At 37.2% G+C, this 57,671-nt stretch carries 47 protein-coding genes (1 of these 47 running past the window's edge); 24 read left to right on the top strand and 23 right to left on the bottom strand.

What is annotated here, in order from left to right:
- From AC3RVG_RS00235 to AC3RVG_RS00160, 16 genes are all read right to left on the bottom strand, one after another.
- Positions 1 to 3,384 carry the 5' portion of a GEVED domain-containing protein gene (locus AC3RVG_RS00235; protein WP_489689416.1) on the bottom strand. The gene continues 330 nt to the left of window position 1, outside the view, so 3,384 of the gene's 3,714 nt are visible here — the first part of the coding sequence; the start codon lies at positions 3,382 to 3,384; its stop codon lies beyond the left edge, outside the window.
- Between the two features lie 498 nt (positions 3,385 to 3,882).
- Positions 3,883 to 7,023 (bottom strand): choice-of-anchor J domain-containing protein, encoded by a 3,141-nt coding sequence (locus AC3RVG_RS00230; protein WP_489689415.1) that lies wholly within the window; start codon positions 7,021 to 7,023, stop codon positions 3,883 to 3,885.
- 505 nt (positions 7,024 to 7,528) lie between these two features.
- Positions 7,529 to 11,230, bottom strand: coding sequence for a T9SS type A sorting domain-containing protein (locus tag AC3RVG_RS00225; protein ID WP_489689414.1), 3,702 nt, complete (start codon positions 11,228 to 11,230; stop codon positions 7,529 to 7,531).
- A 149-nt stretch (positions 11,231 to 11,379) separates the two neighbouring features.
- Positions 11,380 to 12,198, bottom strand: coding sequence for an enoyl-ACP reductase FabI (locus tag AC3RVG_RS00220; RefSeq protein ID WP_489689413.1), 819 nt, complete (start codon positions 12,196 to 12,198; stop codon positions 11,380 to 11,382).
- Positions 12,199 to 12,269: 71 nt separating this feature from the next.
- Positions 12,270 to 13,922, bottom strand: a complete 1,653-nt coding sequence (gene recN, locus AC3RVG_RS00215) for a DNA repair protein RecN (protein WP_489689412.1) — start codon at positions 13,920 to 13,922, stop codon at positions 12,270 to 12,272.
- A gap of 118 nt (positions 13,923 to 14,040) precedes the next feature.
- A complete protein-coding gene (porD, locus tag AC3RVG_RS00210; protein ID WP_489689411.1) occupies positions 14,041 to 14,931 on the bottom strand; it encodes a type IX secretion system protein PorD in 891 nt (296 codons plus the stop codon).
- Entirely contained in the window at positions 14,924 to 16,147 is a 1,224-nt protein-coding gene (coaBC, locus tag AC3RVG_RS00205) for a bifunctional phosphopantothenoylcysteine decarboxylase/phosphopantothenate--cysteine ligase CoaBC (RefSeq protein ID WP_489689410.1), read from the bottom strand. The genes porD and coaBC overlap by 8 nt, the downstream gene beginning before the upstream one ends.
- An 81-nt stretch (positions 16,148 to 16,228) precedes the next feature.
- Entirely contained in the window at positions 16,229 to 16,561 is a 333-nt protein-coding gene (locus AC3RVG_RS00200) for a DNA-directed RNA polymerase subunit omega (protein ID WP_489689409.1), read from the bottom strand.
- A 13-nt stretch (positions 16,562 to 16,574) separates the two neighbouring features.
- A complete protein-coding gene (locus tag AC3RVG_RS00195) occupies positions 16,575 to 17,384 on the bottom strand; it encodes an outer membrane protein assembly factor BamD (protein ID WP_489689408.1) in 810 nt (269 codons plus the stop codon).
- A 137-nt stretch (positions 17,385 to 17,521) separates the two neighbouring features.
- Positions 17,522 to 18,397, bottom strand: a complete 876-nt coding sequence (gene dapA, locus AC3RVG_RS00190) for a 4-hydroxy-tetrahydrodipicolinate synthase (protein ID WP_489689407.1) — start codon at positions 18,395 to 18,397, stop codon at positions 17,522 to 17,524.
- Between the two features lie 50 nt (positions 18,398 to 18,447).
- Positions 18,448 to 18,963, bottom strand: a complete 516-nt coding sequence (locus AC3RVG_RS00185) for a DUF6913 domain-containing protein (protein WP_489689406.1) — start codon at positions 18,961 to 18,963, stop codon at positions 18,448 to 18,450.
- 57 nt (positions 18,964 to 19,020) lie between these two features.
- Complete coding sequence (ligA, locus tag AC3RVG_RS00180) at positions 19,021 to 21,015, bottom strand: NAD-dependent DNA ligase LigA (RefSeq protein ID WP_489689405.1); 1,995 nt, start codon at positions 21,013 to 21,015, stop codon at positions 19,021 to 19,023.
- Positions 21,016 to 21,097: 82 nt separating this feature from the next.
- Positions 21,098 to 21,802 (bottom strand): MIP family channel protein, encoded by a 705-nt coding sequence (locus tag AC3RVG_RS00175; protein WP_489689404.1) that lies wholly within the window; start codon positions 21,800 to 21,802, stop codon positions 21,098 to 21,100.
- Between the two features lie 96 nt (positions 21,803 to 21,898).
- The gene (locus AC3RVG_RS00170; protein WP_489689403.1) at positions 21,899 to 22,489 is read right to left on the bottom strand and encodes an LOG family protein; all 591 of its coding nucleotides are present in this window, start codon (positions 22,487 to 22,489) and stop codon (positions 21,899 to 21,901) included.
- A 79-nt stretch (positions 22,490 to 22,568) separates the two neighbouring features.
- Positions 22,569 to 23,414 (bottom strand): peptide chain release factor N(5)-glutamine methyltransferase, encoded by an 846-nt coding sequence (gene prmC / locus AC3RVG_RS00165; protein WP_489689402.1) that lies wholly within the window; start codon positions 23,412 to 23,414, stop codon positions 22,569 to 22,571.
- 49 nt (positions 23,415 to 23,463) lie between these two features.
- Positions 23,464 to 23,949, bottom strand: a complete 486-nt coding sequence (locus AC3RVG_RS00160; protein ID WP_489689401.1) for a GNAT family N-acetyltransferase — start codon at positions 23,947 to 23,949, stop codon at positions 23,464 to 23,466.
- A 28-nt stretch (positions 23,950 to 23,977) separates the two neighbouring features.
- Here AC3RVG_RS00160 and ribD point away from each other — a divergent pair, with 28 nt between their 5' ends.
- The 3 genes from ribD to AC3RVG_RS00145 are packed head-to-tail and all read left to right on the top strand — an operon-like array spanning position 23,978 to position 26,563.
- Entirely contained in the window at positions 23,978 to 25,027 is a 1,050-nt protein-coding gene (gene ribD, locus AC3RVG_RS00155; protein WP_489689400.1) for a bifunctional diaminohydroxyphosphoribosylaminopyrimidine deaminase/5-amino-6-(5-phosphoribosylamino)uracil reductase RibD, read from the top strand.
- Positions 25,024 to 25,896 carry an EamA family transporter gene (locus AC3RVG_RS00150; RefSeq protein WP_489689399.1) on the top strand — a complete coding sequence of 291 codons (873 nt, stop codon included), beginning with the start codon at positions 25,024 to 25,026 and terminating at the stop codon, positions 25,894 to 25,896. Before ribD ends, AC3RVG_RS00150 begins: the two co-directional genes overlap by 4 nt.
- Before the next feature lie 49 nt (positions 25,897 to 25,945).
- On the top strand, positions 25,946 to 26,563 hold the full coding sequence (locus AC3RVG_RS00145) for an IMPACT family protein (protein ID WP_489689398.1): 618 nt from the start codon (positions 25,946 to 25,948) through the stop codon (positions 26,561 to 26,563).
- Here AC3RVG_RS00145 and AC3RVG_RS00140 read toward each other — a convergent pair whose 3' ends face one another.
- Complete coding sequence (locus AC3RVG_RS00140; RefSeq protein ID WP_489689397.1) at positions 26,564 to 26,965, bottom strand: acyl-CoA thioesterase; 402 nt, start codon at positions 26,963 to 26,965, stop codon at positions 26,564 to 26,566.
- A gap of 204 nt (positions 26,966 to 27,169) precedes the next feature.
- On the opposite strand from AC3RVG_RS00140, the gene dnaA reads away from it, so the two are divergent.
- From dnaA to AC3RVG_RS00120, 4 genes are read left to right on the top strand one after another with little or no spacing between them, the layout of a single operon-like run.
- Positions 27,170 to 28,597, top strand: coding sequence for a chromosomal replication initiator protein DnaA (dnaA, locus tag AC3RVG_RS00135; protein ID WP_489689396.1), 1,428 nt, complete (start codon positions 27,170 to 27,172; stop codon positions 28,595 to 28,597).
- Positions 28,598 to 28,647: 50 nt separating this feature from the next.
- Positions 28,648 to 29,100: a low molecular weight protein-tyrosine-phosphatase gene (locus AC3RVG_RS00130; RefSeq protein WP_489689395.1), complete on the top strand. Its 453-nt coding sequence runs from the start codon at positions 28,648 to 28,650 to the stop codon at positions 29,098 to 29,100.
- A gap of 52 nt (positions 29,101 to 29,152) precedes the next feature.
- A complete protein-coding gene (locus AC3RVG_RS00125; RefSeq protein ID WP_489689394.1) occupies positions 29,153 to 30,532 on the top strand; it encodes a PQQ-dependent sugar dehydrogenase in 1,380 nt (459 codons plus the stop codon).
- Between the two features lie 6 nt (positions 30,533 to 30,538).
- Positions 30,539 to 31,252, top strand: coding sequence for an SAM-dependent methyltransferase (locus AC3RVG_RS00120; protein WP_489689393.1), 714 nt, complete (start codon positions 30,539 to 30,541; stop codon positions 31,250 to 31,252).
- Positions 31,253 to 31,255: 3 nt separating this feature from the next.
- Here the strand turns inward: AC3RVG_RS00120 and AC3RVG_RS00115 are convergent, their stop codons facing one another.
- The 5 genes from AC3RVG_RS00115 to dapF all read right to left on the bottom strand — a co-directional run bounded on the left by AC3RVG_RS00115 (position 31,256) and on the right by dapF (position 35,322).
- Positions 31,256 to 31,903 (bottom strand): peptidoglycan-binding protein LysM, encoded by a 648-nt coding sequence (locus tag AC3RVG_RS00115; protein ID WP_489689392.1) that lies wholly within the window; start codon positions 31,901 to 31,903, stop codon positions 31,256 to 31,258.
- Between the two features lie 138 nt (positions 31,904 to 32,041).
- Positions 32,042 to 32,683, bottom strand: coding sequence for a hypothetical protein (locus tag AC3RVG_RS00110; protein WP_489689391.1), 642 nt, complete (start codon positions 32,681 to 32,683; stop codon positions 32,042 to 32,044).
- Positions 32,684 to 32,955: 272 nt separating this feature from the next.
- Positions 32,956 to 33,999 (bottom strand): endolytic transglycosylase MltG, encoded by a 1,044-nt coding sequence (mltG, locus tag AC3RVG_RS00105; protein ID WP_489689390.1) that lies wholly within the window; start codon positions 33,997 to 33,999, stop codon positions 32,956 to 32,958.
- A 22-nt stretch (positions 34,000 to 34,021) separates the two neighbouring features.
- Positions 34,022 to 34,552, bottom strand: a complete 531-nt coding sequence (locus tag AC3RVG_RS00100) for a GNAT family N-acetyltransferase (protein WP_489689389.1) — start codon at positions 34,550 to 34,552, stop codon at positions 34,022 to 34,024.
- Positions 34,549 to 35,322: a diaminopimelate epimerase gene (dapF, locus tag AC3RVG_RS00095; protein ID WP_489689388.1), complete on the bottom strand. Its 774-nt coding sequence runs from the start codon at positions 35,320 to 35,322 to the stop codon at positions 34,549 to 34,551. Before dapF ends, AC3RVG_RS00100 begins: the two co-directional genes overlap by 4 nt.
- A gap of 260 nt (positions 35,323 to 35,582) precedes the next feature.
- Between dapF and AC3RVG_RS00090 the strand changes: the two genes are divergently transcribed.
- The 17 genes from AC3RVG_RS00090 (at position 35,583) to AC3RVG_RS00010 (ending at position 55,426) form a co-directional block, all read left to right on the top strand.
- Complete coding sequence (locus AC3RVG_RS00090) at positions 35,583 to 36,971, top strand: trypsin-like peptidase domain-containing protein (protein WP_489689387.1); 1,389 nt, start codon at positions 35,583 to 35,585, stop codon at positions 36,969 to 36,971.
- A 182-nt stretch (positions 36,972 to 37,153) separates the two neighbouring features.
- A complete protein-coding gene (locus AC3RVG_RS00085; protein WP_489689386.1) occupies positions 37,154 to 38,602 on the top strand; it encodes a glyceraldehyde-3-phosphate dehydrogenase in 1,449 nt (482 codons plus the stop codon).
- 95 nt (positions 38,603 to 38,697) lie between these two features.
- Positions 38,698 to 40,059, top strand: coding sequence for a cadherin repeat domain-containing protein (locus tag AC3RVG_RS00080; RefSeq protein ID WP_489689385.1), 1,362 nt, complete (start codon positions 38,698 to 38,700; stop codon positions 40,057 to 40,059).
- Between the two features lie 10 nt (positions 40,060 to 40,069).
- Positions 40,070 to 40,498: a cadherin repeat domain-containing protein gene (locus tag AC3RVG_RS00075; RefSeq protein ID WP_489689384.1), complete on the top strand. Its 429-nt coding sequence runs from the start codon at positions 40,070 to 40,072 to the stop codon at positions 40,496 to 40,498.
- A gap of 54 nt (positions 40,499 to 40,552) precedes the next feature.
- Positions 40,553 to 41,500 carry a leucine-rich repeat domain-containing protein gene (locus tag AC3RVG_RS00070; protein ID WP_489689383.1) on the top strand — a complete coding sequence of 316 codons (948 nt, stop codon included), beginning with the start codon at positions 40,553 to 40,555 and terminating at the stop codon, positions 41,498 to 41,500.
- A 10-nt stretch (positions 41,501 to 41,510) separates the two neighbouring features.
- A complete protein-coding gene (locus AC3RVG_RS00065) occupies positions 41,511 to 42,947 on the top strand; it encodes a cadherin repeat domain-containing protein (RefSeq protein WP_489689382.1) in 1,437 nt (478 codons plus the stop codon).
- Positions 42,948 to 43,099: 152 nt separating this feature from the next.
- Entirely contained in the window at positions 43,100 to 44,263 is a 1,164-nt protein-coding gene (locus tag AC3RVG_RS00060; protein ID WP_489689381.1) for a DUF748 domain-containing protein, read from the top strand.
- Between the two features lie 16 nt (positions 44,264 to 44,279).
- Positions 44,280 to 44,720, top strand: coding sequence for a GNAT family N-acetyltransferase (locus AC3RVG_RS00055; RefSeq protein ID WP_489689380.1), 441 nt, complete (start codon positions 44,280 to 44,282; stop codon positions 44,718 to 44,720).
- A 138-nt stretch (positions 44,721 to 44,858) separates the two neighbouring features.
- Positions 44,859 to 45,533, top strand: a complete 675-nt coding sequence (gene trmD / locus AC3RVG_RS00050) for a tRNA (guanosine(37)-N1)-methyltransferase TrmD (protein ID WP_489690119.1) — start codon at positions 44,859 to 44,861, stop codon at positions 45,531 to 45,533.
- 205 nt (positions 45,534 to 45,738) lie between these two features.
- Complete coding sequence (locus AC3RVG_RS00045; RefSeq protein ID WP_489689379.1) at positions 45,739 to 45,993, top strand: autorepressor SdpR family transcription factor; 255 nt, start codon at positions 45,739 to 45,741, stop codon at positions 45,991 to 45,993.
- A gap of 5 nt (positions 45,994 to 45,998) precedes the next feature.
- Complete coding sequence (locus AC3RVG_RS00040) at positions 45,999 to 47,720, top strand: alpha/beta fold hydrolase (RefSeq protein ID WP_489689378.1); 1,722 nt, start codon at positions 45,999 to 46,001, stop codon at positions 47,718 to 47,720.
- 137 nt (positions 47,721 to 47,857) lie between these two features.
- Entirely contained in the window at positions 47,858 to 48,208 is a 351-nt protein-coding gene (rplS, locus tag AC3RVG_RS00035) for a 50S ribosomal protein L19 (RefSeq protein ID WP_489689377.1), read from the top strand.
- 695 nt (positions 48,209 to 48,903) lie between these two features.
- Positions 48,904 to 51,132, top strand: a complete 2,229-nt coding sequence (locus AC3RVG_RS00030) for an NADP-dependent isocitrate dehydrogenase (RefSeq protein WP_489689376.1) — start codon at positions 48,904 to 48,906, stop codon at positions 51,130 to 51,132.
- 62 nt (positions 51,133 to 51,194) lie between these two features.
- A complete protein-coding gene (locus AC3RVG_RS00025) occupies positions 51,195 to 53,561 on the top strand; it encodes a TonB-dependent receptor (RefSeq protein ID WP_489689375.1) in 2,367 nt (788 codons plus the stop codon).
- Positions 53,562 to 53,565: 4 nt separating this feature from the next.
- The gene (locus AC3RVG_RS00020) at positions 53,566 to 54,363 is read left to right on the top strand and encodes a DUF4249 domain-containing protein (protein WP_489689374.1); all 798 of its coding nucleotides are present in this window, start codon (positions 53,566 to 53,568) and stop codon (positions 54,361 to 54,363) included.
- Positions 54,364 to 54,393: 30 nt separating this feature from the next.
- Complete coding sequence (gene murQ / locus AC3RVG_RS00015) at positions 54,394 to 55,209, top strand: N-acetylmuramic acid 6-phosphate etherase (RefSeq protein WP_489689373.1); 816 nt, start codon at positions 54,394 to 54,396, stop codon at positions 55,207 to 55,209.
- The gene (locus AC3RVG_RS00010) at positions 55,202 to 55,426 is read left to right on the top strand and encodes a DUF6095 family protein (protein ID WP_489689372.1); all 225 of its coding nucleotides are present in this window, start codon (positions 55,202 to 55,204) and stop codon (positions 55,424 to 55,426) included. Before murQ ends, AC3RVG_RS00010 begins: the two co-directional genes overlap by 8 nt.
- A 6-nt stretch (positions 55,427 to 55,432) precedes the next feature.
- Here the strand turns inward: AC3RVG_RS00010 and AC3RVG_RS00005 are convergent, their stop codons facing one another.
- Positions 55,433 to 57,052 carry a hypothetical protein gene (locus tag AC3RVG_RS00005; RefSeq protein ID WP_489689371.1) on the bottom strand — a complete coding sequence of 540 codons (1,620 nt, stop codon included), beginning with the start codon at positions 57,050 to 57,052 and terminating at the stop codon, positions 55,433 to 55,435.
- Positions 57,053 to 57,671 lie beyond the last annotated feature (619 nt).

Raw genomic sequence — 57,671 nt, 5'->3', positions numbered from 1 at the left:
ATAAATTGATGCAGAAGTGCCAGGAGCACATTGGTTAGTGTTCTGTGGAACTAATACAAGATCGGTCTCAGTAGCATTCTCGTCTGGTGCAGTGTAGAACGTTACTGAACTAGCTCCACCTGGAATAACAATCATTGCATTGGCTTGGCCATCGCCTCCAGCTACAAAATTGTACCAAACACCATTTGCTCCAGTAAGATCACAACCTTGTGGATTGCCACCTTCCGTAGTAGCAGCAGGCATCGCAACAGAAGGATCTGTGTAAGGGAAACCTATTTCATCTACATCAATAGAGTTTGCTATCATATCGTTTGGCGGAGGTGTTGGCGTACAAGTAACATCCATTGTGAAGTTGCCCGTTGCACTACCAAAGCCGTGGATAAGAATATAATACTGTGTGTTCCCATCACTTGCAAAAGTAATTTCGGACTGAAGTCCACAAGCATCATCGTTGCCATCAACACAAACTAGGGCTGCACAGGTTCCGCTATAAACTGATATTTTAGAATCGAAATCTGTTCCGTTACATAGTGATAGGGTAATATCACCTGGAAGACCACTGTTATCATTCAATGAGTACCAAACTCCAGGAGCAGTTATAGTAGTACCACAAGTGGGTGCAGTATCTACAGTAGCACCAACAGTAGTACCTGTAACAGAACCGCCACAACTTACAGCTATAGCACCGCTACAACCATCGTTAGGTAGTGGATCAACACAACTAACATCTAAACTAAAGTTTCCAGAGCTAGAACCGAAGCCTTCAACCATAATATAATAGGTAGATGTACCATCAGAAACGAAGGTTAACTCACTCTGAAGACCACAAGAGTCATCGTTAAAAGCTAATTCATTCAGAAGATCACAATCGTCGAATACGCGAAGTAGAGAATCATAATCAGTACCACCACCGCAAAGTGAAATAGTAACTAACTGAGACGTACCGCTACCAGTAAATTTGTAGAAAACGTCTGGTGCAGCGTTTCCGCCAGAATTTGTCGCTGTCAAAGTTTCACCTACAACACTGTCGCCGCAAGCAAGCGCTATTGCACCAGCACAATCATCATAGGTCACTACAGGACCACCACAACTAACTGTACCAACACCTGAAATAGCATTTGTAAAGTCTCCAAAATCACCAGCGCTAAAGCCAGTTGTAATTAAATAATATTCTGTACCTGCTGTTAAGCTAACATCTAATATTTGAGAAGTTCCTATTCCACCAGGGCCATCATCATCACCAGCCACAAAGTTTGAAGTTTGATCTAATGGATCAAAACAAGTTTCATATATGAAAATATAACCATCCCAAGCACCTCCATCTTGATCACTGTCTACAGTGTAAAGACCAGTAACATCAACGGTAAATGGACCGTAAACGTCATATGATACAGGACCTAAACCTGAACAGCATGTTCCATCTGCAAAAGGTCTGTCCCAAATATCAGGGCTTGTAGCATCGTCTGGAGTAGTGTCAATTAAGTTACAGTCACTAACAATTGGACAGCCACCACCACCATCACAACTATAAGTTCTGAAAGTATAATCAAAATCTGGAAATGGAGTATAACCTGCATTAGCAAAAACATTTCCATTAGGATAAGGATTGGTTGTGTCACCCGCAATACAAGGTAAAGTAGGATCTCCTTCAATAACAATATAATATGTCGTACCAACCGTAACATTTACTACAGGATCCCAAAATACATCGGCCCAAACGGTACCATCGGTTTGACTGGTTCCACTAGCTAACATTGTTCCGCCCGCATTTGGAAGTCCATCCCATAAGGATAAATTCACATCAAGTCCTGTAGATGTAGCTGTAAACATTATTCCTGCTCCAGCAGATTCGTCTTCTAAAGGAATATAAGACTGTGCCAACCCACCTTGTGTAATATTAGCCATGCATGTATTAGTAGAATCTTGATTTATTTCAAGTATCGGAGTTCCGCAAACACCACCGCCTCCACCGGCTGCAGTAACATTCATAGAGTAATCCTCCGCTTGGCCAAAACCTGTTGCCAAACAAGGGTTTAAATAATTAGTCGTCCCAAATTGTTTCTTAACTCTCATTCTTGTGGTTCCAACCATAGCACCAGCGGGAACATCTATGGTTCCGTTAGATTGCTGACCATCGGTTCCTGTAGAGTTGACAAGAAGATCTGTTATTTCATATACTTCTCCCGCATCGTTCAAAACACCGTTTTGGTTCCAGTCAATAAATACAACAAATCGGTTTGTAAAGTTTCCGTCTGTATTACCTTCTAAGGCAACCGGGTAACTCATTCCAGCTTCCATATTGCCGCTAATAGCAGTAAAATCTTCGTGATCTGGGGTACCGTTTAGAACTGCGCTTGAAACATTGCTTATTCCTGCTACATCTACTAAAGTAATAGGTTCAACATTTGAAGTAAAATCAAGCGGTCCACAATAAGGAGCTGGGAATGCTCCGCCACCACCAGCTTCTTCTCCAACAATATTCATAACCATATGCTGATTCGGGAATCCGATTGCCGCTAGATCTGTAGGAGAAGTGATACCGCATGCAGCAGACATAATCCAAGAAACTCCAGTTTGTCCACTAGTATTGGAACCGGGGAACCACGAGAAAGTTGCACCAGCGTTTATCTTAAGCTCATATATCATAATTGCCCCCGCAGGAATAGTTGCAGTAATTGGAACTGAAACCACGATTCCAGCATCCGCAACAGTTGAAACATAATTAGCTGTTCCGCGAAGCGTAGCAGAACCTGGATATCCACCTGGGAAAACAGTTGTTGTAGAATAGATATTTATAGTCAAATTGGTTGGACCAGAAACAGCTTCCACCGCAAATTCAGCATTGCTTACATCAAAAGAATCCGTGATACCAAAATCGGCCGCTAAATTAAAAGCTCTGAAAAAACTGTTTTGATCAGGAATACCACCCGCATTACAAGTTACTGAATTATTAGCAACAATATTCTGGGTATTACTGTGTGTAATAGTCACAGGCGCCAAATTATTATTAACTGAATTAGACTGCGTATTTCTTGATGCAGTTCCAGCAGGAGGATTTAAAATAGTTCTCCGTGAATTATTTGAAGTACTCATCGACGTTGTTCCAGACATATTTCTTTGCACAGGAGCAACGCTCTCTTGATAAGTAGCAGAGCGACCTTCAGGAGTTACAAATTGAAAATTAGATTTTTGTTTCTTGTAAACAATGGGATTATTATCCCCTTTATTCTGAACGTTAGTAACGTTTGAAGACATAACAGCACTCGTTTTTTGCTGTTGATTTAATTGAATGGGATTGTTTTCACCATTCGTTTTTATTATCGGTTGCTGACCATAGCTGGCCGAAAACAACAGTAATAAAATTAACATCGTAAATTTTTTCATAATTTAAGTGGTTTAGTTAAATGCTCAGTTTTAAGGAATTAAAGCTATTCCAAAAAAAACACATTTCAAAGTTTTTGACTGTAAGAATTCAATTTTGATCAAATATATTTATCTACTAACCAGTTACCTACACCCATTTCAACCTAATAATTGATCGTAATTATACTATAAAAAGCTTGCCTGCATTGAGATTGTTGAAAAAATGAAGAGAAAACAAAAGTTTTTTTGAAATTCGAAACTTTAAATCTGAAGTTCATTAAAAAATTTAATTGACCCTTAAAACCAAAAAAGCAATCAATTAAAGAAAATAATAAGTTCAACCAAGTAGAATTTAACTCTAACATTTAATCAGAATTTCGCTTACAATTGAAGAATAATAAATAGCAGTCCTAATCGAGATATTCTGGACTTGACTAATATTTCTGAATAAATATAATGCTACAAAAAAACCACCCGCGAATGGCGGGTGGTTCTAGTAATATAATTAGTGATTTAGAATTAGTCCTTCAACACTTTGTAAGTCCCTGTTTGTCCGTTCACCGTTACCTTCATTAGGTAGGTTCCCGTACTAAGTCCAGAGATATCAATCTGTGAAGTCGTAGCGTCTACACGATTATTAACCACAATCTGACCCAAAAGGTTGTACAGCGATACATGCTCGATGTTATCAATACTCTTCAGGTTTAAAATACCACTAGTTGGGTTCGGATAATAACTGAATCCTGTTAGGGTATTTTCTGTAAGACTAAGGTTAGTACCATCGATAACGATATCGGTAATAGCTCCACTGTTTAGTACAAAAACGTAGTAAGCCTGACCTGCAAGTGTATATATAGATGCAGAAGTGCCAGGAGCACATTGGTTTGTGTTCTGTGGAACCAAAACAAGATCAGTCTCGGTAGCATTCTCGTCTGGTGCAGTGTAGAACGTTACTGAACTAGCTCCACCAGGAGTAACAATCATTGCATTGGCTTGGCCATCGCCACCAGCTACAAAATTGTACCAAACACCATTTGCTCCTGTAAGATCACAATTCAGTGGATTGCCACCTTCTGTAGTAGCAGCTGGCATCGCAACAGAAGGATCTGTGTAAGGGAAGCCTATTTCATCTACATCAATAGAGTTTGCTATCATATCGTTTGGCGGAGGTGTTGGTGTACAAGTAACATCCATTGTGAAGTTGCCCGTTGCACCACCAAAGCTGTGGATAAGGATATAATACTGTGTGTTCCCATCACTCGCAAAAGTAATTTCTGACTGAAGTCCACAGGCATCATCGTTGCCATCAACACAAACTAGGGCTGCACAGGTTCCGCTATAAACTGATATTTTAGAATCGAAATCTGTTCCGTTACATAGTGATAAAGTAATTTCACCTGGAAGACCACTGTTATCGTTCAATGAGTACCATACACCTGGCGATGTAATGCCAGGTCCACAAGCGGGAGCACTAGTATCTGTAGTTGCGCCTATTGTAGTTCCTGTAACAGAACTACCACAGCTTACTGCTATAGCGCCGCTACATTCATCGTTAGGTAGTGGATCAGCACAACTAACATCTAAACTAAAGTTTCCAGAGCTAGAACCGAAGCCTTCAACCATAATATAATAGGTAGATGTACCATCAGAAACGAAGGTTAACTCACTCTGAAGACCACAAGAGTCATCGTTTAAAGCTAATTCGTTCAGAAGATCACAATCGTCGAATACACGAAGTAGAGAATCATAGTCAGTACCACCACCGCAAAGTGAAATAGTAACTAACTGAGACGCACCGCTACCAGTAAATTTGTAGAACACGTCTGGTGCAGCATTTCCGCCAGAATCTGTCGCTGTCAAAGTCTCACCTACAACACTGTCGCCGCAAGCCAATGCAATTGCGTTTGCACAATCATCATTTGTGAAAACAGGAGGCACACAAATAGACATTGAGAACTGTAATACTTGGCCAGTGTCTCCACCTGCATCATCACAAACTTTAAAATTCCAAACACCTGCAATATCTTCACCTGCAAAAGCAGCTGCAAATGTACCGCCCATAGGTTGGTAAGGTCCAACGCCAAAAGGAGCCGCGGCAAGTGTAATATCTGCACCACCGTCTTCAAACATAGTTCCATTGTATCCATCATCTGTGCCTCCACCAAGGTCATTTGCAAGTAACAATTCTGTTCCGCTTGGCGAAACAAGATAAAGGTCTAAATCTGCACTAAAGGTATGTGCTATATCTATTGTAATATTTTCTAGAGTTGCACCAGAGCCTATTATACCTGTTTCACTTACAGTAATTGGTATAAGGTTCGGAGCGTTTGTACAATCTGCTGTTGAATTTCCTGCGCCATCAATATCAAACGGAACGGCTGTACTATCGTAAGCTGTGCTTACGCAAGTAGATCCGCCACCATCACAACTATAAGTTCTGAAAGTATAATCAAAATTTGGAAATGGATTATAACCTGGATTTGCAAAAACGTTTCCATCAGGATATGGATTGTTTGTAGATCCCGCAATACATGGTAAATTAACATCACCCTCTATTACTATATAATATGTTGTACCAACTGTAACATTAACTACAGGGTCCCAAAATACATCGGTCCATACAGTACCATCCGTTTGGGAAGTTCCACTAGCTAACATTATTCCTCCAGCATTCGGAAGACCATCCCATAAGGAAAGATCCACATCAAGCCCTGTAGATGCCGCCGTAAATTTAATACCTGCACCAGCAGATTCGGCTTCTGTTGGAATGTAAGACTGAGCCAAATCACCTTGTGAGATAGTAGCCATACAAGTATCTTCTATATCTTGATTAACTTCCAATAAAGGGCTGCCACAAGCGGTACCACCTCCACCACCAGTACCTTCTTCAATAGATAAAGAATCTATTCCTATATAATCTGAATTACTTCCAGCAGGACCACCATTGGTAACCCAATATCTAAAAGCAACCCTTGTATCAATTGCTCCTGTAAGGCCAGTAATAACAACCGTAAATTGTGTCCAAACTTCTGGATATACTCCTGTAACCAATGTAGGGTTTATCTCTAATAATAATCCTGTATACGAGCCAACACTAGCTGGACCCGTTGGATTTGTATTCGCTCCAGTAGGATCTATACGTACTTCCAATCTATCTGGAAAAGTGCTCCCGGTTACAGTACGAGTCCAAAAAATAATTTCGTCACCATTTTCCAAATTTAATTGGGGTGTTATCATAAAGTTGTTGATTACACTACCCGCTGTATTATTAAAATTAGCTCCAATATAGGCAGTTGCTGCTCCTGCTTGAGATGGAAAAACAGTGGCATTACCTTGAAACCACCCTGTTGAACCTGGAGTGTCGCTTACATTCACAAAGCTGAAACCAGCTCCTGGTAATGTTGTAATGTCATTAAAGCCTTCTGTAAGAAGTGTGGCTTGAGGTATTCTTTGACCTACACTTTGTGTATTTAAATTTTCTGAATCGAAAGTGGCAGACTGCGTCACATTCGTTTGAGCCACTGATGGACCCATCTGTTGTCTATTTTCAACAACAGTAGTCTTAGATCCGTAATCCAAGGCGTTCTGCTGTATAAATTGAGCCTCAACGGTAGCTATTATACCGATACAGGCAAAAATTAACATGGTAATTTTCTTCATAATTAAAATGGTTTAGTTAAATGTATAGTTTTTAAGAATTTAAAGCTATTCTAAAAAAAGCACAATTCAAAGTTTTTGACTGCATGAATTAAATTATAATAGACAATATTAAACTATTATTTAATTAAACGTAAAGGTCCAAACCCTTATTAGGCATCATTATACGCCGAAGTAATTTTGGTCGATAAATTATTCAAGAGAGATAAAGTCAAAAAATATTTTGCATCTCAATAGGCTTCGAGATAGAAATTATAAAATGAAATTAATTCCTTAAAACACTTATAATGAATTGCTTATCGATAAAACTAATATTAATATAAAACCACTTTAAAATATAACATTGTACGACTTATTCCTTAAAATCGAATTGTAAATAATTAATAGATATTAATTAAATTCACAAGCCACACTGAAAATTTCAAAAAAAAAACGATAAAAACAGGTTGTAAAAAAAAACCACCCGCGAATGGCGGGTGGTTCTAGTAATATAATTAGTGATTTAGAATTAGTCCTTCAACACTTTGTAAGTCCCTGTTTGTCCGTTCACCGTTACCTTCATTAGGTAGGTTCCCGTACTAAGTCCAGAGATATCAATCTGTGAAGTCGTAGCGTCTACACGATTATTAACCACAATCTGACCTAAGATGTTGTACAGCGATACGTGCTCGATGTTGTCAACACTCTTCAGGTTTAAAATACCACTAGTTGGGTTCGGATAATAACTGAATCCTGTTAGGGTATTTTCTGTAAGACTAAGGTTAGTACCGTCGATAACGATATCGGTAATAGCTCCACTGTTTAGTACAAAAACGTAGTAAGCCTGACCTGCAAGTGTATATATAGATGCAGAAGTGCCAGGAGCACATTGGTTAGTGTTCTGTGGAACCAATACAAGATCAGTCTCGGTAGCATTCTCGTCTGGTGCAGTGTAGAACGTTACAGAACTAGCTCCACCAGGAGTAACAATCATTGCATTGGCTTGGCCATCGCCACCAGCTACAAAATTGTACCAAACACCATTTGCTCCAGTAAGATCACAATTCAGTGGATTGCCACCTTCTGTAGTTGCAGCTGGCATATGCACAGCAGGGTCAGTATAAGGGAACCCTATTTCATCTACATCTATTGAATTCACGATTAAATCGTTAGGTGGAGGTGAAAGCGCGCAAGTAACATCTGCTTCCCATCCTGCTTGTGGTACCGAAGCATCACTCAAGAATACAAAAGTTAATGTACCAGTTGCGTGCGAAGATGTAAATGGACCAGGATTGGTTGTTCCATAATATCCTCCTGCAGGGAAACCACCATTAGTTGCTGGGTTACCGCTAGAAATTATTGGAGCAGAAGCATCTGGGCCATCATAAACATAAAGTGCATCCCATCCAGTTTCTACTTCAAAAGATGTAAACGTTACTGTAACCAATTCGCCAGCATTTGTAGGCGTGATAGTGGTTGTTACGTTTGCATTGTTTTCATAGTCGCCTGCTGCACCTCCCGTATCATAAAACTTACCACCACATGCTGGTGGAGTAATTAAAGTTTCAAAAGTAACAGGACCTGCGTAAGAGCTTAAGCCATCTACATCACAATCGGCAACTACATAAAAATCATATGCAATACCGTTTGTTAAACCGCCAGCGGTTGCAGTTGTTGTACCAGCTACTGTTGTGCCTGTGGATACCGCAGGGTCTACAGCTGGGTTTGCTCCCTCAAGGAATACATACCAAACATAACCATTACTGGCATTTGGCTCGGCACTCCAAGCAAGGTCCGCAGTTGTCTCAGTAATATTGCTTACAACCAAGTTTGTTGGTTCTGGACATGATGGAGGAGGAAGTGTTTCTCCTATAGATGACCAAGCTACCTGAGTTGTGGTTGCTGGAGTAATAATTTCACCTATTAAAGTAGTTGCTCCAGTAGTTGTATTTACTGAACGCCATTCAGCCGCAAATGCAGCACCGTTAAATGCCGACATATAAACCATATCGGTTGTTGGGTCGTAACACATTCCTTGTCCAAAATTGGCGTCAAAACCAATATTGCCAATTAATGTAGCAGTTGCAGTAGCAAGATCGATAGAATACAGATTGTCTGTTACTATTTCATAAGTATATCCAACTCCAGCTCCATCAATAGCAAGGGCTATAGGAAGATCGCTTGGGTTAATACCTGTTGCGCCTATCAATGTTGCAGTAACTGCAACTGGATCGATAGTATAAAGATCTGCACCAGCAATAGCATAAAGCGTACCGCTAACACGGTCAAACTCCATACCTACCCAGTCACCTGCGATGTTTCCTAACAAAGTATAGAAACCTGAAGTAACGTCAAAAGAATAAAATTGGCCTGCATTATCAAGTGCATACCCAGTAGTTGGGTTTGCAGGATCAATAGCTCCAGCGTTCTCAAAGTTGACAGTAACAGGAGAAGTTCCAAAAACTTCAGTAGTTCCTGGTGTTGCTACTCCAAAACCAATTAAATTTTGGTTAGAATTGTTGATACCGTAAACCGTAGTTAAGGCACCACCGCCACCACCGCCACTGGTGCCTTTTAAGGCTACTATTCCCATTTCAGCACAATCAGTGTTAACTGATCCCAATGAAGTAGCAACGCCAGTTGTAGTATTTACAGAAGCAAAAACATTTACTCCACCACCTAAATATGCTCCCATATAAAGGATATCTGTATCTGGATCAAAATCTGCATCCTGTGCAAAATTGATGTTAATACCTAATGCTCCCACTAAGGTAGCTGTACCAGTTGTTAAACTCACTGAATAAAGGCTGTCTAATCCAACATCTGCCATAAATGCATTTCCAGTAGAGTCTATTGCCAACCAAATAGGAACCCATCCAACAATAGTTGTGCTTCCTACTAAAGTAGCTACAGCTGTTGTAAGGTTAACCGTATAAACAGATCCAACATCACCAGCTCCTGCCATTAAGTACATTGTACTATCAGCTTCGTTCCAGGCAATACCTCTTAAACCTTCTCCAGCAAGTAATCCTGTTACTGGTGCTACCGTTGTTTCAGCACCTGTGGTTGTGTCTAAGGTTAACAAAGTTGCTGCAGTGCCGTTAAATGCATATAATGTACCGCTTCCATCAAAATCACCACCATAAATTGGTGTTATTGTGTTGCTTATAGGTGCAATATTATATGGTCCTGCTAATGGAAAAGTTCCAAAATCTGTTGAACAAGATCCTGCACGTAAATTAAGACCATAAACTACAGAAGGGCCTCCGCCGCCTCCGCCGCCGCCAGCGGTAAGTACTTCAACTTCCCATCCACAAGTGTTTACTACAGTTGTAGCACTAAATTCAAATGTTAATGCGCCTGAAGTAGAAGTAAAAACCCCTGAACCATTAGCGACAATCATACCTGCTAATGTATCTGTATCACCATTTAAATTACTATTATATATTTGAGGTGAACTCGTATCTGGACCATCATAAATATTTAAGAAATCAAAAGTTCCAAAAATTCTAAATGATAAGAATTCTACAGATAAATCAGTCCCTGTTAAGGTAGTTGTAGTAATACAACCACAGTTAGGGTAATCTCCAGGATTTCCCGAGCTAGTAGTTGAACAATCTCCACCTGGACCTCCAGTAGTACCATCTGATGGATCGAAAAAGAAATCTCCAGCAGATACTGCAAAACTTTCAACAGCTCCGGCTGTAGGCACAATGTCAGAAAGAATTCCTCTTCGTTGAGTTGTTGTATAATTTTGTACAGTAGTATTTGTTCTACTCATAGAAGCCGCCAGAATTTCAGCTTCTTCTTCAGCAGTAAAAGATTCGGGAGAAACAAATAGTGGTGTTTTTTGTTTAGAAACAATTCTGTTTTCTATAGAGTAATCAATCCCTGTAGAATTACCGAATTTATCAGTATAGTCTGTAGTCACGAACAAAGGAGTGTATTGCGCCTTTTTCGCAGCCTCTGTTGCAATAGGTAATTTGTTACTAAAATGTGTACGCAACATTCGTTGCTCCTCCATTGTAAAATGGTCGGAAATAGAACCGCTTTGATTTCCGACTCTATTATACCTTACCAACAAATCCTCAATTGAGGTGCCGGCCTTTTTTTGGACTTCTATTTTTGTCGTGCCCTGTTGGGTCGTCGAGATAGAAGGTTGAACAATCTGGGCTTGCATCGTCAGCGCTAGTAGGCCAACAAAACACCCCATAAGAGTACTTCTTTTCATAATTAGATAAATTTTAGTTAATATGTCCCTAAAAGTATCAAAAAAAACGTTAAACGCAAGTGAATACACCAACTACTTCTGTCAAGAATAAAAAAAATCCTGTCACAGAAAATCTGGACAGGATTAAATTAATTTTATGAAAGAAAAAACTACTTCCCTTCTACAAAAGCTTCCATAACGCCATCACTGACGCCCATGTTTGAAAAACCTCCATCGTTATATAAATTCTGAAGAGTTACTCTTTTTGTCAAGTCGCTAAACATCGCAATGGTGTAATTAGCACAATCCAAGGCAGTTGCATTTCCAAGTGGCGACATTTTATCGGCATAGCTTATAAAACCATCAAAACCCTTAACTCCTTGACCTGCAGTTGTTGGTGTTGGCGACTGTGAAATAGTATTAACACGAACTTTTTTATCCTTTCCGAAGAAATAACCAAAACTACGTGCAATACTTTCTAAATATGCCTTATTATCTGCCATATCATTATAATCTGGGAAAACACGTTGCGAAGCCATATAAGTAAGTGCAATTATGCTCCCCCACTCATTCATCGCATCTTTTTGGTAAAGTACTTGCATCGTTTTATGAAACGAAACAGCCGAAATATCCCAACCTTTATGGGTAAAATCGTAATTCTGATTTGTATAGTGATTGCCTTTTCGAACGTTTACAGACATTCCAATAGAGTGCAACACAAAATCTAATTTACCTCCTAAAATTTCGGTTGCCTTAGCTACCAAATTTTCCAAGTCTTCAATACTTGTTGCATCTGCAGGAACAACTTCAGAGTTAGTTTTATCTGCTAGCTCTTTTATCTGGCCCATACGTAGTGCAATTGGCGCATTTGTAAGTACAAATTTTCCACCTTCCTCGTGAACGCGCTCTGCGGTTTTCCAAGCTATGGAATTAGCATCCAATGCTCCAAAAATGATTCCCCGTTTTCCTTTTAGTAAGTTATAAGACATGTTTTAATGTATTTTATGGTTGAATAGATTTTTGATTTTTTCAATTTTTAACAGAAGAGTAAAGATACATTTTAATTCAATAATTCCTTCGCATTTGCTATTGCCGCTTCCGAAACATTTTTGCCACCAAGCATTTCTGCAATCTCCACGATGCGCTCATCTTTGTTCAAAATTCTAAGATAGGTAGCAGTTACTTCGTTATTGTCTTCCTTGTAAACTTTTATATGATGGTCGCCTTTTGCGGCTATTTGCGGTAAATGCGTAATACTTAACAACTGCATCGATTTACTCATTTGGTGCATTATTACCGCCATTTTATTAGCCACTTCTCCAGAAACACCTGTATCTATTTCATCAAAAACAATGGTTGGCAATTTTTTGTATTCGGCCAAAACCGCTTTAATTGCGAGCATAATTCTACTCATTTCCCCACCCGAGGCTACTTTTTTTAATGGCCCAAAAGCTAGTCCTTTATTTGCAGTAAACAACAATTGTAACGCGTCGGTTCCGTTGCTTTTAAATGTTTCAGAAGAAGTAAGTTCAAACTGAAACCGTGCATTTGGCAAGCCTAAAGGAAAAAGCGTTTCTTCCAACTTCGTTTTAAGAATTGGAATTGCCTCCATTCTTTTATTATGAAGTTTTCCCGCTATTTCTAAAGCAGTTTCGCGTAAGGCATTTTTCTGCTTTTCTAATTTTATTATCTGCTCGTCTAATCCGAGTGTAATATTCACTTTTTCCTCCAATTGCTCCTCTAATGCTATTAGTTCAGCAACGGTGGCAACGGAGTGTTTTTGTTGTAATTTATAAAGCGTTTGTAACTTTTCATTTATTTGTGAAAGCGTTTCGGGGTCTGCCTCTATTGCTTCCGCAGCCTTACTTATTTCGGCCGAAATATCTTCCATTTCAATAATAACGCTATTTAAACGTTGCCAAAAATCATCAAAGCTTTTTGAAAATTCTTTGATTTTGCCCAAAACAATACGCCCTTCTTTTGCGGTTTGCAAAGCGCCAATTTGTTCTTCGTCAATTAGTCGGTCAACATTGGCAAGCGCTTCCTGTATTGCCTCGGCATTATTCAACGTTTCGTAGGTTTCTTCAAGCTCTTCTTGGTTCAAGTTTTTTAAACCTGCTTGCTGAAGTTCATTAAAAAGAAAAGTATTGAATTCAAGCTCTTTTGAAGCATTTTCCTTTTGAAGTTTTAAAGCTGACAGTTTTTCTGAAATCTTTTTATAATCTTCAAATTGAAACTGGTACGATTTCAAGTCTTCAGAATTTCCCGCCAGCGCATCTATTACTTCCATTTGGAATGTTTCGGAAACAATTTCCAAAGTTTCGTGCTGGCTATGTACATCTACTAAATACGGCGCCAAGGCCTGCAGTTGCGTCAATGCTACCGGAGTATCGTTTACAAAAGCTCGTGATTTTCCGCCCGGCAATATTTCCCTTCTAATAATGGTAAGGGATTCGTAATCCAAATCATTATCGTCAAAAACATTTTGTAATCCGTAATTTTTTATTTGGAAATGTCCCTCTATTACACATTTTAGAGCAGGATCTTTAACGCTGCTTAAATCTGCACGTTTTCCTAAAAGTAGCCCCAAAGCCCCGAGGATAATTGATTTTCCAGCACCTGTTTCACCAGTAATAATGGTTAAACCCTCACTTAAATCCACGCGAATATCTTCAATAAGCGCATAATTTTTTATGGCAAGGCTGGTTATCAAATTTAGCTGTTAGATTTTAGAAGTGAGACGTTAGATTTTTCAAATTCAAGTAATCAAATTTGACCTTTGAATCTATAAATTTAAAGGAAAGATACTAATTGGTACAATCTCGATAAAATTAAAATTTAATTTCAGACCAATTGCTTCGTTTTGTGGGAGCCAATCTATTAAGATTCTCCATTAATTTGGTAATATCTACCTGTGGCCCACCGCTAAATACGGCTTGTATTTCGTCACTTTTCGCATCAAAAAATGTACGCACCAAGAAAGAATTTGGACGACGGTCATTAATACCTTTTAAATTGTTTATGGCTTCAGCAATTGTTTGTTTTGCCTTTTTTTGATCGCTCGCCATTGCATCCATTCCATCGCGGTGATATTTGTACATCACATCGTGAAATTCTTTATAAACTGAAGAGATTAAAGCATCGTTATAACGGTATCTAGACTGGTTGCCATCTGTGGCTTTCCAACCTTGAAAATTGCTAGAAGCAGCAGTATTAGTAATTTGTTTCGCGATTTCAAAATAAGGCTCTCCACCGTTTGGGGTAAAAGTATCTGCATCTAAACCTATAACCGTATAAACATGAAACGCCACTACAGAAACAAGGTTTGAACCAAAGCTATTTATGTTGAAAGTAAGCGGCTCAAATTCCTTATAACTGAATCTAACTTGTCTGTCAAAATAGTTATAAACTGGTGTGTCATAGGTAGATTGAAAAACGGGACGCGAAGACTGAACTTGCAATGTAGCAGTAAAAGAATCGCCGTCAAACTGACTAATAACCAGCGTCATATTACAATCTATTCGCTCCTGGTTTTTGTATTCTTTATCGGTCCATTTTGTGTTGTTTACAAACTCCCGTAACTGGGTTTCCAACGTGCGGAAAATTTGCAAATTGGGCTGTCCGGTTTGTTCGGCATCAATGGAAACGGTGCAATTAAGTTCTTGGGCCTGCGTAGAAAACGCAGCGATAGCACATAATAAGAAAAGTAAAATTTTACGCATTTGTCTGTTCTATAATATATTCTAAAATATCTTTTGCTACTTCTTTTTTAGGTTTAACAGGAAAAGGAAGTGTTTTATTGTCTTTGGTGATTAAAGTAATTTTGTTGGTGTCAGTTTTAAAACCAGCGCCTTTGTCTCGAAGCGAATTTAACACAATTAAATCTAAATTCTTTTTTTTGAGTTTCAATTTTGCGTTTTCTTCTTCGTTTTGGGTTTCGAGTGCAAAACCAACCAAAAATTGCTTTTTCTTAATTTCACCCAGCGACGCTAATATATCTTTAGTTTTTATAAGGTGAAGGGTAAGATCATCACTTTTCTTTTTAATCTTTTCTGTAGCAACTTCAGAAGGGCGATAATCTGCAACGGCGGCGCTTAAAATAGCAACATCACTTTTGTCGAAATATTCGTGCGCTGCAGTATACATTTCTGCTGCCGATGTAACGCGAACAATTTTCACGAAATCGTTTTCAAGCTTTAAAGCTGAAGGGCCAGATATTAAAACAACCTCAGCGCCAAGTTGGGCTGCGGCTTCAGCAATAGCATAACCCATTTTTCCACTCGAATGATTTCCGATGAAACGCACGGGATCAATTGCCTCGTAGGTTGGACCAGCAGTTATTAAAAACTTCTTCCCGCGAAGCGGAAGTTTTTCTAAAATATTATTTTCTAAAAAGGAAACAATTTCTTCTGGCTCAGCCATTCTACCCTGCCCCACTAAACCACTTGCAAGTTCACCAAAAGCCGCCGGAATTTGAATATTTCCGAAGCTATTAAGTTTATCAAAAGTATTATTTGTGGACGGATGTTGGTACATGTCTAAATCCATTGCTGGCGCGTAATACACCGGGCATTTTGCAGAAAGATAGCAGGCAAGCAATAGATTGTCGCAGGTACCATTCGCCATTTTAGAAAGCGTATTTGCGGTAGCTGGAGCTATTAAAAACAAATCAGCCCAAAGGGCCAACTCCACGTGGTTGTTCCATTCGGGCTCTTTAAAGCTATTTTCATCTTTTTCTTTTGTAAAAGATGAAAACACTTCGTTTTTAGAGAGTGTTGCAAGGGTAAGCGGTGTAACAAATTCTTTAGCAGAATGCGTCATAACCACTTTTACATTAGCTCCTTTCTTCACCAAAAGCCGAACTAAAAAGGCTGTTTTGTACGCGGCAATCCCGCCGGTAACTCCAAGCAAGATATTTTTCCCGTTCAAAACAGCCATTTTTCAGTGTTCAGTGTTCAGTAAATCAGTACGCAGTATTAAATTTGCTATTCCCAGAATTCCCCCTTGAGGGTTAGGGAGCTACTCTTCTACTACTTCGTCTATTGTATTTCTGTAGTAGATTTTATTTTCTAACCACTCTTGTACTGCCAAAGCGTGTGGCTTTGGAAGTTTTTCGTAGAATTTTGAAACCTCTATTTGCTCTTTGTTTTCGAAAATTTCTTCCAAACTATCGTTGTAAGTAGCAAACTCATCAAGCTTTTCAAGTAATTCTTTTTTAATGTCACCGTTTATTTGTGCAGCTCTTTTCGAAATAATTGAAATAGCTTCATAAATGTTGTGCGTTGGTGCATCAATCAAATTCTTGTCTAATGTAACGGTATTGATGGGGGCTTCTGAATTTTTGATATCCATAATATTAAATTAATTAAATAGTGGGTTCTGTTTCTAAGGGTACAATTTTGCTCTCTATATCCTGATATAATGCCGTTGCTTCGGGAGCCAAATCTGTGTCCTTGTAATATTTTATAAAATTATTGTAGTATCCTTTTGCTGAGCGCAAACGTTCCTGTACCAAAACCGGAACACTGTTAATCGCTAATTTATAGGCAGAAACAAATCTTCCGTAAAAAGCATCTTTTCTATAAATCGAGCCTGGATTATCTGTTATAAAATTGTCGAAAGCGCCAATTGCGGCCTTGTAATCTTCAACGCGCAAATATTGCTTTGCAACTTCAAATTCTTTCTTTTCTAACTTATTTCTCAACTCTGCAACAAGCGTATTTGCCTCGGTGCGTTTATCTGAATTGGGATATCTATTTATAAATTCCTGTAACTTTTCAAGTCCTTTATCAGTCTCTTTTTGATCCAATGAATATCTTGGAGAAAGCTGATAAAAACTTTTTGCAGATTTAAACGAAGCTACTTCTAAACTATCACTTAATGGATAGGCTTGCGTAAATCTTTCAAACTGGTAACCAGCTAAGTAAAAATCTTCTAGGTTGTAATAGGTGTTCGCATAGATAAACATTAGCTTTTCACCTTGAGGTTTCCCACGATATGCGGGTACTAACTGCTCCATTAATTTAAGTCCCTTTTTGTATTTGCCCATCCTATAAAGCGAATCGGCTAGGGTGTATTTTTTACCCATATCATCCTTTCGTAACACCTGTTGGTATTCACTACAGGACGAAAGAAGAATGGTAAGACAGAGAATTAAAAAAATAGGTAATCGCATGGGCTTAAAAAACATCGTGCAAAAATAGGGAATTAAACATGATTGAACAAACTTATTATTGGGCTAAAATATTGCGCTGAAGACTATTGTTAGCAAGCCTTTTGAAATATTTAACTACTAATTTGAAAAGCGTGATTTTATAAATTATCGACAAAAGCATCAATTTTACTTCTTAAACCGTCGGTAACGCCCACTAATGGAAGCCTTACAGTGTCTCCACAAACGCCTCTTTTTTTGAAAACCGCCTTTATTCCAGCAGGATTTCCTTCCGCAAAAATATAATCGATTGCTAGCGCAATTTTATAATGGATTTTATAAGCTTCATCTACCTTTCTGTCTAAACCAAGTTTTACCATTTGTGAAAATTCCTTCGGAAAACCTTCTCCAATTACTGAAATTACTCCCGCACCTCCCGCAAGTATCATTGGTAAAGTAATCATGTCATCGCCAGAAATAATCAAGAAATCTTTTGGGCAACCGGCAATTAGTTTCATTGCTTGTACCATATCTCCGGCAGCTTCTTTAATAGCAACAATTTTATCAAAATCATTCGCCAAACGAATTACCGTTTCCGGAAGCATATTTGAAGCTGTCCTTCCAGGTACGTTATACAAAATTATTGGTAACGGCGCAGCTTTTGCAATTGCAGCAAAATGCTGATAAACACCTTCCTGAGTAGGTTTGTTGTAATAGGGTGAAACTGAAAGAATGGCGATAAAAGCCGAAAGATCGCGAGTTTGCATTTCAGCAATTACTTCGTGCGTATTATTGCCGCCAATGCCTAAAACTAAAGGCAGCCGACCATTATTTGCAGAAATTACCGTATCGATTACAAGTTGTTTTTCATCTTTTGAAAGTGTGGCGTTTTCAGCAGTGGTTCCTATAACAACCAAATAATCTATTCCGTTCTCTATATTGAAATTGACCACATTTTTCAGCCCTTCAATATCTACGGAAAAGTCGTTTTTAAAGGGTGTAACAAGTGCTACTCCGGTTCCTATTAGTTCTTTCATTTTCTATATTTTAAATCTGTTGATAATGAGGTTTAAATTGTTAATGGCACTTAAATCTTTTTCAAGATTCGTAAGTATTTCTGCACTTCGGCTTTAAAAAGATCGGGCGTGTTAAGATTCACAGATAACAATAAATCGTAAAGACGCTCATCGGCACCGTGAAAACCTATTTTAAATTTCGCTTTGCTTTCTGCAACCATCAAACTTAAATATTCGTGTTTTCCTTTATAAAAACCTATTAAAACATCGAAAGGAATATCGAGGAATTCTTTGGCATTCTGATTTTGGATATCACCTTTCCAACTGAATTCTTTATTGGTTATCTGATTTTGGCGAAGCGTTGGTAATTTTCGGCGAGTTTCCACGAAAGTGAAAATCTTTACATCTTTTGGCTGTAAACCAAATTCGTTTCCAAAAGCATATAATTTTTCAAAATCGCTAAAAAAAGCTTCGTCCACCAAGAAACCCAAATGTTGTAATGGCTCGTTACGATTCGAAAAGTCGCGCGTTGCCAGACTTTTATCAATATGCTTTTTTAATGAATTTTGTTTTATTCTTTTCAACATGGATTGCCAATCTTTTGCACTTCAAAAATAGTTTTTTTCAAGATTTTTCAGCTTTAATTAGGAAATCATTTCTAAAAAATCATCTTCAGAAATGATTGCCACGTCTAAGCTTTCAGCTTTGGTTTTTTTGCTCGGCCCCATATTTTCGCCAGCTACCACATAGTTAGTTTTAGACGAAATAGAACTCGATACCTTTCCGCCGTTATCTTCTATCAATTTCTTTAGTTCGTCGCGCGACACTTTGGTGAATACACCAGAAACCACGAAGGTATTTCCTTTTAAAGTATCGGTTTGATTAGCGAGCTTATCTGCCGAAATTTCCAATTGAACGCCATAACTTTTCAAACGTTCAATGGTTGTTATATTTTCTTCGGAAGTGAAAAAGGAAACTACACTTTGGGCAATGCGTTCGCCTATTTCATCAACGGTTATCAACTCTTCTTCGGAAGCATTTTTTAACGCGTCAATTGTTTTGTAATGTTTAGCAAGTTTTTTCGCAACGGTTTCACCCACATAACGAATTCCCAATCCGAAGAGAACTCTCTCAAAAGGAATTTGTTTTGAAGCTTCAATTCCCTTCACAATATTTTCGGCACTTTTCTGCGCCATTCGTTCCAACGGAATTATCTGTTCTTCCTTTAAAAGGTATAAATCTGAATAGTTATTTATCAATCCATTATTCACTAAAAGCGCAACAGTTTCACCGCCCAAACCTTCAATATCCATCGCTTTGCGCGAAATAAAATGCTGAATTCGGCCAATAATCTGTGGCGGACAACCGTCAACATTTGGGCAATAATGCTGTGCTTCACCCTCATTACGAACCAATGAAGTTCCACATTCGGGACATTCGGTTATGTATTTTGTAGGATCGGAATTTGGATCACGCTGTGTAAAATCGACGCCAATTATCTTCGGAATTATTTCACCACCTTTTTCAACAAAAACTGTATCTCCTTCGCGTATGTCGAGCTTTTCAATTTGGTCTGCATTGTGCAATGAAGCACGTTTTACAATAGTTCCCGCCAATTCAACAGGCTCCAAATTTGCAACGGGTGTTATAGCGCCAGTTCGCCCAACCTGATAGGTTATTTGATTTAAAACTGTGGAAACCTGCTCGGCTTTAAATTTGTAAGCCATCGCCCAACGCGGCGATTTTGCAGTGTAGCCCAACTCTTCCTGTTGCTGCAGATTGTTCACTTTTACCACTACCCCATCAGTTTCATAGGGCAGCTCATGACGATGAATATCCCAATAGTTTACAAACTCTAAAACCTCCTCTAGGTTATGTGCGAGTTTAGCAGCTTCGGGCACTTTAAAGCCCCAATCTCGAGCATTTTGCAAACTTTCAAATTGTGTTTTTATAGGAAGCCTTTCACCCTGTAAATTATATAACAAACAATCCAACGGGCGTTTAGCAACCTCAGCACTATCCTGCAATTTTAAACTTCCAGAAGCCGTGTTTCGTGGGTTTCTGTATGGTTCTTCGCCCAATTCCACTCTTTCAGCATTCATCTTTGCGAATCCTTCAAAAGGTAAAACAATCTCACCGCGAATATCAAAAAGCGGCGGATAATCTCCCCGAAGTTGCAACGGAACGGACCTTATAGTTTTTATGTTTGCTGTAACATCGTCGCCCTGAAAACCATCACCGCGAGTTACGGCTTTTTTCAGCTTTCCATCTTCGTAAGTCAAACTGATTGAGGCGCCGTCGTATTTAAGTTCACACGTAAATTCTACTTTGCCATCCACCATTTTTTCGATACGCTTCTCCCAATCTTCGAGGTCTTCTTTGGAATAGGAATTATCCAAAGAATACATTCTATACGTATGTGGAATGGTTTCAAAATTCTTGGTTATTTCACCTCCAACTCTTAAAGTTGGTGAATTTGGATCGTAAAACTCTGGATGCTCTTTTTCAAGTTCTTGAAGTTGTTTCAGTTTTTGATCGAATTCAAAGTCGGAAATTGTGGGATTATCTAATATGTAATAATTATAATTATGCTCGCGGAGTTCGTTGCGAAGGGATGTTATTTGTTGTTCGATGTTCATGCAACAAATATAAAATTTTAAACCTCACAGCTTTTTAAAAACTGTGAGGTTTATCAATGAAATTTTCAACAAAATTTAAAAATCAATCATCTAAAAAGATATTGCGAACCAATGCCGCGCAAAGCCCGCCGGCGATAGGTGCAACGATAAACAACCAAAGTTGCTGTAATGCCATTCCGCCAGCGAAAAGTGCAGGACCTAAACTACGAGCTGGGTTAACGGAGGTTCCTGTAATTGGAATTACTACCATATGAATCAATGCCAAAGAAAGACCAATAGCAAGCCCCGCCATCATTGGCGAAGTGTGTTTTGAAGCCGTGGCTCCAAAAATTACCATTAAGAAAAGAAATGTGAATGCAAATTCTGCAATCAATGCAGATTTCATATCGTATTCGCCCAGATAGCCGGGACCCCAACCGTTTGCTCCCAAGCCCCATTCGGGCATTGAGAATCCAGTGCTTCCAGTAGCTAAAACATACAGCAACCCAGAAGCAGCCACGGCTCCAATACATTGAAAAACAACGTAGCCAACAGTGTCTTTAGCAGATAATTTTCCAGCAGCTAGCATTGCTATGGAAATTGCTGGGTTAATATGGCATCCAGAAACTGGGCCAATGGTATAGACCATCACCAATACAGCAAAACCAAAGGCTAATGAGATACCCAACAACCCGATTCCGGCTGGTCCAGAATGGGTTACGCTGGCAATAGTTGCTGCGCCACAGCCAAATAAAACTAAGGCAAATGTGCCGAGTGCTTCGGCGAAATACTTTTTTGTAGAATTCATTTTCAATAATTTAAGAGGTTAGAATACTTAAAATTAAGAAAATGAAAACCTTATAAAAGGATTGTTAAAAAGGAAGGATTAAATGTTGATAACCAATCAAGTTCTGTCAGAATTTAGCCACTTCGGAACCTCGGGCCTCTTAAATTCCTTCATTTTTTTTAATAGATTCAAAGGATTGGAATCTACTAAAAGCAGGCTGTAGTTATCCATAGAAAGAAAGCCTTTGCGCACCATGGTTTCAAGCATTTTTATAAGATCGTTGTAGAAACCATTAATATTCAATAGACCAATTGGTTTTTGATGTAAACCAAGCTGAAGCCAAGTTATTATTTCAAAAAGCTCTTCTAAGGTTCCCATGCCGCCCGGAAGCGCGATAAAGCCATCGCTTTCTTCCTGCATTTTCATTTTGCGTTCGTGCATGTTTTCAGTGGTAATAAGTTCTGTAAGGCCTAAATGAACCACTTCTTTTTTCTTTAAAAAATTTGGGATTATACCAATAACACTTCCTTTATTGTCTAAAACGCTTTTGGCTATTTCGCCCATCACTCCTATTTTTGCAGCGCCGTACACTAAAGTAATTTTACGCTCGGCAAAAATTCTACCTAATTTTTTGGCAGCATCGGTTATGGCAAGATCGTTGCCATCGCTACTTCCGCAGAAGACACAGATTTTTTTTAATTCGCTCATAAAATTTTATTAGTATTTCCGATTGTTATTTCCGCCGAATGGGTGCCTTACAATTTTTATAAAGCAGCCGGCATGTAATTTAAAGAGAGCATTTCAACATTCGGTCTTTTCCGAAAATGTCCTTTTTTACTTCAATATTTTTAAATCCTTCGCTTATTAAAAGCGCGGTCAATTCTTCACTAAGGTACTCATTAATCTCGAAAAAGAGTTTTCCGTTGGGTTTTAAATGGTTTTTCGCCAGTTGGGAAATCGCGCGATAAAACAACAACGGATCGTCATTACTAACATACAACGCCGACTCTGGTTCATACTTTAAAACGTTTTGCTGCATTGCTTCTTTTTCCAATTCGCGCACATAGGGCGGATTTGAAACAATTATATCGTAATGCTTTGGAAGCGTTTCGGTTTTTAAAATATCTGTCTTAATGAATGTTACTTCAGCAGTATTTATTTCTGCATTTTCACGAGCAATCATCAATGCTTCTTCGGAAATATCCAAAGCAGAAACTTCAGCATTTTGAAGATTTTTCGCAAGTGAAATAACAATACAACCACTACCAGTGCCAATATCTAAAATCCCCCTTGCCCCCGAAGGGGGAATTTCCGTGAGTATCCACTCAACTAATTCTTCCGTTTCGGGACGGGGAATTAGGGTGTGATTATTCACTTTGAAAGAAAGCCCGTAAAATTCGGTTTCACCAATTATATATTGAATTGGCTCATTATTTTTAAGTCGAAGTAATGCTTTCTGAAATTTTTTAGAATCTTCTTCAGAAACATTCTTTTCAGGATTTAAAGCGATTTCTATTCGGGTAAGACCCAAATATTCTTCCGTAAGAATATTGAAAAAAGATTGCACCTCTTCCGAAGGATATAATCCTAAAAGGAAGTTTTGAAAGCTTTTTTTGAGTTCTATTATTTTCATTAAACGGAGTTTAAAACCTATAAAGTGGTCGGTGGGCACACCTCGCAGTTTATAGCGTTTTCAGCATATGCACTGGGCAAGAATAATGGCCTGTGTCGCCCATAGCGGCGTCTATATATTCAAAACCGGCTTGTTTGTATAGTTTTTGGGCGTGCGTCATATAATCCATAGTTTCCAGATATATTTCTTCAAACCCAAATTCGCGTGCTTTGGTTACACAAAACTCCATCATTTGTGCGCCTACGCCTCTACCTCGGGCTTCGGGCAAAAAATACATTTTTTGAAGTTCGCAAACGTTGCCATCAAAATTATCTAATGGCGCCACGCCTGCACCGCCAATTATAGTATCGTTTTCTTCCACCACAAAATAAACCGCTTTGGGTTTTTGGTAGGTTTCAAACATGCAATCCAAAGCCGCATCGGCATAAGCGGTACCTACTTTTGGCACGTTAAAATCTACTAAAACGCTACGTATTACTTTGGCGATTTGCGGATTGTCCTTCTTTTTTATAAGTCGAATAATTGGTGTGTCCATTCTAATTAAATCCTTGTATTTTTACGCGGTGAAGATACACGAAAAATATATGATGCGCTGCATCCAACTAGCCAAAAACGGACTGGGAACCACCTATCCAAATCCGTTGGTGGGTAGCGTCATTGTTCATAATAATGAAATTATTGGCGAAGGCTGGCACTACAAAGCTGGGCAAGCCCACGCCGAAGTAAACGCCATTTCCAGCGTACGCAAAACCAAGGTTTTAAAGGAAGCAACAATCTATGTTAGTTTGGAACCTTGCAGCCATTTTGGGAAAACGCCGCCCTGCGCCAATTTACTTATTGAAAGCGGCATTAAAAAAGTGGTGATTGGAAGTTTAGACCCAAATCCGAAAGTAGCTGGCCGTAGTATTAAAAGATTAATGGAAGCCGGTTGCCAAGTTATTGTAGGCGTTTTAGAAAACGAATGCAACGAATTAAATAAACGTTTCTTCACTTTTCACCAGAAAAAAAGACCTTATATTTTTCTGAAATGGGCACAGTCGGTTGACGGTTTTATTGCTCCAAAAAGTGAAACTCGAAACAAAACAAAACCCGTTTGGATTACAAATGAATTTTCACGGCAACTCGTCCATAAAATGCGAGCGGAGGAACAGGCTATTTTAGTGGGAACAAACACGGTTTTGCAAGATAATCCTTCGCTTACGGTTCGGGATTGGGCTGGAGAAAATCCAACGCGGATCGTGATTGATAGAAATTTAAAAATTCCGCAAGATTTATCAGTTTTTGATGCAAGTTCCAAGACGATAGTTTTCAACGAAAAGGAAAGCAAAACTTCAGAAAACCTAGGTTATGAAAAAGTTGATTTCTCTGAAAAAATTACGCAGCAAATCTGCAACCTACTTTTCAAAAGAGAAATTCAATCAATTATAATTGAAGGCGGTGCAAAAACGCTTCAAACATTTATTGATGCCAATCTTTGGGATGAAGCCTTTGTATTTAACGGAAGCACAAGCTTTGGAGAAGGTATTAAAGCACCTAATTTTGAAGGAGAATTTATTTCAGAAGAAAAAATAAAAGACGACACATTACGAATTTTTAAAAACCCTAACTCTTGATAGCGTTAGTGCTCAGCATTCTTTCATCCACAATGATTTTTGTGGTTTTTAAACTGTTTTCTAAGTTTAAAATCAATACAATGCACGGCATTGTTTTCAACTACGTAACAGCTTGTTTTTGCGGCATTATCTTTCAAAAGGATTCGGTAGATTTCGCTTCAATTCCAAATTACAATTGGTTTCCGTTCGCCTTGGTTTTGGGCGCACTATTTATAACCGTTTTCAACTTAATGGCAATAACAACACAACGTAGCGGACTTTCAGTAGTTTCTGTAGCCACAAAAATGAGCGTTGTTATTCCCATCATTTTTGGGTTGGTTTATTATAATGAGAGCTTAGGTGTATTAAAAATTATCGGAATTATCTTGGCTTTGGCCTCTGTTTATCTAGCTTCCATAAAGACCAAAGACGGAATTAAAATAAAACCTTCAAATTTCATCTTTCCAGTTTTAGTTTTTCTGGGAAGTGGTTTTATAGACACTACCATAAAATATCTGGAAGGCGAATTTATTGCCGAAAACGACATCCCTATTTTTTCAGCGACAATTTATGCAATGGCTGGCATTATCGGGTTTGTTATTATACTTTTTCAGGCGAGTAAAGGGAAATTTAAATTTCAGTTTAAAAACGTGATTGGAGGAATTGCTTTAGGAATTCCAAATTATTTCTCCATCTATTTCTTGGTGCAGGCGCTGCGCAGTGGTATTTTTGACAGTTCGGGCGTCTTCACCATTAATAATGTGGCTATTGTTATGATTTCAACTTTGTTGGGAATTTTACTTTTTAAGGAGAAATTATTATTGAAAAACTGGATTGGAATTGCATTAGCAGTTATTAGTATATTTTTGATTGCTTTTGAAAAATTTTAGCAATCTGATAAGTTTTTAATGCGCTGGCTAACAAAATATAAACACGAATTTGGAGATTGAAAAAGACACATATAAAACAATTTTAAAGCCTTCAAAAGAGGTTCTTTTTAAGGAAAAAGGAAGCAAATTTTTTGGATATGCCTTTCCTGTAACTTCAGAAGAGGACACTAAAGAATTTATTGAAAGCCTTAAAAAACAGCACCATAGCGCACGGCATTGGTGCTACGCGTGGCAACTAGGCAAAAGCTATGAACACTATCGCGCTAATGATGACGGCGAGCCTTCAAATAGTGCTGGTATGCCCATCTACGGACAGCTTCAATCTTTTGATGTCACCAATATTCTCGTTGTAGTAGTTCGTTATTTTGGAGGCACAAAACTCGGTGTTGGTGGCTTGATTCAAGCGTACAAAACTACTGCTCAAATGGCTTTGGAAACTTGTAGAATTGTAGCACGTACTATCGATGAAACATTTCAGCTAAAATTTGAATATCCTGAAATGAATATCGTTATGCGAATTGTAAAAGATGAAGACCTAAAAATCATAGATCAAAAAATGGAATTGAATTGTGAATTCAAAATTTCAGTGCGTAAAAATGACGCCGAACGAATATTTAATTTGTTCGAGAATACTTACAAAGTGAGTATTAAACGATTAGAAAATTAACTACTCTTCGTTCAGCTTTTCAATAAGATAATTGGGTGCTTTTATTAGCTTTTTTGTCGCACTATTTATAAAAACTAAAATAGTAGTGGCCGTTACCAAAAGTTGTTTGGACTCATTATAAATTTCATATTGAAATTCAATTTTCACCCCCGGCATTTGCTTTAAAGATGTCTTTACGGTAAGTAAATCGTCGTAAAAAGCAGGCTTCTTATAATCAATACTGAAATGTACAACAGGCAAATGTATATCATTGGCTTCCATCCATTTATATGAAAACCCAAGCTCCCGAAGCCATTCGGTTCTGCCCTGCTCTAAGTACTGTGCGTAGTTACCGTAGTAAACCACACCCATTTGGTCGGTTTCACCATAACGTACTCTAATTTGTGTAAGTGTATTCTTCAAAGTTTTGTGTAGATTAAAGAAAGTTTTTTTGTAGTTTTATCCAAAGGGAAGTATGGCGAAAAAAAACTAATAATTCAACCCCTAACTGGTTTTTTTTATAACTTTTTTGTTCACATATTTGCACTGTTAATAAATAGCACGGAATTACTCCCTCCCCTATTTTTTGGCCATACCTTTTTAAACAAAAAAACACAAATTTTAACTATGAGCAAAACTGCGGAATCGGTTTGGAACAATTGTTTGGCTTTTATCGAAGATAACATCACTTCGCAGGCATTCAAAACTTGGTTCGAACCCATCAAGGCGGTTAAGCTAACCGACAATGCATTGAGCATTCAGGTACCGAGCAAGTTTTTTTATGAGTGGCTCGAAGAACACTATGTTAAAATATTAAAAGTTGCACTTACAAAGGAATTGGGTACCACTGCTAAATTGGTTTACATCATTAGAATGGAAAACACTTACGGCAATAAACAACCTTTTACTGAAAAAATTCCGAGCGCAAACCGAAGCAATCTCCGATCGCAAGACGTTGATGTTCCATTGAAAAACAAAAGTCCGGAACTTAAAAATCCGTTTGTAATTCCTGGAATTCGCAATGTAAAAATTGAGTCGCAACTTAATCCCAATTATAATTTTGAAAGTTTCCTTGAAGGCGAATCGAATAGATTAGCTCGCTCGGCAGGCTTAGCAGTTGCTAACAAACCTGGCGGAACTTCATTCAACCCATTGCTTATTTTTGGTGGTGTTGGTTTAGGAAAAACGCACTTAGGGCACGCAATTGGTGTTGATATAAAAGATAAATATCCCGAAAAAACGGTGCTTTATATTTCTGCGGAAAAATTTACCCAGCAATATATTGAATCGGTTAAAAAGAACAATCGCAACGACTTTATTCACTTCTATCAAATAATAGATGTGCTTATAGTGGACGACATACAATTGCTTTCTGGAAAAGCTGGAACACAGGATGTTTTCTTCCACATTTTTAATCATTTACATCAAAACGGCAAGCAGGTTATTTTAACCAGCGACAAAGCCCCAGTAGATATGATTGATATTGAACAGCGCTTGCTTTCTCGTTTTAAATGGGGCCTTTCTGCTGAATTAAATCACCCAGATTACGATACTCGTGTCGCTATTATAAAAAACAAATTATATCGCGATGGTGTGGAAATGCCAGATGATATTGTAGAGTTTTTGGCGAATAATATAAAAACAAATATCCGCGAACTTGAAGGCGCAATAATTTCATTAATTGCCCATTCATCTTTCAACAAAAAAGAAATAACGATAGAGCTTGCTCGCAAGATTGTTGATAACTACGTGAAACACACCAAACGTGAAGTTTCTATAGATTATATACAAAAAGTGGTGAGCGATTATTTCCAAATGGATGTAGATACATTGCAGTCAAAAACACGAAAAAGGCATATTGTTCAAGCGCGTCAATTAGCTATGTTTTTTGCGAAGAAATTCACAAAAGCTTCCCTTGCTTCTATCGGTTCTCAAATTGGGCAACGCGATCACGCAACAGTACTTCATGCTTGCAAAACAGTTGATAATCTTTCAACTACCGACAAGCAATTCAGAAAATACGTTGAAGACCTTAACAAAAAGTTGACACTCTAGTCCTTCTCGATTCTTTACTTTTAGCACTATTAACTCAAGATTTTTCGAAAATGCAAACGAGAATATTAATGGTCTGCCTCGGCAATATCTGCCGTTCTCCTTTAGCCGAAGGAATTTTAAAATCTAAAATCGATACCTCAAAAACATTTGTTGATTCTGCCGGAACAGGGCATTGGCACGTTGGTGATCTTCCCGATAAAAGAAGTATTGCCATCGGTAAACGTTATAATATTGATATTGCCAATCAACGCGGAAGACAATTCAGTGCAGAGGATTTCGAAAATTTCGATTTGATTTACGTAATGGACAATAGTAATAAAGACGATGTGTTGGCTTTGGCTGAAAATGATTCGCAAAGAGAAAAGGTTAAACTAATTCTCGATGAAATTTTTCCAGGTGAAAACGTTGACGTTCCCGACCCTTACTTTGGCGTTGAGAATGGTTTTGAAAATGTTTTCAAAATGCTCGATGAAGCTTGCGATCAAATTGCGCGTAGACTTTAATGCATTATTTCGTCAGTTTTACTTATATTTAATTCTTCACTTAAAATTGGCCATGAAAAACGTATTCATCCTCCTGTCTTTCCTTATTTTTTCAACTTTAATGTTTTCCCAAGATGTAAGCATTGAATTGTTTAAGGATAACTTTGATCAACCTTTGAGCTTACAACATGCAAATGATGAGCGATTATTTGTAGTTGAAAAAGGTGGAAAAGTTAAAGTCATTCAAGCTGACGGAAGCGTGAATGTTACCCCATACATAGATATTTCGGCACAAATTTCAACAAATAGTGAACGCGGCCTGCTAGGCATGGCATTTCATCCCGACTATGCGAACAACGGCTATTTTTATGTGAATTACAGCAATACCAGTGGCGATACTCAGGTTTCTAGATTTTCAGTAAGTACTGGGAATCCCGATTTGGCAGACCCCAATTCAGAATTACCTCTTTTAGGCTATTCTCAGCCTGCTTCCAATCATAATGGTGGTAATCTGGCATTCGGACCCGATGGCTATCTTTATATCGCTTCTGGCGATGGTGGTGGCAGTGGCGATCCAAATGATAGAGGCCAAGACTTAAATTTTCTTTTAGGAAAAATACTGCGGATAGATGTTAACAACCCTTCGGGAGGAAATAATTATGGCATCCCTGCAGATAATCCATTTGTGGGAGACCCAAATGCGTTAGATGAAATCTGGGCCTACGGTTTGCGAAACCCATGGCGCTTTTCATTCGATTTTACTGAAAACAATATTTGGATTGCCGATGTTGGCCAAACCAGTAGAGAAGAAATAAATAGAGTTAATGTAACCGAAGCCGGATTAAATTACGGCTGGAGATGTTACGAAGGAACACAACCGTTTAATACACAAAACTGCCCACCGCAGTCTGAAATAACTTTTCCGTTGGCTGAATATACCCACGCTGGTGGCAATTGCTCTATTTCGGGCGGTTACGTTTACAGAGGCACTGTATATACTGATATTTCTGCACTTTACTTTTTTGCAGACTTTTGCAGCGGACTAATCGGCACAGTTGACGATGCTGGAACTTTAGTGGAACACGGCACTTTTACAGGTAGTTGGGTTTCTTTTGGTGAAGACGTGCATAAAGAGCTTTACATTATAGATTTTAACGGCTCTATTTATAAAATTAAAGGTGGCGAAACTGCAAGTACTGAAGATTTTTCAATTGAAAATACGCTGAGTATGCTTCCAAATCCTGCTTCGGAAAATGTTTCTTTTAGTTTGAAAAATGAAGTGCTTAGTAATATTTCACTTTACAATATTCGCGGACGTTTGGTTATTTCCGAAGAAAATATTTCAAGCAGTGAAAAAACAATTTCAATTTCAAAATTAAACTCGGGAATTTATTTCGCAAAAATTACTTCGGCAAAAGAGCAAACTACCGTTAAAAAACTAATCGTTCAGTAATATTTAATGACTTCAAAAAAAGGAAATTTATACCTTATTCCCTGCCCCATGGGTGATGTTCCGCCATTGGCAGTACTCCCTATTTCAGTAAAAAAGGCAGTTGAAAGAATAGACCACTACATAGTGGAACACGAAAAGAATGCGCGCCGATTTATAAAAAGCATTGTTCCCGAAAAGAAACAACCTACGCTAAAATTTCAGGAAATAAATAAATTCACCCAGCCAGAAGAAATTCCTGCTATGCTCAATCCATGTTTGGAAGGTTTTGACGTTGGCGTTATTAGTGATGCTGGTTGCCCAGGAATTGCAGATCCTGGAGCGAGAGCGGTGCATTATGCGCACGAGTTTGATATTAAAGTGGTGCCGCTCGTGGGACCGTCTTCAATTTTATTGGCTATGATGGCTAGTGGCTTTAACGGGCAGAATTTTGCCTTCAACGGTTATTTACCCATTGATAAAGGTGAACGAAAAACAGAGCTGAAACGTTTGGAAAAACTTTCTAAAGACTTAGACCAGTCTCAACTTTTTATTGAAACTCCGTACCGCAATAATCAAATGCTACAAAGTTTGATAGAAAACCTCAACCCACAAACACATATTTGTGTGGCTTGCGATATAACATTGCCTACAGAATATATAAAAACTGCGCCGGCCAGTTTATGGAAAAAAATAAAGGTGGACCTTCATAAAAGACCCACCTTATTCATTATTCAAGGATAAAATTTACATCACCCTTGGTCGCTTGTTTGCAACAATATGCGAAGTATCATAACCTGAAAACTTACTTAAGTAATAACGAATTGAAGTGCCATTTGCATCTTCAAAACGATTTTCGCCTGCGCTTCTAAGAAATTTTTTCACATTACCAGCACCTGCTAAATGCGCAGCGGCTAGAATTCCTGATTCAGTAACTTTTACGCCACCAATGGTTTTGCCTGAATAACGCTTAATGTCTCTGCGAAGCACCCATTTGTTTAATGAGGTGTAAGCTAAGAAAGCAGCTTCTTGCTGACGCGTATCGTATAGAAAATTATCAGTGTTCTTAAAACCTATCATTCTCAAGGTTGAACGTGAAAACTGATATTTGCCCATATAACCGTAATCATTTACGATATTGTAATCGCCTCTTGATTCTTTAAAACCAAGGGCTTCTTTGAATCCTACATAGGATTTACCCAAAAACAAATAAAATTTCGGGGTCACAGGAACTATTAAAGGGGTTAGTTCAATTTCTGTGGGAACGTCGTAATATAACTCCAACCCTTCCGTGCTAAACGCTGAAAGATCGTGGCCATCTTTTGAAATGAAACCTGTCCCTACTAGTACGGTAACAACAAGTAATACTGCAATTAGATATATTCTTTTTTTCATTAGGTTTAAAATTCGGATATAGAATTACATCCTCGTTTCAGCGGGCAAAGATAGTTCTTTTTTTAATAATCTGATTTGTAGGGTGTTAAATTAATATTAATAAAAAACCAGGCTTGTCAACCTGGTTTTTCTTAATAATTATAATGTCGCTCTGGCGTTGTTGTCTGGGAGTATTTCTGAAACATCGTAATCAATGAAACGTTTCATATATCTTGTTATAGGTACATGATTTGCGTCTTTAAAAACGGTTTCTCCATTGCTATCCAGAAATTTTTTCACATTTCCGGCGCCTCCCAAATGTGCTGCGGCCAAAAGGCCCGATTCAGTTATTTTAACACCGTTTATTGTTTGACCATTAAATTCATCAATATAATCTCGAAGTACCCATTTGTTTTTAGAAATCAAAGCTTCAAAAGCCTTTTCCTGCAACAAAGGGGAATTTAAAAATCGGGAAGTATTGTAAATCCCAACCCAATTAAGGGTAGAACGGCCAAACTGGTATTTGCCTAAATAACCCAATCTGTTCACAGCTCTGTAATTTCCACTGCTTTCCTTAAAGCCGAGGTCATAACAAAAACCAAGGAACGACTTCCCAAGAAAGGGAACACTATCTTGAGAATTCAAATTCACTTCATAATCGTAAGGAACATTGGCAACGCTCCCTACAGTATCTGTAGCGAATATAGAACTGCTGTAATCTACTTTTTCAGAAGTAAATGCCATTGCAGTAAAAACTGCAACAGACAGCAGCGCAGACAATTTCATAAAACGTTTTGTCATGTTTTACTTAGTTTTAAATTATAATTATCGCGCCATCGCTTTGTGCGAGACGAAATAAATTTTTAGTAATGTAAACACACATTTTGGCGAACAAAAGTTCGCCGCGCTATATGAAAATATTGTGCCAAAGAACGACTGACTATCGTAATTTAGATTGATAGTCAGCATTTTATAAATGATAAGATAGTATAAATATAGCGAACAGCTGCGGGGTTAACATTATTTAACCCGCTAATAGAAGTAGTTTTAACAAAAATTGAAGGAGACTTCGGTTACCTTTTTAACCCTTGATTATTCACCCAACGCACATATTCGGCTTTGTTTACGTTGTGTTGCGCTAAGTTTTTAGCGAATTTGTGGTAACCAAAATTAGTAACATCTGCCACAAAGTAGTAATAATCGTGCTTTTCAGGATTTAGCACGGCATCGATGGAAGATATATCTGGCATTGTGATTGGTCCCGGTGGTACGCCTGCATATTTATATGTATTGTAGGGCGAATCTAGTTCCAAATCTACATAGAGCACTCTTTTAATAATTTGGTTGTAATCGCCACTTTCACGTTTCAGTGCGTAAATAACTGTGGGATCTGCTTGCAGTAACATCCCTACTTTCAATCTATTTATATACACCCCCGCCACGCGTGCACGCTCGTCTACTTTGGCAGTTTCTTTTTGAACAATTGAAGCCAATGCCATCACCTCTTCTTTTGAAAGGTTTATTTTTTGTGCTTTTTCAATTCTAGCTTCGTTCCAAAACCGTTCGTACTCGGTTTTCATTCGGCTTCTAAAAGTTTCGGCAGAGCTATTCCAGTAAAATTCATAGGTATTCGGAATATACATAGCAAGCGCTGTTTCATCGTTCAAACCTACTTCCTTTAAAAATTCGGGACTGCGCATTGCTTTCAAAAGTGAAACACTGTCAGCTTCAATTTGATTCGAAATATGACCCGCCAAATCCTCCAATCGTTCCTGATTATTGAATTTTATATTTATTGGAATATTCCTGCTTCGCAATGTATTCACAATATCATTATTCGTCATTCCCTTTGTTATTATGAAATGACCCGGCTTAATATTCGAAGTATATTGCTTTTGGTTCGCTATCGTATTAAACGATTCAATATCTCTCAGAAGAGGCTCTAATTCTTCGGTTACATCGTTTAAAGTTGCATTAGTGGGAATATATATATGTGCTTCCTTATTATTGAATGCAGTATTTCCCGTAAAAGCAGTATTGTAAACATACCACGCAAAAGCACCCATTGCCACAGCACCGAGCAATACAACAGCTATTAATATTTTCTTTATATACATTTTTTGAAATATGAATTCAGAATTATGAATTTTGGATTAATTGATAAAAACATTCACTTTTGTAATTTCTTTCGGAAAAAACCCAGTCTTTTTTAACGCCACTTTTTTCAAAACCAGCTTTTTCGAACAACTTTATACTTGCTTCGTTTTCTTCTGTTATTCCCGCAAATATTTGATGCATATTTAAGTGGGCAAAAGCATAATCGCAAGTAAGCTTTAGTGCTTCCGAAGCTAATCCTTTTCTTTTATTCTCTTCGGAAAAAATTACGATGCCAACCCCTACTCTGCTGTGTTTAGGCTCAAAATCGAAAAGATCGATAAATCCAACTTGGGTTTCGTCTTCACTTTTACAAATAACGAGACGTAATTGTTTTACATCGTAAATATCGCGGTGACTATTTTCTAGATATTGCTTCAGAATAAATTTTGAAAATGGAACTGTGGTATTGCTCACTTCCCAAAGCGATTCAGTGTTTTCCAAATAATATAGAAAATCCAGATCTGAAGGTTCCAAAGCTCGTAAAAATATATTTTCTCCTTTTAGTGTTTTCATTTCCAAATTCCTTTAAAAACCTGCGTTGCGGGTCCTTCCAAATATACATTTTTATAACTCGAATCTTCTTTATTAAAACGCACTTGCAATTGACCGCCGGGAGTATTCAGAATCACCTTGTTCTCAGAAGTTTTGCCAGTTTCGAACATTGCAATGGCAACTGCGGTAACGCCTGTGCCGCACGATAAAGTTTCGTCTTCAACGCCGCGTTCGTAGGTTCGAACCGAAAAAATGGCACCGTCTTCCTGTTCTACAAAATTTACATTGGATCCTTCTTTGCCATAAATTTTATTTCGAATTGCTCTTCCATTAATGAAAACATCAAAATCTGGAAGCTGTGCCACCATTTCAACGTGATGCGGCGAACCGGTGTTTAAAAAAGTGAAGTTTTCTGAAACATTTATATTTTCAACATCGTTCATTTTTAATGAAACCCAATCATTTCCAACCGTGGCTCTGTGCATTCCATCAACGGCTTCAAAAGTTGTTTTTTCAGAAATAATTCCGAGAAATTTTGCAAAATGCACAATACACCTTCCGCCATTTCCGCACATAGAGCTTAGGTTGCCGTCGCTGTTATAATAAACCATTTTGAAGTCTGCCGTAGCATGTTTTTCTAACAATAGCAAGCCGTCAGCACCTACGCCAAAACGGCGGTCGCAGATTTTGGCAACGAGATTAGTATCTTCCTTTGGGAAAAATTCTTCGCGATTATCGATAATCACAAAATCGTTTCCCGTGCCTTGATATTTGTAAAAAGTGAATTCCATAGTCGGACAAAGATATAAAAAGCCACTACGAGTTAGGCTGAAGTTTTGACGTTAAATACAAGTTAAAACCCAATTTGTGGCATACTATTTTCAAGCGTAACTAGTTAAATTTGTAGAGGTATTAAAAATATATTTCTTCAGAAAAAAGTTTTTCATCTCCATCTTCTATGGATCGAAAGGCTAAAAACAGTTTAAAATGCAAAACTTAAGAACGAAGTTTTCATATTATAATAAAGTAGTATTAATTAAAATTTTTTACAATGAAACAAACAGTTAGTTTATTTCTAGTAGCGCTTTTTGCGGGCGCCATCACGCTTGGAGGTTACAAACTCATCGAAGAAAAAGATGTTATTCCTTTTACCTCTTCAGAAAAAACCAATTTTATTCCAACAACCTTTTCTACGAACGGAGCCGAAATGAATACTGATTTCACCGATGCTGCCGAGAAAACAGTGCACGCCGTGGTTCACGTAAAAAACACCACCGTAAGCAGACAACCCACTAATATTATGGAATATTTTCAAGGTGGCGGACAACCCAAAGCTATGGTTGGCAGTGGTAGCGGCGTAATAATTTCGCCAGATGGTTATATTGTTACTAATAATCATGTAATTGCGAACGCGACTAACCTTGAGGTTACACTGAATAACAATAAAACATATACCGCAAAACTTATTGGCACAGATCCAAATACTGACATTGCCCTTGTGAAAATTGATGGCGATGAGGAATTTCCATACATTCCTTTTGGCGATTCAAACAATGTGAAGATCGGCGAATGGGTGCTTGCGGTGGGAAATCCATTTAATCTAACCTCAACAGTTACCGCTGGAATTATTAGTGCGAAAGCGCGCGATTTAAACCAATTTGATGGAAATTCGCAATCTTTTATTCAAACCGATGCAGCCGTAAATCGCGGAAATAGTGGCGGCGCTTTGGTAAATACTCGTGGCGAATTGATTGGGATAAACACTGCTATTACTTCGGAAACGGGAAGTTATGTTGGTTATTCCTTCGCCGTGCCATCCAATAACGCTCGAAAAGTAATTGAAGATATTTTAGAATATGGAAACGTTCAACGTGGCATTTTAGGCATTCAAGTGGGGAATATAAGTCCGCAACTTGTAGAAAAATACGGAATCAACGAAACCCAAGGCGTATTTGTGGGCGGAATTGAAAAAGGAAGCGGCGCCGATAAAGCTGGCTTAAAAGAAGGCGATATTATTAAACAACTGGATGGTTATAAGGTTGCCAAATTTGCTGATTTGTCTGGTTATTTGGGCTCAAAACGGCCGAAAGATGTAGTTGAAGTAACTGTACTTCGCGATGGAAAAGAAAGAAAAATTCCTGTAAAACTTATAAAGTTAGAAACTTTCTCCATTGATGATCTTGGCGTGGAAGTGAAAAATATTACTTCAGAAGAATTAAAAGCGAGAGGTCTTAAAAACGGGGTTATGGTTACGCGCGCCCTTTCTCCCGAAGTGGCTCGTTATAAATTAGAAGGAATTATAATCACTAAAATTAACGACGAAGCAGTTAATGATATAGACGACGCAAAGCGAATTATGAGCCAGCGCGACTATCGCACGCCTATAAAAATGACTTTTATGGATAGTGCCGGAAATATCAATTCATTTATATTTAGGTAAAATTGATATTATATTTATTCTAAACGCTGCTGAAAATCAAAACTTTCAGCGGCGTTTTTATTTTAGGTTTTTATTTCCCCAAGACGATGAAAATAAGTATTTTTGCGCCAAATTTTAACGCTCTCCTCGTACTTCTACTTGCTAAGCATTAAAGAATACGCGGACCTAAAAAATCTATCCTTATGAGTTTTGATGACGTTTATGAAAAAGAACTGTCTTTTCAAACTGACCGCCGAAAAGCTTCAGTAGAATTTATTAAAATCATTAGCGACCTTTGGTACGACAAGTCCATTGAACTGGTACTTTTCCGCAACCAACTTATAGACCGCAATGTGAGTGAAATTTTGAACCTTCATGAATATGCAGGTGAATTCGTTCAAAAACCAATTTCAATTTTCGATTCTGTGGAAATTGCGCAGGCAATCAAAACTTTGGATCTTCCGCCAGCAAAACTGGACATCGGGAAACTTACGTATGAATTCCATTTGGAAGACGATAAGTATTCAAATGCTTTGGCTTTCGTTTCAGATAAATTGAAAAATGCCAAGGAAGCAAAAACAGTAGTTCCAAAAGACGTAGTGCTATACGGTTTTGGCCGTATTGGGCGTTTATTGGCTCGTGAGCTTATGACCCGAACTGGAGGGGGCAATCAACTTCGCCTTCGTGCTATTGTGGTTCGTGGTAAAATGGATCAGACCGTTTTAGACAAAAGAGCTTCATTGCTTCAGTACGATTCTGTTCACGGAGATTTCCCTGGAACTGTACGTACAGACCTTGAAAACAGTGCGTTGATTATTAATGGAACTACCGTTCACATAATTTCAGCAAACAATCCTGAAGACATAGATTATACAAAATACGGAATTGACGATGCGTTAATTATTGATAACACCGGTGCTTTCCGCGATGATAAAGAATTAAGCCGCCATTTAAAAGCGAAAGGTGCGGCAAAAGTATTGCTTACCGCTCCTGGAAAAGGCGTTCCAAATATCGTTCACGGTGTAAACCAAAACGAATACGATCCAAATACGGTCGATATCTTCTCGGCAGCCTCTTGTACTACCAATGCCATTACACCTATTTTGAAAGCCGTTGAGGATACCTACGGAGTAGTTCGTGGGCATTTGGAAACAATTCACGCCTATACAAATGACCAGAATTTGGTAGATAATATGCACAGCAAGTACCGTCGTGGTCGTGCTGCAGCATTAAATATGGTAATTACTGAAACTGGTGCTGGAAGCGCCGTTGCAAAAGCATTGCCTATTTTAGCAGGTAAACTTACCAGTAACGCGATTCGTGTTCCTGTTCCAAACGGTTCATTAGTGGTTTTAAATCTTGAGGTAGCAAAACCAACTTCAAAAGATGATATTAACGCTACAATGAAAAAATACGCTTTGGAAGGCGATTTGGTAGAGCAGATTCAATATTCTATGAATAATGAATTGGTTTCTAGCGATATCGTTGGTTCTTGCTCACCTTCTATTTATGACAGCAACGCTACAATCGTTACCGAAGATGGAAAAAATATCGTACTTTATGTTTGGTACGATAATGAGTACGGTTACAGCCACCAAGTAATTCGCTTGGCCAAGTATATTGCACAAGTTAGACGATTTACTTATTACTAGTAATTTAGTATTTTAATGAAATAGGAAAAATCCTGTTGCCGTGGCAGCAGGATTTTTTTATATTTGAAAACTCATAATTTAACATTTCTTTAATAATGTCGTTCCTACTTAAAAACAAGTTTTCGATTCTCTTCCTACTTTCCATTTTCACCTTCATTTCCTGTTCAAAAGACAGCGATGATCCCGTACCAACCGAAATAACTGTAACAACGGCTGACTTTTCAATAACAATAGATGAAAACCCTACCAATGGTCAATCCATCGGAACCGTTCATGGAAGCAGCAATCAAGGATCGGTTTCTTTTTCAATTTCAGAACAAAATCCGACTGGAGCATTTACTATTGATGCAACTTCGGGAGAACTTAAAGTTGCTGATGAAACGCTTTTTGATTTTGAAACAAATCCAACAATTACGGGAATGGTGCAAGTAGCTAATGGCGCTGTTTCTAAAAATGCTTTAGTTAATATAACTCTAAATGATGTGAATGAAGACAATATATTTGACGGTAATGTTGTGCTTAATACTCAAGCAGAGGTAGATGAATTTGGCTCGCATAATTATATTGGAATTACTGGCTATTTAATTATTGGTTACAATTTAGGTTCAGATGATTCAAACATTGACAATTTATCACCGCTTGAAGCATTAACATTTGTGGGTGAAGGAATAATCATTGCAAATAATAGAAATTTGCAAAGTCTTACAGGTCTTGATAATCTTTCAGAAATAGGCGGTAGCCTATCATTATACGAAAACCCGGTTTTGACTGATCTTGAAAGTTTACACAATGTAATAACAATACACATAGACCTCTCTATTTACCATAATGATTCTTTGACAAATTTAAATGGTTTAAACAATATTTCATCCGTAGAGCGAGATTTAACAATACAAGCAATTCCAGTTGTAAATTTGGATGGTCTACATAACATAATATTTCTTGGTGGATCTTTAAACCTTTCATTCAATCCATTTTTAGATAACATTGACGCACTCTCAATATCCGGCAGAATTCAAGGTAGTATTGATATTCTAAACAATCCTGTTTTGGTCAACATCGATCCGCTACAAAACATGTTCGGGAGTGCTAATGTAATTCGTATTATCAATAATGAATCACTATTAAATTTGAACGGCATAAAAAATATTGGACCAGTCCAAAATCTTTTTATTACAAACAACTCATCGCTATTGAACTTGTTAGGACTCGAAAGAGTTACCAAAATTGCAGACCATGGAGATATAAGAAATAATGAAAACTTAATAAGTTTGAACGGATTGGAAAATTTGTTGGAAGTCCGACAATTTTTGACAATCCAACATAATTCAAATCTAGTGAATTTATGTGCTTTAACTAATTTATGTGTATCTGGTACAATTGAAACACTTTCCATATCAGGTAACGCCTACAACCCCACAAAACAAGACATTATAGACGGCAATTGCAGTCTTTAAAAATTAAATAATGAATAGACTTTTAACAATCAAAATATTAATAGCATCAATTTTTTTCACCTTCATTTCCTGCTCAAAAGACAGCGATGATCCAAACCCTACTGAAATAAATGTAACAACTTCAGATTTTTCAATAACAATGGATGAAAACCCTATCAACGGACAAGTTATTGGAGCCGTGCAAGGAAGTACCAACAACGGCTCGGTTAGTTTTTCCATCACCGAACAAAATCCAGCCGGCGCATTTTCTATTGATGCAGCTTCTGGGGAACTGAAAGTTGTTGATGAGACATTTTTTGATTTTGAAACTAATCCAACTATTTCTGGGACAGTTCAAGTCGCTAGTGGCGCTGTTTCTGAAAATGCTTCGATTACAATTACTTTGAATGATTTAACTGAGGAGAATATTTATGATGGGGATGTAATTTTAAGATCGTAGCAAGAAGTAAACGATTTTGGAGCTAATAATTATACTCAAATTAACGGTTTTTTAGTGATTGGAAAACTAGAAAACGAAGGTTATTCTAACATAACTGATTTAACTCCGCTTCAAAGTTTAAAAAATATAAACAGTTTTTTTCAAATTAAAAATAACGCTGTCTTAGTAACCACAAATGGACTTAATGTGGACTTTATATCGGGGATTTTTGTGATTTCTAATAATAGCTCTTTAGAAAGTGTAATAGGGCGAAATAATATAACTTCACTTTCAGTTTTGAGCTTATTTAATAATGATGTATTGTCGGATCTTTCCGGGTTGAACCAGATTGTTGAAATTCAACATACTTTAGGACTTGGGTTCTGCCCAGAAATTACAAATCTTGATTGGGCAAATAATATTTCAAGAGTAGAAGCTATAAGCATTAGTAATTGTCACGCACTCACCAATATAGATGGGTTGAGTAATTTAACTAATATTAATCTTGGATATAGTCATATTTCAATATCAGAAAATAATAGTCTTCAAAATTTGAATGGATTGCAAAATCTGAGTGATACTCTTATATTTTTAGAAATAAGAAGTAACCCTTCTCTTATAAATATTGATGGGCTATCAAATACAAATTATTTAAGAAATATAATTATCAATAACAATGACTCACTTGAAAATTTGGATGGACTTACCAGTGTTACTTCTCTTGGGCAAGGAGGTTTAAGTATTACATATAATAATACTCTTCGAAATATTGAAGGGCTTATTAATTTGGATCGTGTAGATGGAAATATAGGTATTACCGGCAATGAAAATTTAATAAGCTTAAATGGTTTAGAAGCACTATCTCATATGGAAGGTATAGGCATTACTAAAAACACCAATCTTATTGATTTTTGTTCTTTAAGAAATATTTTAACGATAGAACCAAATACTAATTATCAAAGTTATAATAATGCCTACAACCCTACCAAACAAGACATTATAGACGGCAATTGCAGCCTTTAAAAACTAAATAATGAATAGACTTTTCACTTTCAGAATTATAGCAGCAACTATTTCTTTTACATTTATTTCCTGTTCAAAAGACAGTGATGACCCAATTCCACAAGGAACTGAAATAACAGTAACAACGGCTAACTTTTCAATAACAATAGATGAAAACCCAACCAACAGCCAATCAATTGGAACCGTTCAAGGAAGCACCAATGACGGCTCAGTTACTTTTTCAATTACAGAACAAACCCCTTCGGGAGCATTTACTATTGATGCAACTTCGGGAGAATTGAAAGTTGCCGATGAATTGCTTTTTGATTTTGAAACTAATCCAACAATCACGGGAGTAGTGCAAATAGCTAATGGCACTGTTTCTGAAAATGCGTTAGTTACAGTTACGTTGAATGATTTGGATGAAGAAAATGTTTATGAAGGTGATGTTTTTTTAAGATCTCAACAAGAAGTAGATGATTTTGGAGCTAATAATTATACTAGAATAAACGGGTATTTAGTAATCGGTAAACTGGAAAGTGAAGGCTATAGCGATATTACAGATTTAACCCCCTTGCTTTCTTTAAAACATATAGAAGATTATTTATATATTCAATATAACGGTGATTTAACAACCACACACGGCCTAGAGAACCTTTTATATTTAGGAGACTATTTTGCCTTATTACACAATCCTTCGATGGTTAATCTGGTAGGCTTGAACAATATCCAAACTTTAGCTGGATTTTTAGCTATCGATGATAATCCAGCTTTAACCAATCTGGAGGGCCTTTCGAACATCACAACTGTTTTGGAGGGCGTAACAATAGATCGAAATGACAGTCTCCAAAATTTAGATTGGTTAAATAATCTATCCGCTGTGTCTGGCAATTTAAATATTTCGTTTAATTCATCCCTAACAAATATTGACGGCTTATCGGGCTTAGTTCATTTAGAAGGAAGTATTAGTATTGGTGGGAATGAATCATTAAATAATTTGTCTGGTCTTCAAAATTTAACGGGATCAGTCTTAGGTTTACATTTAGGCGGGAATTATGCCTTAAGAAGTTTAAGAGGCATAGAAAATATCACATTTACGGGAGGAATTAATTTTACCAATAACCCATTATTAGAAAGCTTAAATCCTCTGGTTACCAGTGCAACCTTAAGTGGAGGTGTAACGATTAGAAATAATGATTCATTACAAGATTTAAATGGCTTAAACAATATTAGCAGTATTGGTGGGCAATTAGATATATTAAATAATGATGGACTTACTAGTTTAAATGGATTAAATAATTTATTATTCATTCTGTTTCCTATTAGCATAAAAGACAACACTGCACTTGTTGATTTTTGTGCCTTACAAAACCTCTTTATAAATGGTAGTAGTAATAGCTACATAGCAGCTTTCAACGCCTATAACCCCACAAAACAAGACATCATAGACGGCGACTGCAGTCTTTAAAAACTAAAAGACTATAATTTCTCTGCGTCCTTTGCGCCTCTGCGGTATACTTTCTCCGCAATCTCGCAAAGGACGCTGTGTTTTTTATGACTTCATTAACTGAAAAATCCCCTACTTTCAATCAAATTTGTTGAAATTATTTAGCTTTAAAAATGTCTGAATTAAAAAAGAAAAGAGGCTTCAAAAAGAAACGTTATACAGTTCCTATTATAATTTTAATTCTTCTCATCGCTTTTCGGTTATACCTTCCCACACTTGTAAAAAATAATATAAATAAAATTTTGGCAGACATTCCTGGCTATTACGGGCAGGTTGAAGATATAGACATTTCCCTTTATCGCGGAGCTTATGTAATTAATGGTATGTATCTTAATAAAGGTACTGCAGAATCGCAAGTTCCGTTTCTCAGTTTTCCAAAAAGTGATATTTCCATCGAGTGGAAATCGCTCTTTAAAGGTAAAATTGTAAGCGAAATAATAATGACGAGCCCCGAAGTTATTTACGTTTTTGAAGACCAAAAGGAAGAAAGTGGCGATGCAAATGTAGATGATTGGACCAAAGCGTTAACTGAACTTGTACCTATAGATATTAACCATTTTGAAGTCCACGACGGTAAAGTGGCATTTGTACAGCTTTCCGCAGAGCCCAATATCGATTTACAAATAGATAAACTAGAACTCACCGCCGATAACCTTCGCAATGTTGTAGAAAAAGGCCGCATTCTCCCCTCACCCATTCGCGCCACAGGCGTTTCAATTGGCAATGGAAAAGTTGCTCTGGAAGGAAATATGAATTTGGTGAAGGAAATTCCAGATATGGATCTTTCCTTTTCACTTGAAAATGCAGATGCAACCGCTTTAAACGATTTCACAAATTATTACGCAGGCCTCGATTTTAATAAAGGCATATTTAGTATTTATAGCGAAGTTGCCATAGCAGACGGCTATATGGTTGGCTATGTAAAACCACTTTTAACCGATACTAAATTGATAGGAAAAGAAGATGGTTTCCTTGAAATTTTATGGGAAGGCTTTGCTGGTTTTTTCAAATTTATCCTGAAAAACCAAGGCACAGATACGCTTGCCACAAAAGTGCCATTCGAGGGCGATTTAACTAGTGTTGAAGCTGGTGTTTGGCCAACAGTTATTAATATTTTTGGGAATGCTTGGATTAAAGCATTTACAGGCGATGTTGATAATGATATCAATTTTAAAGATGCCCTTAAAAGTGAAAATCTTACCCGCGAACAAAAACGCGATCTTCGAAAAAAAGAGCGCGAGCAACGAAAAAAAGAACGCCAAGCAAAGAAAGGTTAGTTATAAATTATTTTATATGAAAGTAATTACAGCAACAATTTCAAATCTCGAACAACTCGTACCTTTATTTAATGGTTATCGTGTTTTTTATAAACAAGCTTCAAACTTTGAAGCAGCTTGGGCGTTTCTAGAAGAAAGATTCATAAAGCAAGATTCTATAATATTTCTGTGTTTAGATTCGTCTGATAACGCATTAGGTTTTACACAACTCTACCCAAGTTTTTCTTCAGTTTCTATGCAACGAACCTATATCTTGAACGATTTATTTGTTATTTCAGAAGCAAGAAAACAAGGCGTTGGCAAAGCGTTGATGGAACGCGCAAAGCAGTTCGCTATAAAAGAAGGTAGCAAAGGAATCACTTTAGAAACTAATGCCGACAATCCCGCCCAAACGCTTTATAAAAAACTAGGTTGGAAAAATGACGTTCACGTAAATCATTATACTTGGGAAGTATAATATGTTTCAATTAGCGTATTTTTACCTTTTAAACTTTATTGCATTGGACCATCTCACCAAACTCTAAGAACTTCTAAATGGAGTTAACTACGTAAATGGTTCAATTGACCAATGCTCACTGAAAAAAGAAATACTATAATGCGAATTGACATAATAACCGTATTACCCGAATTAATTCAAAGTCCATTTGAAGCTTCAATTTTAAAACGCGCCATTGAAAAAGGGCTGGTTGAAGTGCATACTCACAACCTTCGTGATTATTCCACAAATAACTACAAGCAAATAGACGACTACCAATTTGGTGGCGGCGCGGGAATGGTAATGATGATTGAACCCATCGATAAATGTATTACAGAATTAAAAGCCGAAAGAGATTACGACGAAATAATCTATATGACACCCGATGGCAAAACTTTTAACCAACACAAGGCGAACGAGCTTTCACTTAAAGAAAACATTATTATTCTCTGCGGACATTATAAAGGAGTGGACCAACGCGTGCGCGATCATTTTATAACCCGTGAAATTTCAATTGGCGATTTCGTTTTAAGCGGTGGTGAATTGGCAGCTGCTTTGGTTTGCGATGCAATTATCCGTTTGATTCCGGGTGTTTTGGGGAATGAAACAAGTGCATTAACAGATTCTTTTCAAGATAACTTATTGGCGCCACCAATTTACACCCGCCCAGCAGAATACAAAGGTTGGACGGTTCCAGAAATACTTACAAGCGGTAACACTGGCAAAATCGAGGAATGGCGCGAAGATCAAGCGTACAAACGCACTAAAGAACGCAGGCCAGATTTGTTGGAATAGAATTCCCTCGAATTAAGGAATTAGTTAAAACTCATATAAGTTGAAGACCAAACATATTCTATCGAGACTACTCCCTTCACCCCTATTTACTTCTGTGAAAACACTTTAAAACACTGAATGCGTGCGATTAATCGCGCGCATTTTAATTATAAATTTGTAAATAACAAAAAGTATTTAGATATTTGTCTAAATAACTAAACGAATTGTGAAAGATATTTTCAAAGCGCTAAACGATGATACTCGAAGGGAAATACTGGAATTACTGAAAAAAGAAGACTTGACGGCAGGTGAAATAGCAGACAACTTCAGCATTTCAAAACCCAGCATTTCGCATCATTTGGATATTTTACAACGCGCAGATTTAATTGTAGGCGAGAAAAAGGGGCAGTTTATTCACTATTCAATAAATACCACAATTCTCGACGATGTTTTTACTTGGCTACTAACCCTCAAAAAATAATAATCATGAAATTCAATTTAAAAAAAGAACTTCCGCTGCTTTTGTTTTCAGTTTTTCCGGCTGCATTTATAGCCTATGTTTGGAATACATTACCCGCAAAAGTCCCTTTACAATGGGGTATAGATGGAACTGTAAATCGGTACGGCAGCAAAATGGAATTGCTTATTATTGGGTTAATTCCTTTAGCTCTTTACGCCTTATTTCTTTTCATTCCGAAAATCGACCCAAAGAAACGTGTTGATGCAATGGGGAATAAATATTATAGTATCAGGCTAATAACTACGTTATTTATAACAGTACTATTCACTTATATTATATATTCCATAAAAGAGGAATCGCTGGGTAATCCAAACTTTTTATTCATAATTTTAGGTGTCTTCTTCGTTTTGTTGGGGAATTATTTCAAAACGATAAAACCTAATTATTTTGTAGGCATCAGAACCCCGTGGACTTTAGAAAACGAGACAGTCTGGAAAAGCACCCACAAATTAGGAGGTAAATTATGGGTCATTGGAGGATTACTGATAATTTTTTCAAGCTTTATATTTAATGAACAAACGGCACTTACCGTATTTTTAATAATTACAGCAATTATTACATTGATTCCGATAGCGCATTCCTATATGCAATTCAAAAAACTGGCTGCTATAATTGTTTTGCTGATGATTTCCACAAGTTTTTTTGCACAAGGAAAATTAAACCGACCCCAAACCCCCGAACCTCCCTTTGAATATACTGTTGAGGAAGTATCGTTCACAAACATTCAAGACAGTGTTACATTGGCAGGCACGCTCACCTTTCCAAAAACAGGAAGCGATTTTACAAGCGTCATCCTTATTACTGGAAGTGGTCCACAGGATAGAAATGAAGAGATTTTTGAACACAAACCATTTTGGGTATTGGCAGATTATCTCACAAACCACGGCATTGCAGTGTTGCGCTACGACGACAGAGGTTTTGGCGAATCTACAGGCGATTTTTCAAAGGCAACTTCAGTAGATTTTGCCAAAGATGTTACGGCTGCAATTGATTATTTAAAAACTAGAAAGGAAATTAATCCTAAAAAAATAGGATTGATTGGTCACAGTGAAGGTGGTGTAATTGGTCCTTTAGTAGCTTCTGAAAATAATGATGTTGCCTTTGTTGTCGCTATGGCTGGCGTTATGATTCCTGGCAGCGAATTGATGCTTCGTCAAAAGGAAATGCAGCTACAAGCTATGGGTTCTTCGGAAGAATTTATTTCCAAAGAACTAGCCTTTGATGCGGGACTAATGAAGATTATCACCACTTCTGAAGCCGATTCATTAAAGTATAATTTAGAAAAATACACTTCTGATTATTTTGTAAAAAACCCGAAGTTCGCTTCAGAACACGGAATGACAGAAGCCTATTACAAAAAAATACTAGTAGATAGTTATTCCAGCCCTTGGCTCAGCACTTTTATAAAATACGATCCGAAGAATTCTATCGAAAACCTTGACTGCCCACTATTTGCTTTAAATGGAGAAAAAGATTTGCAAGTTCCTGCTACAGAAAATCTAAGTGCTTTACAAGCAATAATGAATAATGATACATCAAAAAACTTCACATTAAAAGCTTATCCGCAACTAAACCATTTGTTTCAGGAGTGTAAAACAGGAACTTTACAAGAGTATGCTCGCATAGAGCAAACCATTTCGCCTGAAGTACTTAAGGATATTGCTGAATGGATACTGGCTCAGCAATAAAGACAACTTTAAACAAATAACAATCAACATTTTTTGTTGTCTAATAACATAAATTGCTTACTTTTGCACCCACTTAATCCAACCTCTGGCGAAAACCGCGAACGTTGTTTTATTTCAAACTATATCAAATTAACAAAATGGAAGAGTTAATTAAATTTGTTCAAGACGAATTTGTAACAAAAAAAGAATTTCCTGAATTCGGAGCTGGTGATACAATTACTGTATACTATGAAATCCGTGAAGGTGAAAAAACAAGAACTCAGTTCTTTAGAGGTGTTGTAATCCAAGTTAAAGGATCAGGTATTACTAAAACTTTTACAATCCGTAAAATTAGTGGTACTGTTGGTGTGGAACGTATATTCCCTGTAAATATGCCAGCACTTCAAAAAATTGAGATCAATAAAAAAGGTAGTGTTCGTAGAGCGCGTATCTATTACTTTAGAGGTCTTACCGGGAAGAAAGCCCGTATCAAAGAAAAACGTTCATAGTTTACTCTTTGTTGAAAACCTTCAAAAGCCCTGTATCTACAGGGCTTTTTTTATGAACAAATGTTAATAAGCATTGTTTGTAAACTGTGCATTTCTAAAGGGTTACAAATCCTTGCTTATTCGTTTATCTGTTTTATATTAGCAATATCAAAACGGCCTAACAGCTCAATTGATAAACTAAAGTAACGTTCTTTTACACTGTTTTTTCAAATTGTTCACGAAGCTAAACCTCTCATGAATGATAGTTTCTAGATCTGAAAAAGTAAAAAGAAAATACTTTACACTCTTTTTTTGATTGTTTGAGGTACTCAAGATCTTTAGATTATTAGTACTGAGATCAGAAAAAGTTTATGAGTCGCTTTTTTAAAAGACGCAACTGCTTCAATGCAATGCGAAACTAGAAAAATTCGAACTCGTGTAAGTAAATTACATCTGCAAGCATATAATAAACTTGCCTTGTTTCCGCTTGACGGATTGATGGTAACAATTTACTTTACAAGGAGCCATATCACAATGTATTTATACAGTGATATGGCTTTTCTTGTTTTAACACCTTGCAGTTATTCGTTACGAAATTTTCGATTATATGCCGAACCTTCCAAATAATTAAGAGTCAACTTCCCGATAAAAAGCAGCCAAATCGTTATATTTGCATTCCTTAAAATTTCAATTATTTTATTCCAAAAAATACTTCAATGACAAACACTTCTAAAATTATATACACCAAAACCGATGAAGCACCGGCTTTGGCAACCCACTCTTTTTTACCAATAGTAAAAGCTTTCACTTCACCAGCAAACATAAAATTAGAAAGTCGTGATATTTCGCTTGCCGCGAGAATCTTGGCTGTTTTTCCAGAGTTTTTAAAAGAAGACCAGCGCGTTACGGATGATTTAACCGAATTAGGCGAGCTGGCAAAATCACCAGAAGCAAACATTATTAAACTTCCGAATATTAGTGCATCTGTACCACAGTTAAACGAAGCTATTGCCGAACTTCAAAAGAAAGGTTTTGAAATTCCTAGTTATCCAGATTCCCCTCAAACTTCCGAAGAAAAAGCAATTAAAACCAAATACGACAAAATAAAGGGAAGTGCTGTAAACCCAGTACTTCGCGAAGGAAACAGTGACCGTCGCGCTCCAAAAGCTGTGAAAAATTACGCGAAAAAGCACCCACACAGTATGGGCGCTTGGAGCAGCGACAGCAAGAGCCACGTGTCTACAATGCAGGAAGGCGATTTCTTTCACAATGAAAAATCAATTACACTGGCCGCAGATGACGCTTTGAATATTGTTTTAGTCGAAAAAGACGGAAACAAAACCATTCTTAAAGACAACTTAAAAGTATTAAAAGGTGAAATCATCGATGCTACTGTATTGAGTAAAAAAGCGTTGGTTTCCTTTTTAGAAGCACAAATAAAGGACGCCAAAGAAAAGAAAGTGCTTTTCTCTATCCATTTAAAAGCAACCATGATGAAGGTGAGCGACCCAATTATTTTTGGGTATGCTGTGAAGGTTTATTTTGAAGATTTATTTGAAAAATATGCGGACACTTTCAAAAAACTAGGCGTAGATGCAAACAATGGTTTGGGCGATTTGGAAAGCAAATTATCTGAATTAAGTGAAACTGAAAGAAATGCAATTCTTCAGGATATTAAAAATATAATGGCTGCGAACCCAGATTTAGCAATGGTAAACAGCGATAAAGGAATTACAAACCTTCACGTTCCAAGTGATGTAATTGTGGATGCTTCTATGCCAGCTATGATTCGTAATTCTGGGCAAATGTGGGGACCAGAGGGAAAAAGCCGCGATACAAAAGCAGTAATTCCAGATAGTAGCTACGCCGGTGTTTACGAAACCACGATTGAATTTTGTAAAAAACACGGAGCTTTTGATCCAACTACAATGGGTACAGTTCCAAACGTAGGCTTGATGGCTCAAAAAGCTGAGGAATACGGTAGCCACGATAAAACTTTTGAGATTTCAGCTGATGGAAAAGTTCAAGTTTTAGACGCTGCTGGAAAAGTAATCATTGAGCACAGTGTTGAAAAAGGTGATATATGGAGAATGTGTCAAGCTAAAGATTTACCAATACAAGATTGGGTAAAATTAGCTGTTGAACGCGCACGCGCCACTGGAAATCCTACTATCTTTTGGTTGGATGAAAATCGCGCCCACGATGCCGAACTAATTAAAAAAATAAACAAATACCTTCCAGAGCACAACACTGAAGGTTTAGACATACAAATTCTATCTCCGGAAGAAGCTACAGAATATACCTTAGAACGTGTAAAAGCAGGAAAAGATACTATTTCGGTAACAGGAAATGTACTTCGCGATTATTTAACAGACCTCTTCCCTATTTTGGAATTGGGTACAAGTGCAAAAATGCTTTCTATAGTTCCATTGATGAATGGCGGAGGATTGTTTGAAACCGGAGCCGGAGGTTCTGCCCCAAAACACGTTGAACAGTTTATGGAAGAAAACCACTTACGTTGGGATTCTTTAGGCGAATTTTTGGCGCTGGCAGTTTCACTTGAGCATTTGGGAACTAAAAACAACAACCCAAAAGCAATAGTTTTAGCAGACGCTTTGGATAACGCCACAGAAAAATATCTGGAAAACAGCAAGTCACCTTCGCGAAAAGTAAACGAAATTGACAATCGCGGAAGTCATTTTTATTTGGCAATGTATTGGGCTGAGGCACTTTCAAAGCAGGAAAAAGATCAAGATTTGAAAAAAATCTTTACGCCTATAGCAAAAGAGCTGAAGGAAAACGAAGCTAAAATAAATGACGAGCTTATAACAATTCAAGGGCATTCAGTAGATATTGGTGGGTATTATGAACCAACTGAAAAACTCGTTTCTGAGGCAATGCGACCAAGCAAAACTTTTAATAGTATCCTAGCGGAAATTAAGTAAATACCACAACCGTCTATAAACCTTCAGCAATAGCTGGAGGTTTTTTTTACCCATAAATATTTATGCAACTGAAAAAAATAGCGTCACTTTTCCTTTTCTTCATTAGTGCAGTTGCTTTTTCACAAGAAAAGTTCACTATTAGCGGCACCATTTCCGAAGCAGATTCGGGCGAAACACTAATAGGTGTAAACGTAATTATACCTGCTCTCCAAACAGGAACGGTAACAAATCAGTACGGCTATTATTCAATTACATTGGCAAAGGGCGAATATGAAATTGAGTACAGCAGTATCGGTTTCGCCACTCAGAAAATTCAAGTATCTCTTACTGAAAATCTCAGAAAGGATTTAGCGCTTTTAACAGATACCGAAAGTTTGGACGAAGTTGTAATTGAAGCCAACAGCGAAAGACTCAATGTGCGAAGTACGCAAATGAGTGCAAACACACTTTCCACAACTACGATTAAAAAAATCCCTGTGGTTTTGGGCGAAGTTGACGTTATTAAAGCAATAACGCTACTTCCCGGAGTTACTAGTGCTGGCGAAGGAGCGAGCGGTTTCAACGTTCGCGGAGGTGCTGCCGATCAAAATTTGATATTGTTAGACGAAGCCACGCTTTATAATTCTTCGCATTTGTTTGGTTTCTTTTCGGTTTTCAATCCAGATGCTATTAAAGATTTGACGCTTTACAAAGGTGGAATTCCAGCGCGTTATGGTGGACGCATTTCTTCAGTTTTAGACATTTATCAAAAAGACGGCAACAAACGCGATTATCACGCTAGTGGCGGTATTGGTTTGGTAGCAAGTAGATTGCTTTTAGAAGGTCCGATTAAAAAAGACACGGCTTCATTTTTGGTAGGAGGCCGAAGTAGTTACGCACATTTATTTTTGCCGCTATTCGACAATGATAACATTGCTTATTTTTACGATTTAAACGCTAAACTTAGTTACAATCTTAACGAAAACAACCGTCTATTTTTATCGGGTTACTTCGGAAGAGATGTTTTTGAAATATCTGATAGCTTTGCGAATAGCTTCGGAAACACAACTTTAAACCTTCGTTGGAATCATCTTTTTTCAGATAAATTGTTTTCAAATCTGTCATTAATTTATTCAGATTACTATTACGGTTTGGAATTGAAATTTGTTGAATTCGATTTTGACAGTGGGATTCGAAATTTTAATTTGAAGTATGACTTCACACATTATATTTCGAATAACGTCGATTTACGTTACGGAATCAACAGTATTTATTACAAATTCAATCCTGGCGATGTAACACCAACAACCGAAGATTCTGGAATTAATCCTTTTAAACTCACAGACAAATACGCTTTTGAAAACGCTGCTTATGTTGATGCAGAAATAGAAGTTTCTGATAAAATCTCTGTTCAGGCTGGGCTACGATTATCAACTTTTAATCGTTTGGGGCAGGATCAGTTGTTTTTATATGAAAATGACAACCCAATAGTTTACAATGAAAACCTAGATATTTATCAGAAAGGGAAGCCAATAGATACGGTTTCTTTCAGCCGAAGTGAGACCATAAAATCTTTTGCTAATTTAGAACCGCGTTTTGCAATTTCTTATTTATTAAATGACGACTCGTCCATTAAAGCCAGTTACAACAGGATGGCGCAGTATATTCATTTAATTAGCAACACCACTTCGCCCACTCCTTTTGATATTTATGCACCCAGCGGTAAATATATCGAGCCACAATTGGCAGACCAAGTAGCATTTGGGTATTTCAGAAATTTCAGGAATTATTCTTTAGAGGTGGAAACTTTTTACAAAGAAGTGAAAAACAGGTTGGATTATGTAGACGATGCAGATTTGATAGCCAACGATGCCGTAGAACAAATTTTATTAAGCGGGGAAGCCAGAGCTTACGGACTGGAAGTTCTTTTCAAAAAAAATAGAGGAAAACTTCAGGGTTGGATTGCTTATACACTATCAAAAAGTGAACAGCGAACTCCCGGAAGAACTGAAGTAGAAAGTGGAATAAATAATGGTGCTTGGTATAATTCACCCTGGGATAAAACGCATGATATTTCAGTTACTGGACAGTATGAGCTTTCAAAAAAATGGTCGTTTGGCGCAAATTTTATTTTTCAAACCGGAATACCAACCACTTATCCTGAAGGGCAATATGAATATAATGGTGTAGTCGTTCCCGTATACGAAGCCCGTAACAGCAGCCGACTTTCAACATTTAACCGTTTAGATTTTTCGGCTACTTGGAATCCAAAGCCGGAGAGCACCAAGCGTTGGAAAGGCGAATGGGTTTTCAGCATTTATAATGTTTACAACCGTAAAAATGCGGCATCAATTTCGTTCAGAGAGAATACGGATATCAGCCAAAATGAGGCTGTGCGACTTTCAATTTTCGGGATAATCCCTTCGGTAACTTATAATTTTAAATTTTAAGAATATGAAGAAGCTATTTTTAGTAGTGATTTTATTCGGAATATTTTCTTCTTGTGAAGACGTTATTGATGTGGATCTTAATGACGCTCCACCAAGGCTCGTTGTGGAAGCAAACCTTAATATTTGGGACAATGGCGGTACTAGTGCGGCGGTTCGGTTAACCACTACTGCTCCCTATTTTGACAATAATGTGCCGTATGTTACTGATGCAGATATCACCGTTACAGACGAAAATGGTGTGATTTATCCTTTTAATTATACCCAAGACGGTGTTTACGTATCAAACATAACGCTTCAAATAAACATAGATTATACATTGATTATAGTGTATAAAGATGAAACCTACACAGCTACAGAAACACTTTACACTGTTTCTCCCTTAGAATTTGTTGAGCAACGCGATGATGGAGGTTTTTCGGGAGAAGATATTGAACTAAAAGCATACTTTACAGATCCAGCTGGCGATGAGAACTTTTACTTTTTTGAAGGACTCTCAGAAAAAGGCGACGAATTGGATGTTTATAGCGACGAATTTTTCGATGGTAATACCATTTTTGCATATTATTTGGTGGAAGATATAGTGCCGGGAGACGAGGTGCAATTCAATATTTATGGCGTTAGTGAAGCATATTACAACTTTATGTTTATTCTTTTGCAACAAACGGGAGGTGGTGGCGGACCTTTTGAAACACAGCCCGCAACGGTACGCGGAAATATTATAAATGAAACAAATCCTGCTAATTATCCTTTAGGGTATTTTAGAATTTCGGAAGTTTCTACTCTTAATTATACAGTTCAATAATTCATTACTCTCAAAATCGTAACTTTGATTATGGCCTTTACCAAAACAACTGAATCGGATTCAAACTACAATCATTTGGAAAAAATGAGTGTTTCTGAATTACTTCAAAATATAAATAACGAAGATAAAACAGTTGCAATTTCAGTTGAAAAAGCGCTGCCACAAATTGAAAAACTCACGGAAAAGGTAGTTGAAAAATTAAAAGCAGGTGGAAGATTATTCTACATTGGCGCCGGAACCAGTGGTCGTTTGGGAATTTTGGATGCCAGTGAATGTCCGCCAACCTTCGGCGTGCCACACGAATTGGTAATTGGTTTAATTGCTGGAGGCGATATCGCCATTCGGAAGGCGGTAGAATTTGCCGAAGATTCCGAAAATCAAGGCTGGGACGATCTTCAAAAAGAAAATATATCAGAAAAAGATATTGTAATTGGTATTGCAGCATCCGGAACTACGCCTTATGTTATTGCAGCATTAAAAAAATGCAATGAAAATAATATTCCTACTGGTTGCATAACTTGTAATGATGGGAGTCCGTTGGCATTAACTGCACAATTTTCGGTGGTTGTGATAGTAGGTCCAGAATTTGTTACTGGAAGCTCACGCATGAAAGCTGGGACGGCTCAAAAATTAGTTTTAAATATGATTTCGACTGCAACCATGATTCAATTGGGACGCATAAAAGGCAACAAAATGGTTGATATGCAACTGAGTAATAATAAACTCGTAGACCGCGGTGTACGTATGATTATGACCGAATTGAATATTTCAAGAGAAGCCGCCAAAAGACTTTTAGAGCAACATAAAAATGTTCGAACAGCAATAAATAATTTTAGAAATGAGTAAAGATCACACAGATTTTGAAGTATTAAAAAAAGGATTGAAATTTATGGCTTTTGCATTGCCATTACTCTTTTTAAGTCCGTATTTATTAACTTTATCTTTTCTCAACAAAGAAACATATATGTTCTACGTGTTTCTTTTCTTCGGAATTATTGCCGGTGCAGGTGCCATCTATCTTTTATTTAAAGGAATAAATACAATTATGAAAGCCATTTTTTAAATTCACTTATTTTATTTCCACTTTTACCAGCACATCTTCTTTCCTACTTTCTGAAAATTCAATGTAAAAATTATTTTCCGAATCTGCTATTATTGCTTCTTTATCAAAACCGGAAAGTTCTAAATTACCCTTGGCTTTTCTAGTGTCTAAAATGGATCCTTTGGTATATTGACCGTTACTATCTATTTTTACGGCAGTTAAGTACCCTCCGTGACCATCGGTGTGTTTTGCCGGCACTTCATCTCGAGGAAGATCAATATTTTTAACGTTATCTAAGAAAACGACATAATGATTCTCATTTTTGTAAAAATGAGAGAATGAGGTTCCATAATCACCAGAACCGCTTATTTGTCTTTTAGGTATTTTAACTGTCCAATCTAAAGCTCCTGAAGCGTCTATTTGCGAAACCAAAATATCATCATCATGATATATGTAGTACGAACCATTTCTTGAGTTAACCTCTTTGTAATACACCTCTTCACCAAAAAATGTAATTGATCCATCTTTTTGAAAGAAAATCTTTTTGAGGTTTAAATTTTTATAATCTGCTTCACCTTTATTTTCTTTCTTATTGTTTTTCCTTTCAGTACTATTACTTTCATATTGGTTCAAAAATTCTAGAGGTATTTCAAAGGTTTTTTTATCAACCAATGAGCCATCTGCTCCAATTTTAAAATAAAAAATACCGTTTACTCCAGATTTTCTTTCTCCGTTAGAAAAGTATCCTCCGCAATACATAGTATTTTCCAGGCCTTTAAAAATTCTAACTTCTTCAATAAAATTGCTTCCTACTGCTATCTTCGTAATTACTGCATCCTTGCTATCCTTTGAATATTTAAATAATTCCATATAGTAGTTTGCAGACTCATCTTTTCTATTTTTTTTGTCCTTCTTACTGTCGTCTTTGTATTTTTTAATTAATGCAAACACGTTGGCGTTATCGTCCATCGTATAATCTAGGAGTTCCATTTGGTCTTCCGAATATGGCATGGTAAAGTCGTCGCCCCAAATTTTTTCTAGATTTTTATCAAAAACCTGAAAGCCAATTACGTCATGATCTTTGTTATCATCTGTATCGATTCTTGTATATTTTGCAACAATTCTATTATTTGATTTAACAATTTGAAACTTATCGTTACCGTTGAAACTATAATTAAAAGTGAATCTCGAAGCTCTTTCAGATTGTAGATTGCTCCTCACTTTTCCGTTGGTACTGATTATTTGTTTGTTAAAATCATCTTCAAAAACACCCTCTTTAAAAGTTACTTTTTTAACGAATAAGCGCTCATTCAATGTTGCTCTTCCTTCATAGGTAGAATAGAAAACATAGATTACATCTTCTATTTGCTCAATACCTTCCAATAGCCCATTTTTCGGAAATAAATCACTGATTTTATACTCTGTGTGCTTAAGTTCTGTTGGTTTATCTGTAGAAAATTTCTGAATAAGAATATTCCGTTTATCTCTCTTTACCATTATAATTTCCTTGTCAAAGCTAAAAAAGTATTTTTCACCATCAATTGCCTCATAAGGTTTACTAATATCGTAGGCATAAGCATTGCTTAGATTTTTCTGTGAATAAAAGTTAAATGAAACAAGAAATAATAGAAGGATAATTTTTTTCATAAATTTAATTTTAAGGAAATATTTTATGCTGATGCAATATATGTAAAGTGCTCCATCCGTCAAACATTAATTATTTAATAATTGATGTAAAACCTAATGGGATCGTAAACATATTCCCTAAGAAACCGTACACCTTGTAATAAAGGGATATTTTAAGACGAAATTAAAGATGTTACTTATCAAACCTACGCCGTGATGCTGGTCAAAGCACCACCTCGTGCAAGCTCGGTCTAAGTATTTAATCAAAAATTCTTACTTAAAAATTGAAAGAGGTACTAAAGGAAGCTGACTTAATCAGAAAAAATGGAATGGACAGCAATCAAAATTTAAATGGATAGTGTGGTTTTGACTGCAACAACCTCAAGGCTGGTGAGGATTTTAAGTTTATTCCAAAAAAAAAGACCCAATCAAATAAATGATTGGGTCTTTAAAGGAAGGCGTTTATGTTTATGATAACGGCAGGGGCGAATAAGCTAATAGTTATAAAAAATTAGAGCTCCGTCTTGCCGCCCCTACCACCACGATGTGGGAGAGTAGGTTTGTTTTTCAGTTTATTCCAAAAAAAAAAGACCCAATCAAATAAATGATTGGGTCTTTAAAGGAAGGCGGCGACCTACTC

Source organism: Aequorivita sp. IT1282 (genome assembly GCF_058068205.1).
The sequence above is the reverse complement of the archived record's forward strand: the minus strand, read 5'-3'. Positions and strand labels throughout refer to the sequence as shown.

Excerpts from the sequence above, each read along its gene's own strand:
- AC3RVG_RS00060 (WP_489689381.1), top strand. The coding sequence starts at position 43,100 with ATGTCTGAATTAAAAAAGAAAAGAGGCTTCAAAAAGAAACGTTATACA.
- AC3RVG_RS00020 (WP_489689374.1), top strand. The coding sequence starts at position 53,566 with ATGAAGAAGCTATTTTTAGTAGTGATTTTATTCGGAATATTTTCTTCT.
- AC3RVG_RS00040 (WP_489689378.1), top strand. The coding sequence starts at position 45,999 with ATGAAATTCAATTTAAAAAAAGAACTTCCGCTGCTTTTGTTTTCAGTT.
- ligA (WP_489689405.1), bottom strand. The coding sequence starts at position 21,015 with ATGAACATCGAACAACAAATAACATCCCTTCGCAACGAACTCCGCGAG.
- AC3RVG_RS00130 (WP_489689395.1), top strand. The coding sequence starts at position 28,648 with ATGCAAACGAGAATATTAATGGTCTGCCTCGGCAATATCTGCCGTTCT.
- porD (WP_489689411.1), bottom strand. The coding sequence starts at position 14,931 with ATGCGTAAAATTTTACTTTTCTTATTATGTGCTATCGCTGCGTTTTCT.
- AC3RVG_RS00085 (WP_489689386.1), top strand. The coding sequence starts at position 37,154 with ATGAGTTTTGATGACGTTTATGAAAAAGAACTGTCTTTTCAAACTGAC.
- AC3RVG_RS00100 (WP_489689389.1), bottom strand. The coding sequence starts at position 34,552 with ATGAAAACACTAAAAGGAGAAAATATATTTTTACGAGCTTTGGAACCT.
- rplS (WP_489689377.1), top strand. The coding sequence starts at position 47,858 with ATGGAAGAGTTAATTAAATTTGTTCAAGACGAATTTGTAACAAAAAAA.
- AC3RVG_RS00120 (WP_489689393.1), top strand. The coding sequence starts at position 30,539 with ATGACTTCAAAAAAAGGAAATTTATACCTTATTCCCTGCCCCATGGGT.
- AC3RVG_RS00005 (WP_489689371.1), bottom strand. The coding sequence starts at position 57,052 with ATGAAAAAAATTATCCTTCTATTATTTCTTGTTTCATTTAACTTTTAT.
- AC3RVG_RS00175 (WP_489689404.1), bottom strand. The coding sequence starts at position 21,802 with ATGAATTCTACAAAAAAGTATTTCGCCGAAGCACTCGGCACATTTGCC.
- trmD (WP_489690119.1), top strand. The coding sequence starts at position 44,859 with ATGCGAATTGACATAATAACCGTATTACCCGAATTAATTCAAAGTCCA.
- prmC (WP_489689402.1), bottom strand. The coding sequence starts at position 23,414 with ATGAAAATAATAGAACTCAAAAAAAGCTTTCAAAACTTCCTTTTAGGA.
- AC3RVG_RS00160 (WP_489689401.1), bottom strand. The coding sequence starts at position 23,949 with ATGGACACACCAATTATTCGACTTATAAAAAAGAAGGACAATCCGCAA.
- AC3RVG_RS00080 (WP_489689385.1), top strand. The coding sequence starts at position 38,698 with ATGTCGTTCCTACTTAAAAACAAGTTTTCGATTCTCTTCCTACTTTCC.
- AC3RVG_RS00225 (WP_489689414.1), bottom strand. The coding sequence starts at position 11,230 with ATGAAAAGAAGTACTCTTATGGGGTGTTTTGTTGGCCTACTAGCGCTG.
- AC3RVG_RS00230 (WP_489689415.1), bottom strand. The coding sequence starts at position 7,023 with ATGAAGAAAATTACCATGTTAATTTTTGCCTGTATCGGTATAATAGCT.
- AC3RVG_RS00055 (WP_489689380.1), top strand. The coding sequence starts at position 44,280 with ATGAAAGTAATTACAGCAACAATTTCAAATCTCGAACAACTCGTACCT.
- AC3RVG_RS00125 (WP_489689394.1), top strand. The coding sequence starts at position 29,153 with ATGAAAAACGTATTCATCCTCCTGTCTTTCCTTATTTTTTCAACTTTA.
- coaBC (WP_489689410.1), bottom strand. The coding sequence starts at position 16,147 with ATGGCTGTTTTGAACGGGAAAAATATCTTGCTTGGAGTTACCGGCGGG.
- mltG (WP_489689390.1), bottom strand. The coding sequence starts at position 33,999 with ATGTATATAAAGAAAATATTAATAGCTGTTGTATTGCTCGGTGCTGTG.
- AC3RVG_RS00030 (WP_489689376.1), top strand. The coding sequence starts at position 48,904 with ATGACAAACACTTCTAAAATTATATACACCAAAACCGATGAAGCACCG.
- AC3RVG_RS00075 (WP_489689384.1), top strand. The coding sequence starts at position 40,070 with ATGAATAGACTTTTAACAATCAAAATATTAATAGCATCAATTTTTTTC.
- AC3RVG_RS00220 (WP_489689413.1), bottom strand. The coding sequence starts at position 12,198 with ATGTCTTATAACTTACTAAAAGGAAAACGGGGAATCATTTTTGGAGCA.
- AC3RVG_RS00185 (WP_489689406.1), bottom strand. The coding sequence starts at position 18,963 with ATGTTGAAAAGAATAAAACAAAATTCATTAAAAAAGCATATTGATAAA.
- dnaA (WP_489689396.1), top strand. The coding sequence starts at position 27,170 with ATGAGCAAAACTGCGGAATCGGTTTGGAACAATTGTTTGGCTTTTATC.
- AC3RVG_RS00200 (WP_489689409.1), bottom strand. The coding sequence starts at position 16,561 with ATGGATATCAAAAATTCAGAAGCCCCCATCAATACCGTTACATTAGAC.
- AC3RVG_RS00025 (WP_489689375.1), top strand. The coding sequence starts at position 51,195 with ATGCAACTGAAAAAAATAGCGTCACTTTTCCTTTTCTTCATTAGTGCA.
- AC3RVG_RS00010 (WP_489689372.1), top strand. The coding sequence starts at position 55,202 with ATGAGTAAAGATCACACAGATTTTGAAGTATTAAAAAAAGGATTGAAA.
- AC3RVG_RS00090 (WP_489689387.1), top strand. The coding sequence starts at position 35,583 with ATGAAACAAACAGTTAGTTTATTTCTAGTAGCGCTTTTTGCGGGCGCC.
- AC3RVG_RS00170 (WP_489689403.1), bottom strand. The coding sequence starts at position 22,489 with ATGAGCGAATTAAAAAAAATCTGTGTCTTCTGCGGAAGTAGCGATGGC.
- AC3RVG_RS00115 (WP_489689392.1), bottom strand. The coding sequence starts at position 31,903 with ATGAAAAAAAGAATATATCTAATTGCAGTATTACTTGTTGTTACCGTA.
- AC3RVG_RS00110 (WP_489689391.1), bottom strand. The coding sequence starts at position 32,683 with ATGACAAAACGTTTTATGAAATTGTCTGCGCTGCTGTCTGTTGCAGTT.
- AC3RVG_RS00065 (WP_489689382.1), top strand. The coding sequence starts at position 41,511 with ATGAATAGACTTTTCACTTTCAGAATTATAGCAGCAACTATTTCTTTT.
- dapF (WP_489689388.1), bottom strand. The coding sequence starts at position 35,322 with ATGGAATTCACTTTTTACAAATATCAAGGCACGGGAAACGATTTTGTG.
- dapA (WP_489689407.1), bottom strand. The coding sequence starts at position 18,397 with ATGAAAGAACTAATAGGAACCGGAGTAGCACTTGTTACACCCTTTAAA.
- AC3RVG_RS00195 (WP_489689408.1), bottom strand. The coding sequence starts at position 17,384 with ATGCGATTACCTATTTTTTTAATTCTCTGTCTTACCATTCTTCTTTCG.
- murQ (WP_489689373.1), top strand. The coding sequence starts at position 54,394 with ATGGCCTTTACCAAAACAACTGAATCGGATTCAAACTACAATCATTTG.